Below are 54,265 nucleotides of genomic sequence, written 5' to 3'. Positions count from 1 at the left end.
CCAAGTCCCGCTCGGACGAGGACGCCCTCGCCAAGAACCTCGCCCGCCTGGTCGCCGGCGACCCCACCCTGCGCCTGGACCGCAACCCCGACACCCACCAGCTGGTCCTCTGGTGCATGGGCGAGGCCCACGCCGAGGTGGTCCTCGACCGGCTGCGCTCCGGCGGCGTCGACCTCGACACCGAACCGGTCCGGGTCGCCCTGCGCGAGACCTTCACCACCCCGGCGAAGGGCCACGGCCGGCACGTCAAGCAGTCCGGCGGCCACGGCCAGTACGCCGTCTGCGACCTCGTCGTCGAACCCCTCCCCCGCGGCTCGGGCTTCGAGTTCGTGGACAAGGTCGTCGGCGGCGCCGTCCCGCACAACTACATCCCGTCGGTGGAGAAGGGCGTCCGCGCCCAGCTCGACCGCGGCCTCGCCGCCGGCCACCCCGTCGTCGACGTCCGCGTGACCCTGGTCGACGGCAAGGCGCACAGCGTCGACTCCTCCGACGCCGCCTTCCAGACCGCCGGCGCCCTGGCCCTGCGCGAGGCCGCCGACCAGGGTCAGATCACCCTGCTCGAGCCGCTCGACGAGATCGTCGTCCGGGTCCCCGACGACTACGTCGGCCCGGTCATGAGCGACCTCTCCGGCCGCCGCGGCCGCCCGCTCGGCACGGACACCGACGACGACGGCCACGCCCTGGTCCGCGCCGAGGTGCCGGCGACCGAGCTCGTCCGGTACGCGGTCGAGCTGCGCGCCCTCACCTCGGGAGCGGGCACCTTCACCCGCACGTACCTCCGCCACGAGCCCATGCCCGCCCACCTCGCCGACGCCGCCCGTAAGGAGCACGCCACGCGCTGACCCTGCCCGTCCCCGTGCGAGCGCCGGCCGGCTTTCCGGGCCGGCGACTCGCCGGGGACGCTGTCGGCAGACGCCGACGGCGGTGACCCGAAGACCGACATCGCGGCGAACAGGGCGCGCCCAGTAGGGCTTTGTCGCCTTCAGCCGCTCGAAAGTGACAAGCCCTGCTAGGACAGGTCGACGGCGTTGGCCGCCACGTGCAGGGGCTTGGTCACCTGGTCGATGATCTGGCGCTTCCACGGGTTGAAGCGCAGCGTCCGCATCCCGTAGTTCCGGAACGCCAGGGACCAGCGCCCGCCCGGCACCATGTCGCCGGCCATCTTGCGGCCGTAGGCGAGGTTCTTCTCCGCGTACGGCCGCATGACCGTCTCGTACCGGTCGAAGGCGGCCGCGTGGTCGTCCGTCGCGGCCAGGGCGCGCCCCAGCACGTACGCCCCCACCAGCGCGAGGCTCGTCCCCTGCCCCGCGGCCGGCGACGGGCAGTAGGCGGCGTCCCCGAGCAGCGCGACCCGTCCCGCCGAGTAGTGCGGCAGCTCGACCTGGCTCAAGGAGTCGAAGTACGGCTCGGGCCCGGCGTCGAGCGCGTCCAGGAACGAGTCGACCCGCCAGCCCATGCCCGCGAACCGCTCGCGCAGCACCTGCTTAGGCCGGACCGGGCCGAGCGGCGTGGACGCGAAGACCATCCCCACGCGCGCCGGGTCGCCCGGCCCGGTCTGATAGGCGAAGACCATCCGCCCCGGGTCGCTGAAGAAGACCTCTTCGCGGTCCAGGCCGAGGTCCAGGGGCACGTCGAAGATCGAGATGTACGCACCCAGGTGCCGCAGCGGCACCTCCCCGAGCACCGAGCGCCGGGTCGCCGAGTGCAGCCCGTCCGCACCGACGACCAGGTCGAAGCGCCGGGAGCCACCGGACGCGAACGTCACGTCCACCCCGCCGGGGGTCTCCCGCAGCGAGGCGATCGAGTCGCCGAAGACGATCGGCTCGCCGCCGGCCAGGATCTTGACCAGGTCGGTGCGCATGATCTCGAGGTCGTCGCCGCGGCGGCCCATGAGCAGGTCGGCGTCGAGCGTGGCGATCCGGCCGCCGTCCGCCCGGACGTAGGTGACCGTGCGCATCCCGGTGTCCGCCGCCCGGGCTGCCTCGAACAGGCCCATGCGCTTGAGCACTTCGACCGCGGAACCGCGTACGTCCACCTTGTAGCCGCCGTCCCGCAGAGCCGGCGCCCGCTCGACCACCGTCGGCCGCAGCCCGCCGCGGCGCAGCCAATGCGCGAGGGCCGGCCCGGCGAGCCCCGCCCCGGAAATCAGTACCTCTCGCTGTCCCATGCCGGAACTATACATACGTCTTATACGCTTGTATAGATTCTAGGATGTCGCCCATGGGACACCGCGAGAACCTCCTCGAAGGCGCCAAGCGCTGCCTCGCCGAGAAGGGCTATGCGAACACGACCGCGCGCGACATCGTCGCGGTGTCCGGGGCGAACCTCGCGTCGATCGGCTACCACTACGGCTCGACCCAGGCGCTCATGACCGCGGCCATGCTCAGCTCGATCGAGGAGTGGGGCGACGCGATCGGCGCCGCGCTGGCCGGCGGCCCGGACGACGACTCGCCCGACCCGCTGGTGCGCTACTGGCGGCGGGTGCTGGGCACGCTCGAGACCCAGCGTGCGCTCTGGGTGGCCAGCGTCGAGGCGTGGGTGCAGGCGGAGCACCAGCCCGAGCTGCGGGCCCAGCTGGCCGCCGGGCTCCAGCAGGGCCGCAGCGGGCTGGCCGCGATGCTGACCGGCACGCCGGAGGACGGCCTGGACGAGGAGACCGTACGCGGGCTGGGCTCGGTCGCGATGGCGCTCATGTCCGGCGTCATGGTCCAGTGGCTCACCGACCCGGCGCACGCCCCGTCCGCCGAGCAGATCGCCGCCGGCGTCCGCGCCCTCGCCGGCCTGTAACGCTCAGGAAGAGCCGCCGCCGGCCGATGCGCAGGCCCATGATCGTGCTGCTGTGCGCCGGCGCCCTCCTCCTGCTGGCCGGCATCCCGCTCGTGGCCCTGCGACGCCGGCGCCCCGCCGAGGAACCGGTCGCCACGGCGCAGTGGCAGCTCGAACTCCACTACCAGCCGATCTTCACCGCCGCCGGCGACGTCCGCGAGCTCGAGGCGCTGCTCCGCTGGCACCACCCCGAGCACGGCCCGCGCCCCGCCGGGGCGTTCCTCGACTCGGGCAACCGGGAGCTGACGGCCCGGATCCTGCGCGCCGCGACGACGGCGGTGGCCGGGTGGCGTACGCAAGGTCACGAGGTCCGGGTCGTGGTCAACCTGGCGGCGGACGACCTGCTCGACGAGGGCCTGCCCGCCCTGGTGACGGAGAGCACCGCGCGGGCCGGGCTGCCCGCCGACGCGATCGCGGTGGAGTTCAAGGAGTCCGCGCTGGCCCGCGACCCGGACGCCGCGACGCGGGCGCTGACCCGGCTCGCCGGGGCGGGCATCGCCGTGGACCTCGACGGCGTCGGCGCCGGGGCGACCCACTGGCTGACGGTCGCGCAGGCCCCCGTGAGCCGGTTGCGCCTGGACCGGGAGCTGGTCCGCCTGCTGCCGGAGAGCATGGCCGCCGAGCGGATCGTCGCCGGCCTGCTCGGCATCGCCCGTGACCTCGGCCTGGACGGTGTCGCCGTCGGCGTGGAGAGCCGGGCCGCCGCGGCGCAGCTCATCGCGCTGGGCGTGGACGGGCTGCAGGGTTACGGCCTGGCCCGCCCGCTGCCCGCCCCCGCGGTCGGCGCCTGGCTCACGAACTGGCGGGAACTGAGGTCCACGCCTTCGCCAGCAGCTCTCTCGTGTCGCCGAGCAGCTGAGGCAGGATCTTCGTCCGGCCGATCACCGGCATGAAGTTGCCGTCGCCGCCCCACCGGGGCACCACGTGCTGGTGCAGGTGCGCGGCGATGCCCGCCCCGGCGACCGCGCCCTGGTTCATGCCCAGGTTGAAGCCGTGCGGGCTGCTCGCCTGCCGGATCGCCCGCATCGCCCGCCGCGTGAAGGCCGCCAGCTCCACCGTCTCCGCCTCGGTGAGGTCGGTGTAGTCGGCCACGTGCCGGTAGGGGCAGATCAACAGATGACCCGGGTTGTACGGGTAGAGGTTGAGCACCGCGTAGACCAGCTCGCCCCGCGCCACCACCAGGCTCTTCTCCGGAGGCAGCCCGGTCGCCAGGCAGAAGGGGCAGCCCGTCGGCTCCTCGTAGCCCTCCTCGGCGGCGCGGTCCTCCCCGGTGACGTAGCCCATCCGGTGCGGCGTCCACAACCGTTCCAGCCCGTCGGGTTCCCCTGGCGTCTCGCTCACGCCCACACATTAATCGCACAGCAGATCCAAGGCTCGCGGCGTCTGCATGGTGAAGAGTGACCATCGGCGGAAGGCCGGATGAGATTCGAGGAGTTCGCCGCGGCGCGATCCCCCGCGCTGCTGCGTTACGCGATGCTGCTCAGCGGCGATCGCGAGCAGGCCCGGGACCTGGTGCAGGAGGTGCTCACCCGGGCCCTGGTGAAATGGCGGCGCATCGAGGGGACCGACGAGCCCTACGCGTACGTGCGCCGCATGCTCACCAACGAGTACCTCTCGTGGCGCCGCCGCCGCAAGCTGGCCACCGTGCCGCTGCAGGAGGACCTGGACCGGCCGGCCGAGCAGGGCCCCGAACACGGCACCGCCCTGTGGAACCTGCTCGCCCGGCTCCCCCGGCAACAGCGCGCGGTGCTGGTCCTGCGCTACTACGAGGGGCTGACCGACGACGAGATCGCCGGGGTCCTGGGCTGCCGCGGCGGCACCGTCCGCGGCTACGCGAGCCGGGCCCTGGCCGCCCTGCGCATCGAGATCACCGGCGACCGGCTCGAGGAGGTCCTGCCGTGACCAGCATCAACGACCTGCTCGACACCCTCGACCGGCAGGCGGCGCACGCCCCCGCCGCCGACGGCCTGATCGAGGGCGCCTACGCCGGCGCCGCCCGCATCCACCGCCGCCGCAAGCTCACCGCCACCCTGGCCGCCGCGGCCGCCGTCGTGGCCGTCGCCGCCGGCATCCCGGCGGTCCGGCACTTCCAGGCCGCCCCGCCGCCCCCGGCCGCGGTCACCCACCGCACCGCGGGCCAGCTGACCGTGGAGCTGACCCCCGGCGCCGGTTTCCGGGTGATCTCCGTCCAGAGCACCGCGCAGCGCCAGAGGCTCGGGGTGGCCCGGGACGGCTCGGCACTGACCTGGTCGGTGTCCGTGTACGAACCGGGCGAGTTCGACCCGTCGACCATGCCCGCCGGCGAGCCGGTGCGCATCGGCGACCACGACGCCCGGGTCATGCCGGACCTGCTGCAGGAGGTGCTCGACGACATCGACCAGACCCATGCCCTGGCAGGCAAGCAGCGGGCCCTGGCCTGGCAGAACGCCGACGGATCCTGGGTGACCGTCGAGACCGGCGGCACCACCGAGGAGGACCGGGCGACCCTGTTCGCCCTCGGCGCGGCAGTGCGCACCCGGACGCCCGTGGCGCCCTCGGGGCCGCTGCAGCTGGCCCGGCTGCCGGAGGGCTACGCCCCGATGCGCGTCACCGTCGGAGCCGACCCGCTCAGGATCCAGACGCTGCTGCTCGGACCGCCCGGGACGATCGAGTCGGCTCCTCCCGGCAGCCCGAGCATCATCTCCTTCCGGATCTATCCGAAGGATCCGGAAGGGGCCACCCTCATCCTTCCGGCCGAGACGAAGGGCGCGCCGACCGGCACGGTCGAGGGGCTGCCGGCCTGGTACGTGGTGGACGACGGGAAGGAGCCGGTGCTCTGGGTGCGCGGTGCGACCTGCTGGTTCACGGTCGGCGCCGACAACGTCGCCTCCCTGCCGGCCGAGCAGAGTCTCGCCCTGTTCAGCGGTGCCACGTTCGGCTCGTGCGACAGCCGGGAGGACTGGGGACCCATGACCCCGTAAGACCTTGCCGGGTACGGGGCTGCGGCCTCGTACCCGGCAAGGGTCTCAGGCAGTCGGGCCCACGTTGGTGCGCGAGCGGACCACCTCGGCCACGTGGGCGATGGCCTCGTCGAGCGGGACGTTGTTGCGCTGCGAGCCGTCGCGGTAGCGGAAGGAGACCGTGCCGCCGCTCACGTCGTCGTCGCCGGCGATCGCCATGAAGGGGATCTTCTGCTGCTGGGCGGTGCGGATCTTCTTCTGCATGCGGTCGGTGGAGTGGTCGACCTCGGCGCGGATGCCCTGCTTGCGCAGCCGGTCGACGAACTCCTGCAGGTAGTCGCCGTGGTCGTCGCGGATCGGGATGCCGACGACCTGCACCGGGGCGAGCCACGCCGGGAAGGCGCCCGCGTAGTGCTCGACCAGCACGCCGAGGAAGCGCTCGATCGACCCGAACTTCGCCGAGTGGATCATCACCGGCTCCTGGCGGGTGCCGTCGGCGGCCTGGTACTCCAGGCCGAAGCGGGCCGGCTGGTTGAAGTCGTACTGGATGGTCGACATCTGCCAGGTGCGGCCGATGGCGTCCTTGGCCTGCACGCTCATCTTCGGGCCGTAGAAAGCCGCGCCGCCCGGGTCGGCCACCAGCTGCAGGCCGGACTCGGTGGCCACGTCCTCGAGCACCTTCGTGGCGATCTCCCACTGCTCGTCGGAGCCGATGAACTTGTCGCTCTCCGGGTCGCGGGTGGACAGCTCGAGGTAGAAGTCGTCGAGCCCGAAGTCGCGCAGCAGCGACAGGACGAAGTTGAGCAGGTGCTTGATCTCACCCGGGGCCTGCTCCGCGGTCACGTACGAGTGGCTGTCGTCCTGGGCGAAGCCGCGCACCCGGGTCAGGCCGTGGATGACGCCCGACTTCTCGTAGCGGTAGACCGAGCCGAACTCGAAGAGCCGCAGCGGCAGCTCCCGGTAGGACCGCCCGCGCGACCGGTAGATCAGGTTGTGCATCGGGCAGTTCATGGCCTTGAGGTAGTAGTCCGCCCCCTCCATGTGGCTCGGGGGGAACATCGTGTCCTTGTAGTACGGCAGGTGCCCGGAGGTGTGGAACAGCCCCTCCTTGCTGATGTGGGGCGTGCCGACGTACTGGAAGCCCTCCTCGATGTGCCGCGCGCGGACGTAGTCCTCCATCTCGCGCTTGATCACACCGCCCTTGGGGTGGAAGACGGGCAGGCCGCTGCCGATCTCGTCGGGGAAGCTGAAGAGGTCGAGCTCGGTGCCGAGCTTGCGGTGGTCGCGGCGCTCGGCCTCGGCGAGCCGGGTCTGGTACGCCTTGAGGTCGTCGCGGCTGGCCCACGCGGTGCCGTAGATGCGCTGCAGCTGCGGGTTCTTCTCACTGCCCCGCCAGTACGCCGCGGCGGAGCGCATGAGCTTGAACGCCGGGATGAGCCGGGTGCTGGGCAGGTGCGGGCCACGGCACAGGTCGCCCCACACCCGCTCGCCCTTGCGGTCGATGTTGTCGTAGTGGGTCAGCTCCCCGCCGCCCACCTCCATGACCTCGCTGTCGTCGACGTCGCCCTTGATGTCGACGAGCTCCAGCTTGTAGGGCTCGTGCGCCAGCTCGGCCTTCGCCTCGTCGAGACTCGCGTACTCCCGGCGGCGGAATGTCTGCCCGCTCTTGACGATCTCCTGCATCTTCTTCTCGAGCTTGCCGAGGTCGTCGGGCTGGAACGGCTTCTCGACGTCGAAGTCGTAATAGAACCCGTCGGTGATGAACGGCCCGATCCCGAGCTTGGCCTCCGGGAAGGTCGCCTGCACCGCCTGCGCGAGCACGTGCGCGGTCGAGTGCCGCAGCACATTGAGCCCGTCCGGCGTGTCGAGCGCCACCGGCTCGACCTCGGTGTCGGCGGCGGGCGCCCAGTCCAGGTCGCGCAGCCGGCCGCTCGGGTCCTTCACCACGACGATCGCCTTCGGACCGTTGCTGGGCAGGCCCGCGGCGGCCACCGCGTCGGCCGCCGTCGTCCCGGCGGCTACGACGAGAGCGTCGGACACGGTGGTTCTCCTTCAGGTCTTGTGGCGGGGTCGCTGACGATGCTAGTCCGTCAGCCATTCCGGCAGCGGCTCGCGGGCGTCGAGCCATTCCTTCGGTACGCCCTCCGCGCCCGTGAAGGCCGCCACCACCCCGCCCGCCATCGCCGCCGTGGTGTCCGTGTCCCCGCCCGCGGCCACGCACGCCTCGACGGCCGCGCGGTAGTCGCCGAGGTGCTGTGCCGCAACCCACAGCGCGAACGGCACCGAGTCGAGGGCCAGCGCGCCCGAGCCGTTGCCGAGCTTGTGGGCGGCCTCGTCCGCGTTCCGCAGCCGCCGGGCGCTGATCAACGCCGCGCGCACCCGGCTGTCGGGGGTGTGCGCGACCACCGCCCCGAGCAGGTCGACGGGCTCGCCGCTCAGCCGGGCGGCGGCAGCGGCCGCGGCGGCGACGGTGACCGCGACGGCGCCGGCGATGCCCTCGGGGTGCGCGTGGGTGACCTCGGCGGCCCGTGCGCCCTGGATCGCGGCGTGGACCAGCGAGTCGGCGTGCCACGCACCGAGCGGCGCCGCGCGCATGGCCCCGCCGTTGCCCGCCGAGCCCTGCCCGTCGAAGGCGGCGGCCGAGGCGATCGGCCACGGCGTGCCCGCCCGGATCTCTCGCAGGACCGCGAGCGCCCCGCGCCCGTAGCCGCGGCCGGGATCGAAGCGCCGGCCGAGCAGCTCGGCGAGCCGGTCCGGGTCCAGCATCAGCTCGTCACCTTGGGTGAGCGCGGTGACGACACAGCATGCTTCCTCGGTGTCGTCCGTCCAGCGCCACGGCGGGGCAGCGGCCGCGCCACCCAGCGCCCCGACGGCATCGCCCACGGACAGGCCCGTGAGGCTGTCGGCGGCCAGGGCCGCCCGGGTGCCGGGAAAGAGGGTGAATGCCATCGGTAGGCGCATCATAACCCCTTCCGCTGCTCACCCTGCGTAATTCAATCATGGCGCTGAATGACGGATTCGGTCTATCCCGCCGCGTGCACTACCTTCTTCGCATGGCCACGGTGTTGCTCGTCGAGGACGACCACGTCGTGCGCGGTGCGATGCTGCGGTCCCTGGCGGACCGCGGGCACGCCGTGCACGCCGTCGGCACGGCGCTCGACGCGCTGCGGCGCGTCGCCGCGGAGACGCCCGACCTGGTGGTGCTCGACCTCGGGCTGCCCGACCTCGACGGCTCCGACGCGCTGCGGATGCTGCGGGGCATCACCGACGTGCCGATCATCATCGCGACGGCCCGCGACGACGAGCAGACCGTCGTGCGGCTGCTGCGCGCCGGCGCGGACGACTACATGGTCAAGCCCTTCACCGGCGCCCACCTCGACGCCCGCATCACCACCGTGCTGCGCCGCGTCGGGCGGGCCAGCCGCGCCGCCCAGCCCGCCGTGCACGAGGTCGGCGAGCTGCGGGTGGACGTGGGCGAGCGCAGCGCCGCGCTGGGCGACCAGCAACTCAACCTGACCCGCAAGGAGTTCGACCTGCTGGCCTACCTGGCCGCGCGCCCGGGCCGGGTGGTCTCCCGTCGTGAGCTGTTGGAGGAGGTATGGCGACAGCCGTCAGTCGGCGAGGACCAGACGATCGACGTGCATCTGTACTGGCTCCGTCGGAAACTGGGCGAATCCGCGGCGAAGCCTCGCTACCTGCGCACCGTGCGGGGGGTCGGATTCCGGTTGGTGGCGCCGGACTGAGGGCCCGGCTGGCCTGGACCACGGCCGCCACCACCGCCGTCGCCGCGCTGTCGTTCCTCGTCCCGCTGGGCTGGGAGCTGCGCTCGGACCATCGTGAGCAGGCCCTGGCGGCCGCCGCCGAGAGCAGCGCCCGGGTGGCCGGCGCGGTCACGGCCGGCGCTTCCAAGAAGGGGCTCGAGGCGGCGGTGAAGGCCGCCCCGAACGCGGTGCTGCACTACAACGGCGCGACCACCAACAGCCGGGTCACGCCGACGGATCTCGCCGCTGCCTCGTCCGGGAAGACGGAGAAGGACGTCGACGGCGGGCTGGTCCTGCTCGAGCCGGTCACCGCGGGCGGCAAGACCTCGGTGGTCGAGGTGTTCGTCAGCGACGCCGAGCTCGCGGAGGGGACGGCCCGCGACTGGTGGATCCTGCTCGGCATCATGGCGGGGCTCGTCCTCGGCGCCGTGATCGTGGTCGACCGGCTCGCGCGGGGCGCCGTGGTGTCCGTACGCAATCTGGTGCAGGCGGCGATGGCAGTCGGCGGCGGCGATCTCGGGGTGCGGATCCAGCCCTCGGGGCCGCGCGAGCTGGCCGAGGCCGGTTACGCGTTCAACCGCATGGCCGACCGGCTCGTCACCTCGCGCACCAGCGAGCGGGAGCTGGTCGCCGACCTGTCGCACCGGCTGCGCACGCCGCTGACCGTGCTGCGGCTCGACGCCGAGGCGCTCGACCCGGACGACACGCAGATCATCGACCTGTCGGCGGCCGAGGTCGACCGGCGGCGCGGCATCCGGCGCATCCGGCAGGCGATCGTCACCCTCGAGGGCGAGGTCGACCAGCTCATCAACACCACGCGCGCCGCGGTGGCCGCCCAGGTCGCCGAGGCGCCCGAGGAGGGGCTGTGCGACGCCGCCGAGGTCGTGCGCGATCGCATGGTCTTCTGGTCCGCGCTCGCCGGCGACCAGAACCGCAAGCACCGGGTGGTCGGGGCGCAGCTGCGGATTCCCGTACCGGTGGCGCGGGCCGAGCTGGCCGCGGCGCTGGACGCCGTCCTGGGCAACGTCTTCCGCTACACGCCGCAGGGCACCGCGTTCGAGGTCGCCCTGACCCGGCGCGACGGCTGGGTGGCGTTGCGTGTCGACGACGCCGGGCCGGGCATCCCCGACCCGGAGAAGGCGCTGCAGCGCGGCCAGAGCGACCAGGGCTCGACCGGGCTCGGCCTGGACATCGCGCGCCGGGCGGCGCAGGACGCGGGCGGCTCGGTCAGCCTGGCCCGCGCGCAGCTCGGCGGGGCCAGCGTGGTGATGCTGCTCGCCGACGCCGAGGCGCCGCCGAAGCAGGCGAACCGGTTCGGGCTCGTCGGGCGGCTCGCGCGCGAGCGTGACCAGGCCCGCCGGAAGAAGACGGACGGATCGTGAGACCCGGCCGGGAATTACCCGTACGGCGCACTGCTTGCTTAGATCTGGATTAAAGGCGTTCCCCTGACGCGGGCGGGCTGGCACTCTCGGTCCCGATCCCATCCGGCTTCGTGGCCCGATGTCCCGCAGCAGTCCCCACGCCCTGGGTCCGCGAAGCCCCCGCGCGGTGGGAGGTGGTCACCCCATAGCCCCCTCCCACCGCGCACCCGCTGCACGAGGAGATGGTTTGTCCGCCCACCGACGGCTCGCGCTTCGTGGGGAAGCACCGAAGGGACGGCTGCGCCGCTGGCTGCCCCTGGCCCTGGGCGTCGCCATGCTGGGTGTCGGCGGCGTCGTCGGCCCCGGGATGGTGACAGGCACCCTGCCCACCGGCGGCGACGACACGAGCGGGACCGCCACGGGCCTGCCCGCCGACAATCGCGGCACAGGCATGGTCTTCGCCGGGCTGCGGGCGCCGGCCGAGGGCTCGCTGTGCTCGGGCACGTACGTGCTGGACACCGAGACCTGCACCACCGGGCCGGACACCGCCCCCGCGGGCCTGGCCGTGGGCGCCGACGTCGCGCCCGTCACCGCCAAGCTGGCCGAGCCGGCCGACCCCGCGCGCGAGGCCGCCGTGGTGCCCGCCGACGCCGAGGTCATCCGCGACGAGGGCGGCGTCGCGCTGTCGGCCACCGCCCCGGCGCTGATCCCCGACTTCGCGCCCGGCGACGCCGACTTCGTGATGGGCCCGCACGACGTGGCCTGCGCCGGCGACGGCCGCGGCGGCAAGCGCGTGCAGACGCTCTACCTGCACGAGTACGGCACGCCGAGCCGCTTCACCGACTACCTCGGCTCGATCCGCACGTGGACCGCCGGGGTCGACCAGATCTTCGACGCCAGCGCGGCCGAGACCGGCGGCTCCCGGCACCTGCGGTACGTGACCACGCCGAGCTGCCAGGTCGACGTCGCCGAGGTCCAGCTGCCCGCCGGGTCCCTGGCCTCGTTCCCCGCCACGATCGCCGCGCTGCAGACGCTGGGCTACAACCGGACCGACCGCAAGTACCTGATGTTCGCCGACGCCAACGTCTACTGCGGGATCGCGTCCTACGTGCCGGACAACCGGCGCGGCTCGGGCAACCGCAACAACGGCGGCCCCTCGTACGGGCGGGTGGACGCCGGCTGCTGGAGCTCCGCGATCGCCGCCACCGAGACCACCCGGATGCTCGGCGCGGTGCTGCAGGGCTCGCCCAACGCCACGGGCGCCGGCCGCTGCACCGACGACCACGACCTGCTGTGCGGCCCGGACCGCTCCGGCAAGAAGATCCGCTCGGTGTGCCCGCCCGGGCACGAGCTGCTCCTGGACTGCGGGCACGACGACTACTTCAGCACCGACCCCGAGCCGGAGAGCTGGCTCGACAAGAACTGGAACGTCGCCCTGAGCGAGTTCCTGCTGCGCGGCGACGGCGGCGACGACGTGCCGGACGCGCCCAACGCGCCGGCTCCCGCCTCCGCGGCGCCCTCCGTGCCGCCCGGCATCAGCGGGGGCATCGCGGACGGCGGCGGCGACGGCGTGGCGCCCTCGGGCAGCTCACCGGTGGCCGCCGCGGCCGGTCCGGTGCAGGCTGTCCTGGAGGTACGCGACCAGGACACCACCTCCGTCCAGCTGCTCTGGAGCGCCGCGGCGCCGGAGGCGAAATACGAGGTGGACGTCGACGGCGTCAAGGTCGCCACCACGTCGGCCACCCGGGCGCGGCTGGTCGGCCTGCGGCCCGGCACCAAATACACCGTGGTGGTCCGCAGCGCCGCCACCAAGTACGCGGCCAAGGGCGTCGCCCAGTCGGCGCCCACGGCCCAGCCGGCGGCGAACGCGTGGTTCGTCCTGTCGAACTCGCTGACCGGCGGGTCCGCCGATCTCTACGCGGCCCGCGACGCCGACGGCACCCCGATCACCCTGGGCGACGCGGACGGCGACGCCCAGGAGCAGTGGCAGCTGGTCCCGGCCGGGGCGGACACGTTCTCGCTCCGGTCACAGGCGTCCGGCAAGTGCGTCGTGCCGCTCGGCGGCAACCCGGTGGCCGGAGCCCCCCTCGTGCAGGGCGACTGCGGCCGCGACGACGGCCGGTGGCGGCTGTTCGCCACCCCGTACGGCTTCAGCCTGCGCACGGACGTCGGCGGGCTGGCCGCCGGCGTCGGTGCGCAGCGCTACGGCTGGGCGCGGCTGCTCGTCCTGCAGAAGCCGGACCAGGCCCGGCACCAGAGTTGGACCGCGGTGCCCGGCTGAGGCCGGGCCGGAGGAGAAGACATGTTGGACACCGATGTACGCCCCGAGCTCGAGACGGACGACGACGACCGCGGCGGCTTCAACCGGCGCCGGCTCATCCGCGTGGTCGCCGTGCTGACCCTCGGCATCCTCGCCGTCCTGGCGATCTGGCAGGACCCGGTCCACGCCGGCTTGTTCTAGGACCCCGCCGTGTAGTCGTCGATCGCGGTCAGCAGCCGTTCCTTGCCCGCGTGGTCGAGGAACGACGCGCTGACCGCCGCCTTGGCGAGCCCGGCGACCCCGGGCGCGTCCAGGTCGAGCAGGCGGGCGGCGACCGCGTACTCCCCCTCGAGGGTCGTCCCGAACATCGGCGGGTCGTCGGAGTTGATCGTCACCGGCACGCCCGCCTCGACGAAGAGCGGCAGCGGGTGGTCCTCGATCGCCGCGACCGCACGGGTGCGCAGGTTGGAGGTGGGGCAGACCTCCAGCGGGATCTGGTGCTCGGCCAGATAGGCGAGCAGCTGCGGGTCCCGCGCGGCGGAGGTCCCGTGGCCGATGCGCTCGGCGCCCAGCTCGCGCAGCGCGTCCCAGATCGTCTCCGGCCCGGTCGTCTCGCCCGCGTGCGGGACGCTGTGCAGGCCGGCGGCGCGGGCCTGGTCGAAGTACGGCTTGAACTGCGGGCGCGGCACCCCGATCTCCGGGCCGCCGAGCCCGAAGCTCACCAGCCCGTCCGCCTTCTCCTCCAGCGCGATGCGCAGCGTCTCCTCCGCCGCGGCCAGCCCCGCCTCGCCCGGGATGTCGAAGCACCAGCGCAGCTCGATGCCGAAGTCGCGGGCCGCCGACGCGCGCGCGTCCTCGATGGCGGCGACGAAGGCGGGTGCCGCGATGCCGCGCTTGACGCTGGAGTACGGCGTGACGGTCAGCTCCGCGTACCGGACCTGCTGGCGGGCCAGCTCGCGTGCGACCTCGTACGTGAGGGTGCGCACGTCCTCGTCGTCGCGGATCAGGTCGACGACGCTCAGGTAGACCTCGATGAAGTGCGCGAAGTCCCGGAACGCGAAGTAGTCGGCCAGCGCCGCCGGGTCCGCGGGCACCGGGGAGGTCCCCTCGTGCCGGGCCGCCAGCTCGGCGACGATGCGGGGCGAGGCCGAGCCGACATGGTGCACGTGCAGCTCGGCCTTCGGCAGTCCCGCGATGAATTCCGTCAGTCCGGTCACGTCACTCTCCCTTGTGCGCTACCACGAAGATGCGGCGGAACGGGAAGGCCACATGTCCGCTCCGGGCAGGGTAGACCTCGGCGAGCCTGCGTCCGAGGGAGGCTCGGAAAGCCTGCCACCGCGTGTCGTCGAGGGCCGCCTTGACCGGGCGCAGGGCGGTGCCTTCCATCCAGCTCAGGACCGGGTGGTCCGGGCCGGTGGCGGGGAGCAGATGGACGTAGGTGGTCTCCCACGCGTCCACCGAGGCGATCTCGGACAGCCGTGCCGCGTAGCCGGCCGCGTCGTCGACCGGCGCGTCCCGGATCCCCTCGATGGCGTACTCCTCGCTGCGGGCGAGCTCACGCAGGGCCCGGTGCGAGGGCGCGTCGAAGTTGCCCGGCACCTGCATCGCGAACCAGGCCCCGTCCGGGAGCGCCGCCATCCACTCGCTGATCAGCTCCTGGTGGCCGGGCACCCATTGCAGGGCGGCGTTCGTGACGACGACGTCTTCACCGTCGGGCCGCCACGTGGCGATGTCTCGTTCCTCCGCGAGGATCTTCGCCTTGGCGATCATCTCGGGCGAGGAGTCGATGCCCTTGATCGTCGCAGCCGGCCAGCGCTCGGCCAGGGTCGCGGTCAGCTCACCGTCGCCGCAGCCCAGGTCGACGACGGTACGCGGCGCGCGCGCCCCGATCCGGGCGACGAGATCGGCGAAGGGCCGCGAGCGCTCGTCGGCGTAGCGGCGGTAGACGGCGGGGTCCCACATGGCGGCTCCTTCTAAACCGTACGTACGTCTTGTTTGCACCGTACCATCGGGCGGTTACTGTTCTCGGTGTGGAAAAGCGCAGCTTCGGCCGGTTGGGCCGCGACGTCGGAGTGATCGGTCTGGGCGCCTGGCAGCTCGGCGCCGACTGGGGAGAGGTCACCGAGGAGGACGCCCACGCGACCCTCGCGGCGGCCGTCGACGCGGGTGTCACGTTCATCGACACCGCCGACGTCTACGGCGACGGGCGCAGCGAGCAGGTGATAGGCAGCTTCCGCAAGACGCGCCCGGGCCTGACGATCGCCACCAAGATGGGCCGCCGCCTGCCGCAGGAGCCGGCCAACTACACGCTCGACAACTTCCGGGCGTGGACCGACCGCTCCCGCGCCAACCTCGGCGTGGAGACGCTGGACCTGGTCCAGCTGCACTGCCCGCCCACCCCCGTCTTCTCCAGCGACGAGGTCTACGACGCGCTCGACACCCTCGTCGAGGAGAAGCGCATCGCCGCGTACGGGGTCAGCGTCGAGAAGGTCGACGAGGCGCTCGCCGCGATCGCCCGCCCGGGCACCGCCAGCGTGCAGATCATCCTCAACGCCCTGCGCCTCAAGCCCCTCGAGCGCGTCCTCCCGGCGGCCGCCGAGGCCGGCGTCGGCATCATCGCCCGCGTCCCCCTCGCCTCCGGCCTGCTCTCCGGCCGCTACGACGAGCAGACCACCTTCGCCGCCGACGACCATCGCACCTACAACCGCCACGGCGAGGCGTTCGACGTCGGCGAGACCTTCTCGGGCGTCGACTTCGCGACGGGCCTGGAAGCCGTGCGCCGCCTGCGCCCGGCCGTCCCCGAGGGCTTCACGATGACCCAGTTCGCCCTCCGCTGGATCCTCGACCACCCCGCCGTCACCGTCGTCATCCCGGGCGCCCGCAACGCCGGCCAGGCCCGCGCCAACGCCGCCACGGCCGCTCTGACGCCGCTGCCCGCCGAGGCCCACGAGACGGTCCGCGAGGTCTACGACGAGCTGATCCGCCCCCAGGTCCATGACCGCTGGTGACCGCCGCCCGGGCCACCGCCCCGGCGAACCCCACCCCGCCCCGCCGGCCCCCGGCGCCGGCCATCCCGGCGTGGACGGCCTCGGCGCGGGCAGCCACGGCGCGGGCAGCCACGGCATGCCCGCCGGAGGTTTCGCGAGCGCCGACGCGCCGACGGGCAGCTTCCCCGATGTCGGCGGTCCGGCCGCAGGTGGCCCGGGTCCCCGCATCAGCTGGCAGCCCGCCACCAGCCCGGGACAACCAGCGGGCAGCCCGGGACAGCCTCTGGGTGGCCAGGGACAGCCTCTGGGTGGCCAAGGCCAGCCCGCCGCGGGCCGGCAGGCAGCGGGTGGCTCATCGCCGTTCGGTGGCCGGCCGGGAGCTGGTGGGCCGCAACCGTTCGGCGGTCGGCCGGGAGCGGGTCAGCCGGGAGCGGGCGGGCCGCCGCAGCTGTCGCGGCCGGTGCCCAGCCAGTCCGAGCCGAGCGCCGCGGACACCATCGTCACGACCGGGCCGCTGGTGAGCAGCCGGGCGCGGCAGCCGGGTCCGCCGGGCGACGGCGACGCGACCAGTGCCTATCCGGAGGTCCCCGCCGCGCCGGTCGGTGATGCGCCGGTCGCCGCGCCGACCGGGGACGGGCCCGGCGCCGCGGAGGTGCCGCTCAAGGGCTGGAGCTGGCTGACGGCCGGCATGCTCGCCCTGGTCGCCGGTGTCCTGTGGACCGCCCAGGGCCTGGACGTCATCGAGGACAGCCTGCTCAGCGGCCAGGCCGCCCTGACGGTCGCCGGCCAGGTCGTCGCCGTCGCCGGCCTCGCCCTGATCGTGGTCGGCGTCCGGGTCCGCGCCCGCTTCAAGCGCGAACTCACCGCCGCCGACCAGGCCGCCGCCTGACCCCGCACCACAGCACCACCGCACCACCGCGCCACCGCACCACAGCACCACCGCGCCACCGCACTACAGCGCCACAGCACCACCGCGCCCCAGCACCACCGCGCCACAGCGCCACAGCGCCACAGCGCCACAGCACCACCGCACCACCGCACCACCGCACGGCCCGGTCTCCGCTCATCGGCGGAGCCGGGCCGTCGCTCTGTCGATCGCCCCGCGCCCGCCTGGGATCCGCTCACCGAGGCAGCACTCGCGCGGCCCCTCCACCGGTCACGCACCGCCGAATGCGGCGAAGCTCAGCACCCGCCCACTCGCATCCGCACGCACCCACACCCACCCGCACCCGCTAGAGCGCGCAAACGGTGGCCCCGCCTTTGAGCCGTCGCGCAGGCATCGAGCGCGCGGCTCGCCATCGCCGCGGGAGCAAGCGACCCGGGGCGCATTCGGCCGCCGCGTGGAAATGCAGGATGCACTTTCTTGCGCGTACCGGGAAATGCGGAACCCCGCTCCCCCGGCAGGCGACCGGGACAACGGGGTTCATCGCTGGAGCCGGTCTCCGCCAGGCGACCGGCTGCCGGCGTCGCCGCCGACGGGGTTGGTCTCAGATGGGGCGAACCTGCTCCGCCTGCGGGCCCTTCTGACCCTGGGCGATCTCGAACTCGACCCGCTGGTTCTCCTCCAGAGTGCGGTAGCCGCTCGTCTGGATGGCCGAGAAGTGGACGAACACGTCAGCACCCCCGCCGTCGACGGTGATGAAGCCGAAGCCCTTGTCTGCGTTGAACCACTTCACGGTTCCTTGCGCCATGCTGAACTCTCCTTCTGAAAATTCCGGCCCCATGATGCAGGGCCGATGGTCGTTTTCGAGCAGCGGCGCCGCGCACGGCCTTCAGAAGGAGCTGCCCTCGCGGAAAGGTCGTCCCCGCGAAAGGCTTACCACCTGAACCACTTACACAAAAACTGGCCACACTGTACCCGAAGAAGTGCCTCCGAGGCTTCCCCTTGGACGAATCGAATGCACTTCGGCAGGCATCGAGGCAGGGTCCGGGGCGGGCCCGGCGGCGGGCACGGAAAAGGCTCCCGGCGGGGCCGGGAGCCTTGACCACGGTCTATGCGTGCCGGGGTGGTCAGTCCGGCCAGGAGCCGGTCACCTTGCGGACGCCGATGTCGCCGCCGCGCTGGACGGCGGCCCGGACGACCGAGAAGATCGCGCCCTGCAGGGCGGCCGCGGCGAGGATCTCGCCCCAGCCCCGGTGCTCGTCGTGCGGGTCCGGGGCGTCGTCGTCGCCGGCGGCCAGCTTCCAGACCTCCTTGAAGATGACGCCCGCGATGGCACCGGCGGCGAAGCCGAGCGCGAGGCCGACCGGCTTCGTCGCGACCTTCTGGAGCTTGCCGCTCACCGACGCCTCCCTCGCACGATCAGGATGATGCCGACCAGGGCCACGCCCGCGGCGAGCAGCGCCGCGTACGGGACCGGGTTGCGGCGTACCTGCTCGGGCGCCTTGTCCAGGGCCTTGTCGACGGTGCCGGACTCGCGCACCTTGTCGTTGGCCAGCGCCACCTTCTGCTCGGCCTGGGCCGTGGCGGCCCGGACCTTGCCCGAGGCGGCCGCGGCCGCGGTGGTCGCGGCCTCGCGCACCCTGCCGGTCGCGTCGTGCAGCTGGGCCTTGGCCTTCTGCTTCTGGAACTCGACCTGCTCCTTGGCGCGCGCCTTGACGTCGGCCTTGGCGGCGAGCGCCTGGACGGTCTCGCCCAGCTCGGCCCGCGTCTGCTTGATCTCCTCGCGCAAAGCCTCGACGTCGGGCTTGCCCCCGGATCCGTTCTTGTCGCTCATGCCCGGCTCCTACCGCTCTTGATCGCGTGCTTGACCTCGTCGACGTCCGCCTTGGCGCTCTCGATGGCGGACTTCGGCTCCGGCGGGACGGCCTGGGTGACCTGCTTCTTGCCGAGCAGCGCCAGCACACCGGCCACGGCGAACAGCACCACGGTCCAGATCAGCGCGGCCGCCCACAGCGGCAGGAAGATGTTGAAAACGATGATGAGCGTGGCGATGAGCGCGCCCACGCCGTACATCGCGAGTACGCCGCCTCCGCCGAACAGACCCACACCGATGCCGGCGTGCTTGCCTTTCTCGGCCAGCTCCGCCTTCGCTAGTGCGATCTCGTCCCGGACTAGGCGCGTGATCTGTTCACTCGCCTTCTGGACCAATTCCGAGGTGGACTGGTCGGTCCCCGGACGGACCGGGCTACCGTTCAGGACATCGGCCATGGTGTCCTCCTTTCACAGCACGTGTATGCCCTGCCCAGCGGCAAGTCAATCCTCGTACCGGCAGGTCACCTCAGGCGCGTTTTCCGCCCGATCCGGCAGACACGGGCGAACCCGTCGCGGCGCCGCCCCCGGGCACGGGCAGCGGCACGGTCGTGTCGTCGGGCCCGGCGAAGGAGTTCGGCCCGGAGAGGGAGCCCGGCCCGGCGGAGGAGCCCCGACCGGCAAGGCCCACGGAGGAGTCCGGGCCGGCGGAGGAGTCCGGCCCGGCGGAGGAGTCCGGGCCGGTGAAGGCCGCCGCCCGCTCGTCACCATCGCTCGCCCCGCTGAAGACCAGCGCGTCCTCGGACGGCGGGGCGCTCACGTGGGTGTGATAGTCGTCGGCTCCCGAGCGGCGGGCGTCCCCGGCCGCGCCCTGGACAGCCTTGGCGGTCTCCAGGCCCGAGCGCTCGATGTTGGTGACGTCGGCGCGCATCCGCGGCAGCGAGTCCTTGCGGTGCTCGAAGACCCACGTGACGAGCCGCTCCCGCACGAGGCAGCGCAGGTCCCACAGCGAGGGCGCGTCGTTCGCGCTCACCAGCGCCCGCAGCCGGATCATGCCGCCCGTGGCCTCGGTGACCTGCAGCACGCAGACCCGGCCGTCCCAGAGCTCGGTGCCCTCGCAGACGGCCCGCAGCTCGGCGCGCAGCGGCTCGACCGGCAGCGACCAGTCGACGTCGATCTCGGCGGTGCCCAGGACGGCGGAGCCGCGCCGGGTCCAGTTCTGGAACGGCTTGGTGGTGAAGTACGACGTCGGCATGATCAGCCGGCGGTCGTCCCAGATCTGCACGGCGACGTACGTGAGGGTCAGCTCCTCGATGCGGCCCCACTCTCCCTCGACGACCACCACGTCGTCGACCCGCACGGCGTCGCTGAACGCCAGCTGCAGCCCGGCGAACACGTTGCCGAGCGTGCTCTGCGCGGCGAGGGCGGCCACGACCGAGACGAGGCCGGCCGAGGCGAGCAGGCTCGCGCCCACCGCCCGTACGCCGGGAAAGGTCATGAGCATGATGCCCACCGCGAGAATCACGATGGCCGCGACCGTCACCCGGCGGAGCATCTGCACCTGGGTCTTGAGCCGCCGGGCCTTCATGTTGTCCGACACGTCGGTGCGCCACCGGGACAGCGCCAGGTCCTCCAGGACCAGCAGCAGCGCACCGGCGAGCCACGCCACCGCGCCGATCACGAACAGCACGAGCGTGTGGAGCACCCCGGAGCGGCCGGGGAAGTCGCCGCCGAAGCCGCGGACGGCCGCCTGGACGGCGAACACCGTGGCGGCGAAGAGGAACGGGCGGTGCGCCGTGGTCGCCAGGTCGCACAGCAGCTGAGACTTGCGGCCGAGCCGTTGCGTGATCCGGTGCAGGATCTCGACGACGACGATCGCGGCGGCCGCCGCCACCGCGACGGCGAGCAGGACTTTCAGAACGCTGGGCACGTGGTTCCCTTCCCATGGGACGGCATTGCCAGCGACCTAGCTTGCCCCTTTCGTCTGTGTGTTCCACCTGCTTCGGCCGAGTCCGGGCTTGGCGTTGATCACATCTTCATCTGCCGTCCCGCGAGGTAACACGCGCGCAAAAAAGCGGCCGTCCCACGCAGGGAACGGCCGCTTTGCGCGAGGAACCGCGAGGAACGCTCAGACCTTGCGGTAGCGCACCTGGAAGAAGCAGTAGATGCCGAAGGCGGCGACGCCGAGGGCGATCAGGCCCAGGGCCCACGGCCCGTACGACTCCGCGGCGAGCGTCTTGACGGCGGCGTCCAGGCCCCGCGCCTTCTCCGGGTCGTACTGGACGGCGGCGGTGACGATCAGCGCGCCGGCGATGCCGTAGGCCACGCCCTTGGCGGAGTAGCCGGCCTGGCCGAGCCGGGTGGTGGTCTTGCGCACCGACTGGTTCATCTGCTGGGTGTTGAGGTGCTTGAGGAAGCCCTTCTTCACGCCGTAGATCAGCAGCCCGATGCCGATGCCGAGCACGACCACGCCGATCAGGCCGACCAGGAAGCGGCCGCCGGTGCTGTCCATCAGCGTCGAGGCGCCCTGCTGCGAGCTGTCGCCGGTGGTCGAGCTGCTGCCCTGCAGCACCTTGATGCCCAGGTACGCGAAGTACAGGTACAGGACCGTCCGGAAGCCGGAGATGACCCGCTCGGCGATCGCCTGCTTGTTCTGCTCGCCGCTCTCGCCGATCGCGGCCTCGAACGCCTGCCAGAGGGCGAGGCCGATCATGCCGATGACCGTGATCACGACGAGCGTCTTGCCGAGCGGCTGCTCGGCGAGGGTCTGGAACGCCCCGGACTGGGACCCCTCCGCGCTGGAGTCGCCGAAGGCCAGCTGCAGGGCGATCCAGGCGAAGAGCAGGTGGATGACGCCGTACGCGACGAAGCCGCCGCGGGCGAGATATTCGAGCGGCTTGCTGTCGGCCGCTCGCGATGCGGTGCTGCGAACGTGGGAGGAGGCAGTCATGGCCACGTATGTGACCAGCTGTAAATTTTTTCAAACCTGCTGTACGCAGCAGCTAAGTGTGCTACCGCGACACCTGGATGCCGATCTGGTCCGAGGTGATGCTGTCGAGCGACACCTGCAGCCCGCCGACGTCGACGGCCTGCTGGCCCTTGGTGAGCTGAATCTGCTCGCCGGCGACCTCGAGCGTCACCGTGTTCTGGTCGGCGCTGATGAACTTCGCCTCGACGCCGAGCACGCTGGCGCTGGCGTTGACGGTCCGGTCGATGGTGACGGTGCACTGGTCCAGGCCGCAGGAGACGTTGTCGCCTCCGCATCCGGTGAGCAGGCCGAGGCCGAGCGCGGCTGCGGTGAACAGGGCTGCGATACGCGGTGCGGTGTTCATCACCTGGTCAAGGGTACTTGGCGTGATCCAGCCTAAGCTCGGAGTCATGGATGTCACTGTCAAGGACAACCCGGCGCAGCACCGCTTCGAGCTGCTGACGGAGGAGGGCGAGGTGGCGGGCTTCGCCACCTATCGCGAGCGCGACGGCGTCACGGTCGTGGTGCACAGCGAGGTCGACCGCGCCCACCGCGGCGAGGGCCTGGGCAACAGGCTCGCCCAGGGCACGCTCGACCTGCTCAAGGAGCGCGGGGCCAAGGTCTCGCCCGCGTGCCCGTTCTTCGCCCACTACGTCACCGAGCACCACGACTACGACGCCATCCTGGTGGATTAGGCCGCCTTGAGGAGCTCGTGCTCCAGGACGACGCTGACGGCGAGGGTCTTGTAGCCGACGCTGTCGAAGAGGACGGTCATCTTGTCCTCCTCGTAGCCCATCACCATGCCCTCGCCCCACTCGCCGTGGCTGACCTTGCTGTGGATCGCGAAGGGCTCGTCGCCCGTGCTCTCCTCGACCTCTTCGGCCACGCCCTCGGCGCAGTTGTCGCAGTGGCCGCAGACCTTGGTGACGTCCTCGCCGAAGTAGGAGAGGAGGGTCTGCGTACGGCAGGCGTTGGTCTCGGCGAAGGCGCGCATCATGTCGGTGCGCGACTTCTGGACGGTCTGCTGCCGCTCGTGCAGCTCGACCGCGAGCGTGGCCGCCCGGTCCGGCCGCGGGGCGTACCGCGGAACCGTCCACTTGCTCCCGTCGCCGGCCCGCGCCGCGCCGACCTGTTCGAGCAGGGCGAGGAACTGGCCGAGCTTGCGGGGGCCGAGGCCGGTCTTCTCCTTGAGCGCCGTCTTGGTGGTGGGCCCGGCGCGCAGGGCGGCGGCCAGCTCCTTGAGCTCGGTCTCGTCGGGGCTGCCGCCGGCGAAGAAGCGCTGGATGCCCTCGTCCTCGGCACGCCACAGCAGCAGGGCGCGGCCCGGCTCGCCGTCGCGGCCCATCCGGCCGACCTCCTGGAAGTAGCTGTCCGGGGAGTCGGGCAGGGCGACGTGGGCCACCCAGCGGATGTTCGGCTTGTCGATGCCCATGCCGAACGCCGACGTGGCGACCATGATGTCGATCTTGTCGGCGGAGAAGTCCTCGTGCCGCTGCTCGCGCTCGCCCTTGCTCATGCCGCCGTGGTAGTACTCCGCCGGGTAGCCGGCCTCGCTCAGCCGGGCAGCCAGCTCCTCGGCGGACTTGCGGGTGGCGACGTAGATGATGCCGGGCCGGTTGGTCTCGTCGAGCAGGTTGGTCAGCCGGCGCCAGCGGTAGTTCTCGTCGGGGCAGTGGGCGACCTCGAGGAAGAGGTTCTCGCGGTCCAGCCCCGAGACGTGGATCTCCGGGTTCTTCAGCCCCAGCCGCTCGATGATGTCGTCGCGCACCGGCGGCGACGCTGTGGCGGTCAGCGCCAGGACGGGCGGGCGGCCGATGCCCTTGATGAGCTGCCCGAGCTGCAGGAAGTCCGGGCGGAAGTCGTGGCCCCAGGCCGAGATGCAGTGCGCCTCGTCCACCGCCACGAGGCCGGGGCGCAGGGCGCGTACCTCGGACATGCGCTCGGGATCGCTGAGCTGCTCCGGCGTGATGAAGAGGAACTCCGCACGGCCCTCGCGGATCTCCTGGATCGCCTCGCGCTGCTGGGCGGGCGTCTCGGCCGAGCTCACCCGCACCGCGCGGACGGCCGGGTCGTCGTACGCGTTGAGCGCGGCAATCTGGTCCTGCTGCAGCGCGAGCAGCGGGGAGATCACCACCGTGGGGCCGGGCAGCAGGACCGCCGGGATCTGGTAGATCGCCGACTTGCCGGCCCCGGTGGGCAGGACGACCAGCGCATCACGGCGGCGCAGGACCGCTCGCATGGGCTTGAACTGGCCGGGGCGCAGGGAGGGCCAGCCGAAGTGCTTGCGCGCCACTTTGCGCAGCCGGGGCCCATAGATCGGGAGCTTCATCGAGCGCCCATTCTGCCCCGGCCACTCCCGCACCAAACGCTCAGGCATGCTTGGGCAAGATCTCGCTGGCATAGAGATCACAGAGGCCCTGCCAGTTGGGGCCGGTGTTGGCGACGTACACCTCGTCGAAGCCCGCGTCCTCGTACTGCTTGAGCTGCTCGAGGTGCGGCTCCACGGCGTTGCCGCAGACGAAGGCCTCCTTGATCATGTCCTGGGTGACCAGCTGCGACGCCTGCTCGAAGTGCTTGGGCGACGGCAGGACCTGGGAGAGCTCACCGGGCACGCCGGCGTTCGGCCACTTCTCGTACGCGATCCGGGCCCCCTCCTCCTCGGTGGGCGCGAAGGCGGCCTTGAACCCCGCCTGCGCCGTCCGGTCCCCGCCGCCCTGCGAGCGGAACTGCTGGACCAGGTCGCCGTCGGGCATCGTGCTCACGTAGCCCTCGCCGATCCGGGCCGCGACCTCGACCGCCTTGGGCCCGAACCCGGAGATGAGAATCTCCACCGGCGACGAGGGCAGCGTGTAGACGCGGGCGTTCTCGACGGTGTAGTGCTTTCCCCGGTACGAGACGACGCCGCCCTTCCACAGCTCGCGCATGATCTCGACGGCCTCCTCCAGCATCTCCAGCCGCACGTCGGCCTCGGGCCACGCGTCGCCGAAGATGTGCTCGTTGAGGGCCTCGCCCGTGCCGATGCCGAGCCGGAACTTCCCGTTCGTGAGCACCGCGCTGGTGGCCGCCGCCTGGGCGATCACGGCCGGGTGGATGCGGACGGTCGGGCACGTCACCGCCGTGGTGATCGGCAGGCTGGTCGCCTGGCTGAGCGCGCCGATCATGCCCCAGACGAAGGCGCTCTGGCCCTGGGCGTCGACCCACGGGTGATAGTGGTCCGAGATCCACAGCCCGGAGAAGCCGGCCTGCTCGGCGGCCTTGGCCTGCGCGATCAGCTCGGCGGGCGTGTACTCCTCGCAGGACAGGAAGTATCCGATTTTCATGCCGACCGGATACCCCCGAGGTCACTTCCGGAACATGCGCTTTATCGCCCAGATCAGGAAGATCGCGGCCAGGGCGACCCCCAGCAGCCGCACGGCATGAACCTCGGACCAATCGACCCCGGAAGCAGCTTCCACCACGGAACGCACCTTACCCGTCCCAGAAATAGGAAGGTTTGTTGACTATACCGGGTAAGTGGGAGACCATCGGTCACCGAAGGGAGACGTGTCCTCGGGGGAGGCCGCGTCACGAAGTCCACCGGAGGTCTCCGACGTCATGCCGAATCCTGACGAGTTGTCCCAATTAGCCGCGGCGGTGCTGCAGCCCGGGTTCGAGGGCACGACGGTGCCCGGCTGGGTGCGCCGGTGGCTCGGGGAGGGTCTGGGCGGCGTGGCACTCTTCGCGCGCAACGTCGAGCACCCGGCCCAGGTCGCGGCGCTGACCGCCCAGCTGCGCGCCGAGCGCCCCGATGTCGTCGTGGCCATCGACGAGGAGGCCGGCGACGTCACCCGCTTCGAGTCGCGCCAGGGCAGCTCGCGCCCCGGCAACCTGGGCCTGGGCAGCATCGACGACGTCGAGCTGACCGGCGCCGTGGCCCGCGACCTGGGCCTCGACCTCGCCCACGCGGGCATCACGCTCGACTACGCGCCCGACACCGACGTCAACAACAACCCCGACAACCCCATCATCGGCGTACGCGCCTTCGGGGCCGACCCCGCCCTGGTGGCCCGGCACGGCGCCGCGTGGATCCGGGGCCTGCAGGACGCCGGCGTCGCCGCGTGCGCCAAGCACTTCCCGGGTCACGGGGACACGGCCGTCGACTCGCACCACGACGTCCCGGTCATCGGCCACGACCTGGCCCGCCTGCGCGAGGTGGAGCTGGTCCCGTTCCAGGCCGCCGTCGCCGCCGGGGTCCGCTCGATCATGACCGGTCACCTGATCGTCCCGGCCCTCGACCCGGAGCTGCCCGCCACCCTGAGCCGCCGCATCCTCACCGGTCTGCTGCGCGAGGAGCTCGGCTTCACCGGCCTGATCGTCACCGACGGCATCGAGATGCAGGGCGTCCGCCGCAAGTACGGCCTCGAGGGCGCCACCGTCCGCGCCCTCGCCGCCGGCGCCGACGCGATCTGCGTGGGCGGCGACCACGCCGACGAGCACACCGCCATCCGCCTGCGCGACGCGATCGTGGCCGCCGTCCGCTCGGGCGAGCTGCCCGAGGAGCGCCTGCGCGACGCCGCCGCCCGGGTCCACGAGCTGGCCGCCTGGACCGTCGAGACGCAGACCCGGATCGGCGCCCGCGCCGTGGCCGACGCGGCCGGCACCACGGTCGTGGGCCCGTCCGCCATCGGCCGCGCCGCCGCCCGCCGCGCCCTCAAGGCGACGACCTCGGCGGACGCACCGCTGCTCCCCCTGCGCACCCCGGCCCACGTGGTCGAGTTCGCCCCGCCGCGCAACATCGCCATCGGCGCCGAGACCCCGTGGGGCGTCGGCGCGCCGCTGAGCCGGCTGCTGCCGGGCACCACGTCGGTCCGCCTCGGCGCCGACGACCTGGCCGGCGTCTCGGACCCGGCCGCCCCCGTGCTCGCCGGCGCCGCGGGACGTCCCCTGGTCCTGGTCGTCCGGGACGCGCACCGGCACCCGTGGATCGCGGACGCGCTGGCGGCCATTCTGGACGTACGCCCGGATGCGATCGTGGTCGAGATGGGCGTCCCGGTCGCCGTCAGCGGCGGCCTGCACCTGGCCACGCACGGCGCGACCAGTGCCTGCGGCGAGGCGGCGGCCGAGCTCCTGGCGGGCGCCGCGGTCCCCGAGCCGGCGGAACAGGCCCTGGCGGCCTGACGGTCCAGCTGTCGCCGTCATCGCCCCATGACACCCGAGCCCTGACGGACGGCCGGGTCCGCCACGCGGGCCCGGCCGGTGCAGCCGGCGCCGCGGGGCAGGGCCGGGCGCGCAGGGCCACGCTCGCGGGCAGCCGGGGATCAGAAGGGGAAGACGCCGTTCTCGTCCTGCAGGGTGCCGGTCGGGCCGTCCGCCCCGAGCGTGGCCAGCCGGACGACGACCGCGGCGCTCTCCTCGACCGGACGCCCGACGCCGTAGGCGGCCGTCAGGTCGGTGGCGGTCGGTCCCGGCTCGAGCGCGTTGAACCTGATGCCCGGGTGCGCCTTGGCGTACTGGACGGTGAGCATGGTGGCCGCCGCCTTCGACGCCGCGTAGATCGCGAGCGGCAGGCCGTACTCCCCGCGCCAGGGGTTGGTCACCGCCCAGAAGGACCCCAGGCTGCTCGACACGGTGACCACCGCGGGGTCGGGCGACTTGCGCAGGAGCGGCAGCGCGGCCTCGGTGACCCGCAGGACGCCCACCGCGTTGGTGTCGAAGGCCCGCAGCGCGGTGGGCCCGTCGAGAGCGCCGTCGGCGAGGATGCCGGCATTGTTGATGAGGACGTCGAGCCGGCCCTCGGCAGCGTCGACGGTGCGCAGCGCGTCGCGCACCGAGGCGTCGTCGGTCACGTCCAGCGGCACGAACCGCGCGCCGAGCGTGGCCGCGGCCTGCTCGCCCCGCCCGGCGTCCCGGGCGCCGAGGTAGACGACGTGTCCCAGCGCCAGAAGCTGCCGGGCGGTCTCGTAGCCGATGCCCTTGTTGGCGCCGGTGATCAAGATGACTGTCATGCTCAGGACGCTAGGAACCACCGCCCGGCGCAACCAGATCCCCGTGGTGCCGGGGGCAGCCCAGGCCCCCCTCTGCGCACCGGGCGGCGAGGTCAGGTGGGTGCTCCGGGTCTTCAGCGGGGCGCCGGGATGCGGTAGTGGGCGATCTTGCGATAGAGGGTCGCCCGGCCGATGCCGAGCTCCTCGGCCGCGCGGGTCATGGTCATGCCCGGCTCGGCGAGGCAGCGGGCGATCTCGTCGCGTTCGACGGCTTCGAGGCGGGTCAGCCGCCGGGGCCCGCCGGCGCCGGTGCGCGAGCGGGCCAGCATCAGCGCGCTCGTCGCCCCCGCCGCCGCCTGGGCCAGCGCCAGCAGCAGGCCGGAGGACGCATCGGACCAGGTGGTGAGGTTGACGCTGCCGACCGGCGCCGGGTGCGCGGGATCGAGCACCGGGGCCGCCGCGCACGTGTAGCGCCGCAGGCCGGTGCAGTAGTGCTGGTCGGCGCGGACCAGGGTGGGGGCGCGGTCGGCGAGCGACAGGCCCAGGCCGTTGGTGCCGGCGTTCCTTTCCGCGTACGAGAACCCGGGCGCGAGATGCACCCGGTCCAGCGAGCGCCGGATCGTCGTGTCGGGGCAGAGCCGCGCGAGCACGAAGCCGTCCCGGTCGGCGATCATCAGTGCGACCGGCTCGTTGGCGATCGTGGCCTGGAGTCCGGCGAGCACCTCGGTGGCGCAGTCGTAGAGCAGCGACCCGGTGTCGAAGGCGTCGGTGAAGACCGGGCTGACCTCGTCGGGCGGGACGCCGTAGCGCTCGCTGCGCAGCCACGACTCCCGTACGCGTCCGGGCGCCGGCTGGTTGACCAGAGTGTCGTCCACGTGTACTCCCCGCGATGACCGCGTTACAGCCTACGCCGGGTTCCCTGGTCGCAGCATGTCTCAAGGTGAGACATGCGCATGCGTTGCCCGCATCGTGGGAGCCGCCTTAGCGTGACGAGCGTCACCCAAGGGAGGCGAACGCATGTACCGCAAGGATGGCGAGGAGTACTTCATCGTCGACGCCCACATCGCCCTGTGGGACGCCCGCCCCGAGAACCAGCGGAACATCCACGGCAAGCAGTTCATCGACTGCTTCTACGACTATCACCGCAACCTGAGCCCCGAGTCCGAGCTCTGGCCGTACGAGGACTACCTCTACTACGGCGGCGACCGGCTGATGCGCGACCTGTTCGACGACGGCTACGTGGACCACGCCATCTTCCAGCCCGCGCTGCTGGGCGAGTTCTACCGGACCGGCTTCGGGCAGACCGAGGAGGCCTGGGAGCTGACGCAGAAGCATCCGGGCAGGCTCACCTACAACCACTGCTTCGACCCGCGCAACGGCGAGGCGGGACTCGACCAGCTCCGCGCCGACGCCGAGCGGTTCGGGCTCAAGGGCGTCAAGCTCTACACGGCCGAGTGGCACGGGCAGTCGCGCGGCTACAAGCTGACCGACCCGTGGGCGTACAAGTATCTGGAAGTCGCCCGGGAGCTGGGCATCCGCACCATCCACGTGCACAAGGGGCCGACGATCCGGCCGCTGGACCGCGACGCCTTCGACGTGGCGGACGTCGACCACGTCGCCTCCGACTTCACCGACCTGACCTTCGTGGTCGAGCACTGCGGCCTGCCGCGGCTGGAGGACTTCTGCTGGATCGCGACGCAGGAGCCCAACGTGCACGCCGGGCTGGCGGTCGCCATGCCGTTCATCCACACCCGGCCGCGGTACTTCGCGCAGATCATGGGCGAGCTGCTCTACTGGCTCGGCGAGGACCGGATCATGTTCTCCAGCGACTATGCCCTGTGGACGCCGAAGTGGCTGGTCGAGCGGTTCGTCGACTTCCAGATCCCCGCGGACATGACGGAGTACGCGCCGCTGACGACCGTACAGAAGAAGAAGGTCCTCGGCCTGAACGCCGCCCGGCTCTACGACCTCGACGTGCCCGAGCGGCTCCGGTTGCCCGACGCGGGCGAGCCGCTGACGGGTCCGCGCGAGCCGGCGGCGGCGTCATGAGGGACCGGGTCTGGGCGGCGCTCGCCACGGTCGTCGACCCGGAGCTGGACCGGCCGCTGACCGAGCTCGGCTTCGTGCGGTCCGTGGCGATCGCCGGGGACGCGGTGGAGGTGCATCTGCGGCTGCCGACCTCGTTCTGCGCGCCGAACTTCGCGTGGCTGATGGTCTCCGACGCGTACGAGGCGGTGTCGGGGGTCGAGGGCGTGCGGCACGTGGTCGTGGAGCTCGACGACCACCACGACTCCGAGCTGATCAATCGCGGACTCGCCGCCGGGAAGGGCTACCGGGAGACGTTCGGGCACGAGGCGCTGGAGTCGCTGGACGAGCTGCGGGAGACGTTCCGGCGCAAGGCCTACGTCGTCGCCATGGAACGGGCGATCACCCGGCTGCTGCCCCGCGCCGTCGCCGAGCTCACCCTGGCCGACGTGCCGGACGGCGACCCCGTGCTCCGGCACCGGGCCGCGCTCGGCCTGTCGCTCGACCCGGCCGCGCCGCTGCTCACCGATCAGTACGGCGGGCCGCCCGGCCCGCTCGAGCTGCGCCGCGCCCGGTCGGTGCGGATCTCCGTCGAGGGCAACGCCCACTTCTGCCGCGGCCTGCTGGCCACCCGCTACCCGAACGAGGTGCTCGCATGAGAGCTGTCCGAGTGACCGGCTACCACTCGCCGTTGCAGCTGGAGGACGTGCCGGAGCCGGCGATCGAAGGGCCGCACGACGTGATCGTCAAGGTCGGCGGCGCCGGCGTCTGCCGCACCGATCTGCACATCCTCGAAGGACAATGGGCGGAGAAGTCCGGCGTCACGCTGCCCTACACGATCGGGCACGAGAACGCCGGCTGGGTCGCCGCGGTCGGCAGCGCGGTCACCAACGTGGCCGAGGGCGACAAGGTGATCCTGCACCCGCTGATCACTTGCGGACTGTGCCGGGCCTGCCGCGACGGCGACGACGTGCACTGCGAGGTGTCCCTGTTCCCCGGGATCGACACCGACGGCGGGTACGCCGAGTATCTGCGCACCTCGGCCCGCAGCGTCGTGAAGATCGACGACCGGCTCGAACCGGCCGACGTCGCCGCGCTGGCCGACGCGGGGCTGACGGCCTATCACGCGGTGGCCAAGGCCGCCCGGCGGTTGCGCCCCGGCGACACGTGCGTGCTCATCGGCGCCGGCGGGCTCGGCCACATCGGCATCCAGGTGCTCGCCGCGCTGTCGCCCGCCGAGATCGTCGTCGTCGACCGCAACCCCGACGCGGTCAAGCTCGCCCTGGAGATCGGCGCCCGGCACGGCATCGTCGCCGCGGGCACCCAGATCGACCAGGTACGCGAGCTGACCGGCGGGCACGGCGCCGAGGTCGTCATCGACTTCGTCGGCGAGGGCGGCTCGACGGCCGAGGGGCTGGCGATGACCCGGCGGGCCGGCGACTATCACGTGGTCGGCTACGGCGAGAACATCGACGTGCCCACGATCGACCTCATCTCCGCCGAGATCAGCATCGTCGGCAACCTGGTGGGCTCGTACAACGACCTGGCCGCCCTCATGGCCCTCGCCGCCCAGGGCAAGGTCACCCTGCACACCCAGAAGTACGCCCTCGACAACGTCCAGGAGGCGATCGACGACCTGGCCGCCGGGCGGGTCCGGGGCCGCGCGATCCTGACGCCCTGACCGCTCCCCGGCCGACACCTCCCCGCCCTAGGCCTGACCGACCGCCGCCGCGCCCTCCCCCGCCGCCGCACGCCGCTTCGCCGCCTCCGCATGCCGTCCCGCCGCCGTCGCCTCCGCATGCGGTCCCGCCGCCGTGGCCTCCGCATGCGGTCCCGCCGCCGCCGTCGTGGCATGCCGCGTCGCCGCGCGGGGCGGTGCTGTCGCCTTCGCAGCCGCGTGGGCGGGGAGGGTCGCGGAGGCCAGGAGCGTCAGCTTCCCCGCGGCGTCCGACCCCGCATCGGGGTGATAGACGATCAGCTTCAGGCCCTCGGCCCCGCCGATGGTCAGCTGCTCGCGATTGAGGACCAGCTCCCCGACCTGCGGATGATCGAGACGGATCGGGCTCCCGCGGTGGCCGCGCACCTCGTGACGCGCCCACAGCCGGCGGAACCGCGGGCTCCCCACGGACAGCTCCCCGGTGAGCTCGATGAAGCGCGGGTCGCCGGTGTCGCTGCCGACCGCCTGCCGCAGGTTGGCGACGAAGCACTCCGTGACGGTCTCCCAGTCGGGGTGCAACGCTTGCTGGGCCGGGTCCAGGAAGAGGTCCCGCAGCTGGTTGCCGCCCTCGACGAGGCCGGGCGAGAGCGCCCGGGCCAGGTCGTTGGCGGCCAGGATGTCGAAGTAGCGGTCCTCCAGGAAGGCCGGCTGGACCAGCGAGCCCATCAGGTTGAGCGCCGAGGGCGGTGCGGCCTGCCGCCGGGCGCGCGGCTGGAACTCGCACGCCAGGGCCATGAGGTGCGCGAGGTGCTCCCCGTCGAGGTGCAGCACGCGGCCGAGCGCCTCGAGCACCTGCACCGACGGGTTGCGGTTGCGGCCGCGCTCCAGCCGTAGGTAGTAGTCCGCGCTGATGCCGGCCAGCATGGCGACCTCCTCGCGGCGCAGCCCCGGCGTCCGCCGCACGCCGGCGTCGGGGAGGCCCGCCTGTTGCGGCGTCACCAGCTCGCGCCGGGCCCGGAGGAAGGCGCCCAGCGCGTTCGTCGTCTCACCCACCAGTCCAGCGTAGGTCGGCGTCCGGCGGGCAGAGGGGGTCCTGTCAGGCCCCCCGCCGGCCGGGCCCTCAGGTCCCCGCGAGCACGGCCAGGCGCAGCTTGGTCTCGTCGGCGGACTCCGGGACGGTGCTCATGACGACGATCTTGAGGTCGGCCTCGCCGTCGGTCAGCACGTCGCAGTCGACGACGATCGGGCCGACGCCGGGGTGGTCGACGATCTTCCGGTCGTTGTAGTGCATGCCGACCGCGCCGGCCGCCCACAGCTCGGCGAAGCGCGGGCTGCCCGCGGTCAGCTCGGCGAGCAGCGTGGCGAGGCGGCTGCTGGCCGGGAAGCGGCCGGTCGCCCGGCGCAGGTCGGCCACGAGCGCGGCCTCCGGCGAGCCGGCGACCAGGGACGTCACGGCGTGCCGGGTGAGCCGCGGGCCGTCGGGGAGGAAGGTGTCGCGGACGAAGTTGCGCCGCGGCGGCGGCACGGCGAGCGGGTCGCCGCAGAGGGCCGCCCAGGTCGGGTTCCACCAGAGCAGCTGCCAGTCGGCGGCGAAGACGGCCACCGCGGCGTCGCTGAGGCGCCGGACCACCCGCTGGACGCTGGCCGGGATGTGGTCGCTGATCTCGCCGGCGCCCGGGGCGTGCAGCCCGGCGAGCCGGTAGAGGTGGTCGCGCTCGGCGGCGTCCAGCTGCAGCGCCCGGGCGAGGGCGGCGACCACCTGCGCGGACGGCCTGGTGAAGCGGCCCTGCTCCAGCCGGACGAGGTAGTCGACGGAAATGCCGGCCAGCTCGGCGAGGTCCTCGCGGCGCAGGCCCTTCGCCCGGCGGGTGCGCCCGGACGGCAGCCCGAGCGCCGCGGGGCTCATGCGGTCGCGCCAGGCGCGCAGGGTGGTGCCGAGCTCGGTCATGTCCGCGATTGTCGCGCGCCGGGGGGCGTACCAGGGTGGTAGTGCCTTTCCCTGGCCGGCCGCCCGGCCGCGGGGCAGCGTGGAGGCATGACCACGACGTTCATCACCGGGGCCTACAAGAGCCTCGGCTACGAGACCGCCCGCCGCCTGATCGAGGCGGGCCACACGGTGCTGCTGGGCGCCCGGGACGAGCAGGCCGGCCGGGCCGCGGCCGGGAAGCTGGGCGCGCGCTTCGTGCGGATCGACGTGACCGACGACGCCTCGGTCGCGGCCGCCGCCGCGGACGTCCAGGCCCACGAGGGTACGGTCGACGTGCTGATCAACAACGCGGGCGTGCACGGCCCGGCGGGCGACCCCAGCGGGCTGACCGGCGCCGACGTGCTCGCCGTCATGGACGTCAACGTGGCGGGCGTGGTCCGCACGACGAACGCGTTCCTGCCGCTGCTGCGCCGCTCCGCCGACCCCGTCGTCGTCAACGTGACCAGCGGCATGGGCTCGCTGGAGGCCACCCACGACCCGGCGCGGCCGGAGTCGACCTATCTCGCCCCGGTCTACACGGCGTCGAAGGCGGCGCTGACCATGCTCACCACCCAGTACGCCAAGGCGTTCCCGGACATCCGGATCAACGCGGCGGACCCGGGCTACACGGCGACCGATTTCAACGGCCACTCCGGCCCGCAGACGGTCACCGAGGGCACCGACGCGGTCGTCAAGCTGGCCACCGAGGGCCCGGGCCACAGGTCGGGCCGCCTGGTCGACCGGCACGAGGAGATCAGCTGGTCGTGACCGCTCCGGCCGCTGCCCGGCGCCCGGCGAGCACGGTCGTCACCCACACCGCGGCGAGCGCCAGCCCGAGCACGGTCAGCGGCCGGAAGTAGAGCGCACCGAAGGGCTCCCACGGCAGCGGCACCGGACCCGTCCCGCCGAACCCCGCGACGTCCCGCGCGACATTGACGATCGCCAGCAGCGTCGCGGGGGTCAGCATGACGAGTCCCGCCGCGCCCAGCGCCCACCGCGGGCCGGCGGGCCGGCGCGCCACGAACCACCCCAGCACGGCGCCGGCCACCGCGAGCAGCAGCGACAGCACCAGCGCCGCCGGCGGCTCCGCCCGCTCCACCCGGGCCCAGCCCGAACTCCATCTGTCGGTGGCCACCACCACCATCCGCCAGTCGCCCCGCGCCGCGGTCAGCTCCGACCCCGGCGCGCCGCCCAGCTCGGTCGCCGTCACCTCGCCGGTGCGCCAGCCCGCCGCCCGCAGCCGCTCCCGCACCGGCACGAGGTCGGTGACCGGCTGCGGGAACGGGATGTCGACGAACCCGGCGCCCCACTCCTCCGCGCCCCCGACGATCTCGGCGCTCGGGTCGCCGGACTCCGCGGTGTGCTCGCTGCCGGAGAGATGCGTCCTCCGCGTGAACTCGGTGGCCGGCACGCCCGGCGTCAGCGCCCCGGCCAGCTCGGTGGCCTCCGCGATGGTGGGCAGGTCACCGGCCTGCTGCCAGCCCAGCCAGGCGCCGAGCATCGCGCCGAGCGCCGCCAGCACCGACGAGATCCACACTGTACGGACGATCTTCTTCACCCCGGTAGTGTGCGGCACGCCCGGCGGCGGGCCTCCCCGGACGGGCTGTTCCGGGCCGGCGGGCGGGGTCGCGGGTTTGCGACCGGCGCCGGGCGGTTAGATCGGGGGCGCGACCGTCGCGGCCGCGCGGTGGTTCGTGGGCGCGACCTGAGGAGTGAGGATTGCTGTGACGGACGAACCGTTGTACGCCCAGTTCGGCTTCACCGACGCCGAGTGGGGGCTGCTCGTCGGCCTGCCGCAGGCCGTACTGACCGCCGCGAGCGTGGCCGAGCACGACAGCGCGCGCAAGACGCGGCAGGAGGCGCAGGCCGGGCTGGACGAGATCTCGGACGCCCGGGCGTCGGCGAGCCCACTGGTCACCGCCGTGGCCAAGGCGGTGCTGGCGGCGACCGGCGACCCCGACCGGGGCGAGGAGCTGCCCGTGATCGAGCCGGCCGACCCGGTCGGCTACGCGCAGGACGTCATCACCCGGGCCGCCGAGGCCAACGCGCTACTGGCGGCGAAGGCCACCGCGGCCGACGCGGAGACCTACAAGCACTGGCTGGTGGAGATCGCGGAGAGCGTGGTCGGCGCGGCGTCGAGCGGCGGCGTGCTCGGCATCGGCGGCGACCAGGTCACCGACTCGGAGCGGGCCTTCCGCGACGAGCTGGCCAAGGCCCTGGCGGACTGACGCCGCGGGCCCGGGCTTTCCCGCCCGGGCCCGCTTCAGAGCAGGCTGCGCTCGTAGGCTGCGGCCACTGCCGCGGCGCGGTCGCGGACACCCAGCTTCGCGTACGCATGGAGCAGGTGGGTCTTCACGGTCGCCTCGCTGATGAAGAGCTGCCGCGCCGCCTCCCGGTTCGAGCAGCCCCGCGCGATCAGCCGCAGCACTTCGAGCTCGCGCTGGCTGAGCGGCTCCTTGGCCGGCGCCCGCAGCTCGCCCATCAGCCGTCCCGCCACGGCCGGCGAGAGCACCGACTCGCCACGATGGGCCGCGGTCACCGCCCGGAACAGCTCCGCCCGCGGCGTGTCCTTGAGCAGGTAGCCGGTCGCGCCGGCGCGGATGGCGGGCAGGACGTCGCTGTCCGTGTCGTACGTGGTCAGGACCAGCACCCGGGCCCGGAAGCCCTGGTCACGCAGGGCCTTGATCGCGGTCACCCCGTCCATGCCGGGCATCCGCAGGTCCATGAGCACCACGTCGGGATCGACCGCGCGCGCCACGGCAAGGGCCTCGGCGCCGTCGGCGGCCTCGCCCAGCACCGCGAAGCGGTCGTCGCCCGCGAACATCCCGCGCAGCCCGTCCCGCACCACCGGATGATCGTCGACGACGATCAGCTTGATCATGCGGCGGCTCCCAGGGGGATCGCGGGCACGCAGGCCGAGACGGCGGTGCCCGCGCCCGGCTCGGACTCGATCTCCAGCGAGCCCGCGACGCGGTGGAGCCGGTCGCGCATGGCGGTGAGGCCGTAGCCGCCGGCGTCCGTACGCTCGCGCGGGGCCGCCGGGTCGAAGCCGGCGCCGTCGTCCCGGACGTCCAGGGTCACGAGCTCCTCCATGTAGGACAGCGTGAGCGCCACCCGGCCCGCCGCGGCGTGCCGGGCGACGTTGGCGAGGGCCTCCTGCGCGGTACGCAGCAGGGTCGCCTCGATCTCGGGCAGCAGCGCCCGCGGCGTGCCCGTCGTGATCAGCTCGGCGGCCACCCGCTGCCGCCGGCTCCAGTCCGCGGCGATCCGGACGAGCGCGTCCGGCAACGTCGCGGCGTCCAGGGGCCGGGGGCGCAGGGCGTACACCGAGCGGCGGGCCTCGGTGAGGCTGTCGCGGGCCAGGTGCCGCGCCGCGGTCAGGTGGCGCCGCTGATCCGCGGGCCGGTCCGCGGCCTGCTCGGCGGCCTCCAGCTGGGTGACGATGCCGGTCAGCCCCTGCGCCAGCACGTCGTGGATCTCGCCGGCCAGCCGCTGCCGCTCGTCCAGGATCCCGGCCTCGCGGGCCTGGACGAGCAGCTGGGCGTGCAGGCCCGCGTTCTCCTCCAGGGCGGCCTCGAGCTTGCGGTTGGCCTCGGCCAGCTGTGCCACCATCGCGGCGCGGCGGTGGTGTGCGGCGTTGGTGAGGCTGCCCAGCAGGGTCATCGCCATCCCGATGCCGATGTTGAAGGCCAGCACCACGGCCAGCGCCGGGTACTCCTCCGGGCGGGTGAAGACGCCGAAGCCGTTCATCTGCGAGACCGCCGTGCAGAAGCCGATGCCGGCCGCGCCGAGCAGCTGCCAGCGGCCGTCGAGGGCGTACATGAGCACGAGGTAGCCGGTCCAGGCGGAGAAGCCGTACAGCGGGTTGGTCCAGACCAGCACCGCGCTCAGCGCGACCAGGCCGGCGAAGAAGAACCCCATCAGACGCCGCCGGGCCTCCCACCGCGGGTGCAGCGTGACGAACCAGAGGATCCAGCACGCCGTCACCACCGCGACGGCCACTGACACGCCGAGCGGCTGCCGGTCGAGGTCCGGGTCGTCGCGCGTGACGACCACGAACACCGTGGCACCCGCCAGCGCGAGGTAGGGCATCAGCCGCAGGAACCGGTCCAGCCGCTGCCGGACGGCGTCCATGTCGCCTCCTCAGGTCCAGCGGAAGAGCCGGGCCGCCGCGAGCCCGAACACCAGGATGTACGCCACCAGCACGGTAAGCGATTCCCACGCCGGCCACGAGCCCGTCATCGCCTCGACCAGCGCCCGCTCCCCCGCGCCGAACGGCGTGAAGTCGCTGATCCGCCGGAGCAGCGACGGGAAGACCTCGCGCGGCGTCCACAGGCCGGCGAAGAACATGAGCGGGAAGAAGATCAGCGTGCCGATCGAGTTCGCGGCCTTGCCGGAGGGGGCGACCGCCGCGACGACCAGCCCGAGGACCAGGGCGGTGCCGGCGCAGGCGAGGAACGCCACGAGGTAGCCGATCGGCTGGCGGGGCAGCGGGACGGCGTAGGCGATCCGGCCGGTGGCCAGCACGAGAGCGATGGCCACCGCCGCGGCCAGCAGGTTGGTGAGCAGCTGGGCGGCGAGCAGGGCGGCCGGGCGTACCGGGGTGACGGCCAGCCGCCGCAGCACCCCCCGTTCGCGGTACGTGGCCAGGGCCAGCGGCGCCACCTGCAGGCCGAGCGAGGCGAGGGCCATGACGACGGCGATGCCCGTGTAGACGTCGACGACGCGCAGGCCGCCCAGGGCCTCCGCCGGCTCGCGGAAGTCGGGCACGGCGCCGAGGATCACGACCAGCAGCGTCGGGAAGAGGACGGTGAAGAACACCTGGGCGGGTTCCCGGAGGAAGAGCCGCAGCTCGTGGGTGGTGAGCTTGCCGAGGGTACGCATGGTCAGGCCTCCGTACGGCCGGTCAGCCGGACGAACGCGTCGTCGAGGTTGTCCTGCTCGACGCGCAGCTCGTGGGCGATGATCTGGTGCGCGGCCAGCGTGGCGGTGACCGCCTGGACCACGGCGCCGGTGCCGGTGATCTCGATGCGGGCGCCCTCCCGGCGTACGGACTCGACCTCCGGCAGATCCCTGAGCACGGTGTCGCCGATCGGGGCCGAGGGGCGGAAGCGGAGCCGCTGGCGCGCGCCGGCCCGGTCGACCAGCCCGGCCGGGGTGTCCAGGGCGACGACCTCGCCGCGGTCGATGACGGCGATCCGGTCGCAGAGGCGCTCGGCCTCCTCCATGAAGTGGGTGACCAGGAGCACGGTCACGCCCCGGTCGCGCACCTCGCGGACCAGGCTCCACGTGTCCCGGCGGGCCTGCGGGTCGAGGCCGGTGGTCAGCTCGTCCAGGATCGCGATGCGCGGGTTGCCCACCAGGGCGAGGGCTGTCGACAGGCGCTGCTGCTGGCCGCCGGAGAGCCGGCCGAAGCGTTCCTTCAGCTTGCCGCCCAGGCCCAGGTCGCCGGCGAGCGCGCGCCAGTCGGCCGGCTCGGGATAGAACGCGGCGAAGAGCTCGAGGGCCTCGCCGACGGTCGTCTTCTCGGGCAGCCGGCTCTCCTGCAGCTGCACGCCGACGAGCGACCGCAGCTCCGGGTCGCCGGCGGCGCGGCCGAGCACCCGGATCGTGCCGCTGTCCGGGGTGCGCAGGCCGGCAACGCACTCGACGGTCGTGCTCTTGCCGGCGCCGTTGGGGCCGAGGATGCCGAAGATCTCCCCCGCCTCGACGGCGAAGGAGACGTCCCGGACCGCTGTCGTGCCCCCGTAGCGTTTGCTCAGATGGGTGACCTCGATGGCTGTCATGCCGTCGAGCATCCCGGCGCGGGCGGGCCCCGCGCGTCGACCGGCGGACTGCTCCGCCGGTCAACCAGTTGGTGGATGCGGCCCTCCGCCACGACCCCGGCCGCGGCGCTGCAGCTCACGCCACGACCCCGGCTCCGACCTCAGCCGCGGCGCTGCATGTGACGCCGCGGCTCCGGGTCAGGCCTCGGCCACGGCGGTGCGGGTCACGCCACGGCGCCGGCTTCGGCCTCGGCCTCGGTGGCGCGGCGGCCGGCCACGGCGGAGTAGACCGAGCCGACCTGGGCGGCGACGCGCTTCCACGAGTACGCCTGGCGGGCCCGGTCGAGCGCCGCGGTGGCGTACGCGAACCGGCGCACCTTGTCGTTGATCAGCCGGCGCAGCGCACCGCCGAGCGCCCGCGGGTCGCGCGCCGGGACGAGGTCGCCGGTCAGCCCGTCGACGATCGTCTCCTTGATGCCGCCGACGGCCGCCCCGATCACCGGGACGCCGCAGGCCATCGCCTCGAGCGGCGCCAGCTCGAACTGCTCCCGCCAGCCGGCCGCCACGAGCAGGTCGGCCGAGCGGTACCACCGCGGCATGTCGGCGGCCGGCACCGAGCCGACGAGCCGCACCCGATCGGCGACCTGGAACTTCTCGGCCATCGCGCGCAGCTTGCGGGCCTGCGGGTCGGTGCCGAGCTGCTGCGCGGGCGGGCCGCCGACGACGATGCACTCGGCGTTCGGCACGAACCGCATGGCCTCGATGACGTCGGTGAAGCCCTTGTGCTCGACGAGCCGGCCGACGCTGAGGATCCGGGGCCGCTCCGGGTCGCGCTCGAACGAGGGACCCTCCGGGGTGAAGAACCGCTCGCTGTCGACGCCGGCCGGCACGACCGCGAGCCGCGAGCGCGGCACGCCGATGCGCACGAGGCCGTGCAGCTCGTCCTGGCTCTGGGCCACGACCCGGTCGACCGCGCGCCCGAGGGCCCGCTCGTAGCCGGTGCGGGAGGCGCCGGTGCCCGGCTGGGCGGCGTCCGGCAGCGTGTCGCCGGCCAGCTCGTGGAACGACTGGACGACGGGGATGCCGACCTGACGGGCGGCGGTGACGGCCGCGAGCCCGCTGGTCCAGAAGTGGGCGTGGGCGACGTCCGGGAGCCAGCCGGTGTCCCGCCACTCGGCGCGCAGCCACTGGGCGAAGTCGCCCATGTGCGGCAGCAGCGCCTCGGCGGGCAGCGACCGGGCCGGGCCGACCGGGACGTGCACGACCCGCACGCCCGAGCCGAACGAGCCGACGGCGGGCTGGGCGGGGTCGTCGCGGCGGACGTAGACGCGGACGTCGTGGCCCAGCTCGCTCAGGGCGGTGGAGAGCTCGGCGACGTGGCGCTGCTGGGTGCCCGTCGCCCCGCCCTCGGCGGTCAACGGGGTGGCGTGCTCGGCGATCATCGCAATGCGCACGGGTCCTCCTCCGACAGCTCGGTCCGGGAGAAGACCGGAGTAATGGCTGGAGATACGCCGAGCGTCTTGCCCCCCGCCGGTACGGGTAAACATGGCGTGTGCGGGTACATGGCGCTCGTGGCTATCGTGCAGCGTACCGTGGCGGCCCCGCCGGACCGGGTGTTCGCCGTCCTCGCCGACGGGTGGACCTACAGCGACTGGGTGGTGGGGACGGTCCACATCCGGGACGTCGACAAGAGCTGGCCCGCCGTCGGGTCCAAGCTCCACCACAAGGCCGGGCCGTGGCCGTTCTCCCTGCAGGACGAGTCCGAGGTGCTCGAGGTGGAGCAGGACCGGCTGCTGACGCTCCGGGCCGGCCTCTGGCCCGCGGGCGAGGCGACGATCAAGTTCGAGCTGACGCCGGACGGGCCGGGCCGCACGCGGGTCACCATGTTCGAGGACTTCCACGCGGGCCCGCTGCACTGGATCCGCAACAAGATCAATGACCTCGTCCTGCACCGCCGCAACATCGAGTCGCTGCGGCGTTTGTCGGACATCGCCATCCGGGAAAAGAACTCTGTATGAGCCAGGTTGTCGTCATCACCGGAGCGAGCGCCGGCGTCGGCCGCGCTGTCGCCACCGCCTACGCCCGCCGGGGCGCCCGCCTCGCCCTGATCGCCCGCGGCACGGCCGGGCTCGAGGGCGCCTCGCTGGAGGCGCGGGCCGCCGGCGCCGCCGACGTGCGCACCTTCCAGCTGGACGTGGCCGACGACGAGGCCGTCTTCCGCGCCGCCGACGAGATCGCGGCCACGTGGGGCGGCATCGACGTCTGGATCAACGACGCCATGGTGTCCGTCTTCGCCCCGGCCTGGGAGATCTCCCCGGCCGAGTACAAGCGCGTCACCGAGGTCAACTATCTCGGCACGGTCAACGGCACGCTCGCCGCCCTGCGCCACATGCGCCCCGCGAAGCACGGGACCATCGTGCAGATCGGCTCCGCGCTGGCCTACCGCGGCATCCCGCTGCAGGCGCCGTACTGTGCCTCGAAGCACGCCATCCAGGGCTTCAACGACTCGCTCCGCGCCGAGCTGCTGCACGACGGCAACAAGGTCAAGCTGTCGATGGTCCAGCTGCCCGCGGTCAACACCCCGCAGTTCTCGTGGGTCCGCACCCGCCTGCCCCGCCACCCCCAGCCGGTGCCCCCGATCTACCAGCCCGAGGTGATCGCCAAGGCCGTCCTCTGGGCCGCCGACAAGGGCAAGCGCGAGCTCAACGTGGGCGGCCCCACCCTCAAGACCCGCCTCGGCAACATCGTGGCGCCCGGCTTCCTCGACTGGCTGCTCTCCCGCGACAAGGAGGGCTACCAGGGCCAGCAGACCGCCGACCCGATCGACCAGGCCGCCTGGGTCGACAACGTCGACAAGCCGGCCGACGACGTCCGCGACCACGGCTCGCACGGCGTCTTCGACGACCAGAGCCGCACCAGCTCCGTCGCCCTCTGGCTCACCACCCACAAGCCCCTGGTCGGCGCCGCCTCGGCCGGCCTGGCCGGACTGGCCGCCAGCGCCCTCCTCCGCCGCCGCTGACCGCCGTGGTCCGCCGCCGCTGACCGCCCTGGTCCACCGCCGTGGTCCGCCGCCGCTGGCCGCCCGCCCTGGGCCGCCGGCGTCGGGCCGCCGCCCGTTTCAGCTCGCCGTGGCGCGGCGCGCCGGGCGGGCCAGCTCCAGGAGGCGCTCCACATAGTGGTCGAGCAGGCCGTCGAGATCCTCGGCGGCCTGCTCCCACAGCACGTCGAAGGCGTCCCGATAGATCTTGATGTCGGCGCTGCCCTGCGTCGTGAGCCCCGTGTTGAGCAGATCGATCTCGACGCACTGGTCGTCGAGGATGTCGAAGCCGTGCATGGGCGGCACGGCCCACTGGCAGCCGAAGGGGACGACGCCGATCTCGATGTTGTCCTGGCGCGCGGCGGTGCGGAGGCGCTCGATCTGGCTGAGCATCACCGCCGCCGGGCACAGCAGGTTGGCCAGCGCACCCTCGGCGAGCAGGAAGTGGAACCGTTTACGGCCGCCGGTCAGCACCTCCTGCCGTCTCATGCGGGCCGACACGGCCTCCGCCACGGCGCCGTAGCCGAACATGGCCAGGTCGAACTTGCTCATGACCGCGCGGGCGTACTCGCTGGTCTGCAGGAGGCCATGGATCATGACCGGCTGGAACACGCGGTAGGTCGTCGTGGCCGCCTCCAGCTCCGCCATCCGCTCCTGGTTGCGCACGAGCCCGGAACCGGTCATCCGCCAGTCCGTCATGCGGTTCTGCATCCGGACCACGGCCCGGGCGACCAGCCGGCGGGCCTCGTCCTCGCCGAGGTCGAGGGCACGGGCGATCACCCCCACGTCGTCCGGCTCCGTGGTGCCCGTGCCGGTCTCGATGCGCGAGATCTTGGCCTGGCTCATCGCGACGATCTCGCCGAGCTGGCGGCCCGTGAGCCCGCGGCGCCGCCGGTGCCGGGCCAGCTCCTCCCCCAGGGTCGGCTCCGGCCCGGCCTCGAACGCCACGACGCCTCCTCAGTCCAGCCGGCGAGCGGCCTCCCGCACGAGCTCCGCCGGAATCCGGACGACGAGCTCTCCCTCGGGCAGCGGCCCGGCCTCCACGGCATAACCCTGGACCAGGACGTCATCGCCGTCCCGGTAGACCGTCGGGCAGTTCCCGGACGAGCATTGCGCGGCAACGGCGATCAGACCGGAAATATCAACCTTATGCACAAGGAAAGCCTAGGAAATGCAAGATGCGGCTGTCGCCTAGGGTCCGCCCGGTATGCGCCGGCCTTGCCGGCGGACGTGGCCGGGATGGCGCGGCGCGGCCGGTGATTCACGTGATTCATCGTCGCCCGGCGATCAACAGCGAGTGAACGTATTGATGACGGCCTGAACGCTACTGCCGGAACCGCCGAGGGCGCCAGAGCAAGGATTCGCGCTATCCGAATATGCATGCGACCTTGAATCAGGATCACGCAGAGTAAGGGGTGCGCCACATCGCGCGGCCATGAGCCGCCTTACGAAGGGGTTGTCATGAGCGATCTCGCTGTCATCGGCCTGGTAGCCGCCGTTCTGGTGTTCCTCGTGCTCATGGAGATGCTGGCCGCGGCCGTGCCGCTGCTGATCGTGGTGACCCTGGTGCCGCCCGCCGAACGGCCCGCGCTCGCCGCCTGCCTCGCGGCCGCCGACAGCAGACGGCGGTTACGTCTCTGGCCGGCATTACGGGTGGCGGCGCAGGCCCGGCGGGAGACGGTGCGTCAGCGGTAGATCAGCTTCTGGGCGCCCCCGACGACGCCGCGGTAGAGCGTGCCGGTCAGCCAGCCGTCGCGGGCGAGGGCGGCGCGGGCGGCGTTCGCGCCGGGGGCGCCGTGGACGCCGCCGCCCGGGTGGGCCGACGAGCTCGCCATGAAGAGGCGGTCGATCGGGGTGTCGGCGCGGCCCAGGCTGGGGACCGGCCGCAGGAAGAGCTGCTGGAAGGCGGCCGCCGTGCCGCCACCGAGGGCGCCGCCGACCAGGGACGGGTTCTCGCGCTGCATGTCGGCCGGGCTGAAGACGTTGCGGCCGGCGACGAGCTGCTTGAAGCCGGGCGCGTGGTCCTCGAGGACCTGTTCCATGCGGTCGACGTGGGCGGCGATCTCGTCCGGCTCCCAGTGGTCGCGGTGGGGCAGATGGGTGTACGACCAGACCGACTCGGTGCCCTCGGGCGAGCGCGCCGGGTCGCTGGTCGTCATCTGGCCCAGCAGCAGGAACGGGTGCTCCGGCACCTCGTCGGTGGCCAGCTTCGCCGAGTAGTGGGTGAGCCCGTTGAGGTCGGCGCCCAGGTGGACCGTGCCGGCGGTGGCCGCGGCGGGCGTCTTCCACGGGATCTTGCCGGTCAGGGCCCAGTCGACCTTGACCGTGGCGCCGTCCCAGCGGAAGTGGGCCAGGTCCTCGGTGAGCCGGGGCGGGAGCCAGCGCTCGCCGACCAGGTCGAGGTAGAGCGCGGGGGCGGGAACGTCGGCCAGGACAGCCCGGCAGGCTCGCCAGTTGCGGCCGTCGGCGCTGCGGACGCCCATGGCCTTGCCGCCGGCAACGAGGATCTTCGTGACCGGGGTGTCGTACTCGATGCGGCCGCCGCGCGACTCGAGGCGGGCGACCAGGGCGTCGGTGATCTTGTGGGCGCCGCCCTCGGGGACGGGCCAGCCGTACTGCTGGCCGAGCATGGCGAGCAGCCAGCCGTAGACGCCGCCGGCGGCTTCCTCCGGGGACAGGTCGGTGTGCAGGGCGCAGCCGGCGAGGGCCAGCTGCGGTCCCTCGCCGTCGAAGAGCTCCGACCCCAGCTCCCGTACGGACAGCAGCAGTCGCCGCGCCAGGCGCAGCGAGCCGCCCGTGCCGAGCTTGCGGACCAGACCGAGACCCGTGCGTACGGGCGGGAACGGCGTCAGCACCGCGTCGAGGATGCTGTCGGAGACCTCGCACCAGTCGTCGAAGGCGTTCTTCCAGCGGTCGCCGTCGCCCGGGGCGAACTGCTCCATCGACGCCATGGTCGTCTCGAGGTCCCGGTTGATGGTGGCCGCGCGGCCGTCCGGGAGGAGATGCGTGAGCACGTCCGGGGCGTGCCGCCAGCGCAGGCCGAACTCGTCGAGGCCGAGTCCCTTGAGGACCGGCGAGGCGTACCCCAGGGGGTAGAAGGAGCTGAAGAGGTCGCTCAGATAGCCGGGGGCCGTCACATAGCCGGACCGGACCGCGCCGCCGGGCTGTGGCGTCGCCTCCAGCACCTGCACCCGCCAGCCGGCGTCCGCCAGGAGATTCGCGGCGACGAGCCCGTTGTGCCCGGCACCGATCACGATCGCGTCAGCTCGTTCCACGGAGCGACGTTACCCCTCGCCGTTTGCCGCAAACCCGGCTCGGGTAGTGATCAGTGTGCAAGGCGTGACGAATGGGAGACTGCCGATGACCGCCTCCACCGCCGCTTTGCCGGCCAAGGTTCGTCAGCTGCACTGGTCGACGTGGCGCGGGGTGCTGTGGCGCAGCATCAAGGGCTACCTCGACGACGAGTGCGGCGACCTGGCCGCGGCGCTGACCTATCAGGCGGTGCTGGCCGTCTTCCCGTCCGTGATCGTCATCGTCGCCCTGGTGAACCTGGTCACCGACGGCGCCACGGCCGTGCAGTCGGTGCTGGACATGCTCGACGACCTGGGCGCCGGCTCGGTGGTCGGCAACGAGTCCTTCACGTCGGTGCTGAACGCCATCATCGCGCAGGACAGCTCGGCGAAGGTGCTGCTCAGCGTCGGTCTGCTGGGTGCGCTCTGGTCCGCCTCGGGCTTCGTGGCCATCTTCACGCGGGCGTCCAACCGGGTCTACGGCGTCGCCGAGGGCCGGCCGTTCTGGAAGCTGCGGCCGCTGCAGATGCTGCTGAGCGCCGTCGCCCTGGTGCTGATGGCGCTGGTGGGCGTCGGGCTTGTGGTCAGCGGGCCGCTAGTGGACGCGGTCGGCGACCTGCTGAACGCCGGGTCGACGGCCCGCGCGGCGTGGTCGATCGGGCGGTGGCCCGTACTCGTGCTGATTCTGATGCTGTTGCTCTCCCTGCTGTTCTGGATCGCGCCGAACGTCAAGCAGCCCCGCTTCCGCTGGATCACCCTCGGCGGCGCGGTCGCGCTCGTGGCCTGGGCGGTGGCGTCCGCGGGCTTCGGGCTCTACGTCGCCAACTTCAGCTCGTACGACCGCACGTACGGCAGCCTGGGCGCGATCATCGCCTTCCTGGTGTGGCTCTATCTCGCCAACTCGGCGCTGATGCTGGGCGTGGAGATCAACGCGGAAGTGCAGCGTGGCCGCCGTCTGCAGGCCGGAGAGCCGGGCGACGACCCGACCCTGCCGCCCGCGGAACCCGCCGGGTGAGTGTTTAGGTGAATCAAGCTCGGGCACCACTTCCGACGTGAGGCAATGAACGTCCGAGTAAGGAGTGAGTCAGCGTGAGCACCGTGACCGAGTCCGTCGATGTCGATGTCCCCGTGCGCACGGCGTACAACCAGTGGACGCAGTTCGAGGAGTTCCCGAACTTCATGGGCGGCGTGACCGAGATCCGCCAGCTCGACGACACGACGACGCACTGGAAGACCAGCATCGACGGCGTCAAGCGCGAGTTCGACGCCAAGATCACCGAGCAGCTGCCGGACGAGCGGGTCGCGTGGACCAGCGTCGAGGGCAGCAAGCAGGCCGGCGTGGTGACCTTCCACCGGCTGGACGAGAACAAGACCCGGGTGACCTGCCAGATGGACTTCGAGCCGGACGGCGTGGTCGAGCAGGCGGGCGACAAGCTCGGCTTCCTCGACCGTCAGGTCAAGGGCGACATGAAGCGCTTCAAGGAGTACATCGAGGGCCGCGGCGGCGTCGAGTCCGGCGCGTGGCGCGGTCAGGTGGACCGGCCGCAGCCGTGATCCGCAGCGCATGACTTCGCGCGTCGACGAGGCCGCCGGGATTCCCGGCGGCCTCGTCGTGTGGCAGGACCGGAAAAAGGGTAGGCGAGGAACATGACTGATCGCGAAGAGACCGGCCAGTGGCGCGACGAGGAGCGGCTCTCCACCGCCGACCTCAGCAACGCCATGGCCAGCTGGGACCTTGACGGGCAGGGCGACCCGACGGACAACGACGCCGGCGAGGAGCAGGCCTTCGGGCACGACAGCCGGGCCCACGACGAGGCCGACCCGGGCGCTACCGACCCGGACCGCGAGTTCCGCCCGAGCACGACGGGACGCAGCGGCCCGCACTGAGCGTCCGGGGCAGCGCCACGGTCACCGCGCCCGCCTCCGGCCGGACGTCGATCGCGTACCGGGGGCGGGCGGCCGGGCCGCTGACCAGCGTCGTGCGCGGTCCGGCGGTCGTGCGGCGGGACCAGGGCACGCTGACGGTCCCGGCGCCGGCCCGCAGGCGCAGGCGGATCGCGGTGCCGGCGGGTGCGGCGACGCTGAGCTCGCCGACCGGTCCCGCCACCACCAGGGGTACGGATCCCCGTGGCCGGGGCAGCCGCAGGCTCACCAGCCCGGCGGCGGACCCGAGCGTGATCCGCCGGAGCCGGCCCGCGACCAGGTCGAGATGCTTCTCCCCGGCGCCGGCGGGCAGCCGCAGGTCCCACCGCACCGCGCGGTTGAGCAGTACCTCCACGACGTCGGGCCCGTCGGCCCCGGTCGCCACGAGGGTCACGCGCACCCTGCCGTCGCGGGCCGTCACCCGCGGCGCCAGTCCCGATCCCGCCGGGGTGCTCACCCGGTAGAGCTGATCCGGCAGGCTCACGAGCCGGACCACGATCCGCGAGGCGGCGTCCCGGACAGTCAGCTCGCCGGTCGTCCGCCCCCGCAGCGGACCCGTCGCCAGGTGCGGGCTGTCACCGGGCGGCGACGCGCCGGAGTGCGGGACCCGGTCGGGCGAATCGTCGGATGTAGCAAATGGTGACATGCTGCACGCCGCCAGCATCATCGCGATGAGCAGCGACGATGCGGCCACGACAGCCCGGGTGGTGCGGTGACGACGCTGCGCAGTGGGCACCATCGGACAACCCGAGATCGGCCGAAAGGGTGACGGCGAGAGGCCCGAATCGGGTAAGACTGGCCGAATGCGATCTGCCGGTTTCCTCTCCGAGAAGCAGCGCCGCCTCGCCTGGGTGGGCTTCCTGCTCGCCGCCTTCCAGGCCCCCGTCGCGGCCTCTCTCATCGACGACGCCTCCTGGCTCTTCGCCGTCGTCGTCGCCCTCGTGGTGGCCACGGTGATCATGGCGGACGACGCCCAGCGCCGCCGCCCGCAGCAGGCCGAGGCCGAGTAACCCCGTCCCGCGCCGCCGGCCGAGGCCGAACCAGCCCGTCCCACGCCGTCGGCCGAGGCCGGACAATCCCGTCCCGCGCCGCCGGCCAAGGCCGGGCAAGCCCCGTCCCGCGCCGCACGCACCGTCATCGCCGCGCCGGCAGAGCCGCCGGTTTTCCGCAGCCCACCGAGCCCGCCCGCCTCTCCGGCGGCCGGGCTGGGAGCAGCGCGCCCGGGTCAGGTCGTCGCGTCCTCCCGGGGGCGCGACTCGTGGCCCGGCACGCCCGGGCTGCGGCGGCGCTCCTTCATCTCCGCCTCGAAGAGGTGGCGACGGCCCCCGGCCAGCTCGTCCCGCGCCGCCTTCTCGACCACGCGGAACTCCGACCAGTAGCCGTCGTCGAACTCCTCGACCAGCTGGAAGGTCCAGCGCCCGGGGACGACGTTGCGCCCGATCAGGTCCCGCTCGATCCGCTCGGCCAGCTCGGTGTGGCCCGCCTTGCGGAAGAGCGCGACCGCCTCGTCGAGGCCCAGGTCCGCCTTGCCCACGAGCTGGTGCAGCGAGTAGAGGTGACCGCGGACCCGCTCGACGGTCTCGAGGCTCTCGCTGAGCTTGCCGAGCGCCTCGACCGTGGTGTCGTCCAGCCCCTCGGGGCGGCGGTGCGCGTCGTCCGGCGGCAAACCGGGCACGGCGGCAGGGGTGGGGACGGTCATGGCCACCGGTGTTCCCCGGCCGGGGCAGCTGAAACCGACCCGCACCGATCAGGGGACCCGTTGCACACCGGGGCGTCCCTACCTTTGGTTCTCATGAATGGCCTGTTCAGCGGCGCTGCCGCCCGCGCTGCCCTGCGCTCCGCCCACGCCTGCCTCGACGAGCTGATGAACGCCGTCGGCGCCACCGGCTTCGCGGCCGCCGACCGGTCCCCCGGTCTGCTGGCCACCGTCGACCAGCACACCGCGGGCATCCGCGACAGCCTGTCGACCGACGCCCGGCCGCTGACGCCGATCATTCTGGCCGCGTACGCCGAGGGCGTCCGCGACGCCGCCTTCAAGCACGGCTGGCGCCCGCCGGCCGGCGAGATCGACTGGGCGGCCAACGACTGGGTGCTCAACCGGCTGCTCGCCGTCTGCTCGCTCGCCCGCACGCTGCCCGCGGGACGCTGAGCGCCCCTTCCGCCCGACAGGCCACACCGCATCGTCCGGGGCCGGCTCTCCCGTTCCGGGGGCGCCGGCCCCGCCTCCTTTGCGCGATCGCGCATGATCGGCGTGACACCGGGAAATACCCCGAATCACGTGCACACTCGCCCACCAGCGGATTCGGCCTCCCGTACCGGGTGGATCCGGACGTCCGTACGGTACCCCCATCGTCCGAACGGCCCAGTCGGGCTACGCTTCAGGCATGGTCGGCATGGGGAGCCCTTCCGCGATGACCACGCTGCCCACGCAGCCGGGGGACGCGCCGGGATCGATGCGAGGCTGCGCCGAGCTGGTCGCCGCGCACCCGTGGCACGCCACCGACCTGGGCGAGCGTGACCGGTGGGATCCCGTCCTGGCCGCCACGGTCGACCTCGTGCTCGCCTCGCCCGTGCCGATGTCGGTGGTCTGCGGCGAGCGGTTCGTGCTGATCTACAACGACGCCTTCGCGGACATGCTGGGCGCGAAGCATCCGGCGGCCCTGGGCTGCCCCGCGGCGGAGGTCTTCGGCGAGGGCTGGCACGGCCTGGGCGACATCATCGCCGACGTGCTGCGCACCGGCCGGCCGTTCCTCGAGGCGGAGGCCCAGGTGTCGGTCCCGCGCGGCGCCCACGTCGAGCAGGCGTCGTTCACCAGGGGCCATTCGCTCGTCCGCGACCGGCACGGCAACCCCCTCGGCGTCCTGACCGTGGCGGCGGAGACCACGCAGGTCACGCGGCGGCTGCAGTCCCTGGGCGACCTGACCTCCCGGCTGGCCGCCGCGCTGACGGTCGACGACGTGGCGCGCGTCGTGCTGACGTACGCGATGGCGTCCTTCGATCTTGATCATTGTGTCTTCGCGGTGGACGACGGCAAGGAGTACCGCTTCGTCCGCCGGATCCGCGGCGAGATGATCGACGAGGCCGACGAGCGGCTGCCGCCCCTGTGGAAGCGCATCGGCCCGCTTCCCGGATCGCCGCTCGTGGCCGCCGCCACCAGCGGCCGGCCCTCGTTCCAGGCGGACGGCGCCCCGCTGGCCGAGGTGGCGACCGACCGGCACGAGCGCAGGATCCGCGCGCTGGCCGCGATGCCGCTGCGCACCCCGTCGCTGCGCGGCGCGGTGACCATGGGCTACCGCACGGCGCACGCCTGGCTGCCCGCCGAGCGCGCCCTGCTCTACGCGGCGGCCGAGCTGATCGCCCAGGCCGCCGAGCGCGCCCGCCGCTTCGAGGCCCAGCACGGCACCGCGATGCTGCTGCAGCGCTCGATGCTGCCCGAGCACCTGCCCGAGCTGGACAGGTTCCGCATCGCCGCCCGCTACGACGTGGGCGTCGACGGCAACGCGGCCGGCGGCGACTTCTACGACGCGTTCGAGCTGGCCGACGGGCGCTTGGCGATGGTGCTCGGCGACGTGGCGGGGCACGACGTGCGCGCCGCCGCGGTCATGGGCCAGGTGCGGGCCGCCCTGCGCGCGCTCGCGCTGACCGACCCGGCGCCGCCGACCGTGCTGGCGGGCCTGGATCGGCTCGTCGGCTCGCTGGGCGCCGAGTCGCGCAACGAGGAAATCTTCGTCACCGTCGTCTACGGGGTGCTCGACCCCGCGGACGGCACGATCACGCTGGCCAGCGCCGGCCACCCGCCGCCGGTGCTGCGGCGCGGCCGCCGGGGCACGGCCGAGCTGGTGGCGGTCCCGCCGGGGGCGCCGCTCGGGCTGGGCGGGGTCTGGCGCTCGGGCACGGTGCGCCTGGAGCCCGGCGACACGATCCTCATGTTCAGCGATGGCGTCGTCGAGCGCCGGGGCCGGCCCCTCGACGAGGGGCTCGACGCGCTGGTCGCGGCCACGGCGGCGGCGGCGGGCGGAGATCCGCGCAACCTGTGCGCGCTGGCCACGGCCGCGGTCGAGGGCCGTACGGACGATGACGTGGCCGTGCTGGCGGTCGAGCGCGCGATGGCGCTCAGCCGGTCGGCGACCATGCAGGTGCCGGCCGAGCCGACCGGGCCGAGCCGGGTGCGCCAGTGGATGTCGACGCGGCTGCGCGAGTGGGCGGTGCCCGAGCCCGTCATCGGCGCGGCGATCCTGTGCACGAGCGAGCTGACCACCAACGCGCTGCTGCACGCGGGCACCCCGGCGCAGGTGCACATCGACCTGAGCGCGGAGCGGCTGCTGGTGTCGGTCGCGGACACCGGGACGCGCGGCAGCGTCACCCGCGCCCGCACCGACGCGCTGAGCAGCCGGGGCCGCGGGCTGGGCCTGATCGAGGAGCTCAGCGACACGTGGGGCACCGACCCGTCGGTGCGCGGGTCCACCGTGTGGTTTGAAATGTTGATCCCATAGGTAAGCGCCTGTCCATGGCAGCCACACGCGGAGTGCTCTTCGACGTCGACGGAACCCTGGTGGACACCACCTACCTGCACGCGGTCGCGTGGTGGGAGGCGATGCGCCAGCACGACCACGACGTGCCCATGGCGGAGATCCACCGGGCCATCGGGATGGGCTCGGACAAGCTGCTCGACCATCTGCTCGGCGACGGGCGCGACAAGGACCAGGACGAGCGGCTGAACACCGCGCACGAGATCCTCTACGGCGCGTGGTGGGAGCGGCTGCGGCCGTTGCCCGGGGCCGCCGACCTGCTGCGTGCCTGCGCCGGCCGGGGCCTCTCGGTCGTGCTCGCCTCGTCGGCCCAGGGCCCCGAGCTCGAGAAGCTGCGCGCGGTGATCGGCGCCGACGACGTGATCGCCGCCGCCACCTCGTCCGCGGACGCGGAGCAGAGCAAGCCGGCGCCGGACATCCTGCAGGCGGCGCTCGACCAGTCCGGCGTCGACGCGGCGCAGGCGATCTTCGTCGGCGACGCCGTGTGGGACGTCAAGGCCGCCGCGAAGCTGAACATCCCCTGCATCGGGCTCACCTGCGGCGGGACCAGCGCGGCCGAGCTGCTGGAGGCGGGCGCGGTGGAGACCTACGACGACCCGGCCGCGTTGCTCGCCGCCCTGGACGGCTCCGCGATCGCCAAGCTCTTCTAGGGCCTTCGCCAGTCGTCGCTGGTGAGATGGGATCCCGCCTGGGGTCCCATCGTGAGCATGCCGCCGTCGACCGGCCAGGAGGCGCCGGTGACGTAGGAGGCCGCCGGGCTCGCCAGGAAGGCGACCACCGCGGCGATCTCCCGGGCGTCGCCGGGGCGCCCGAGCGGCACGCCGGGGCGCGACTCGGTGCGCGGGTCAACGTCCTCCTGCCCGGTCATCGGCGTCGCGATCTCGCCGGGCGCGACCGCGTTGACGGTGATGCCGTACTCCCCCAGCTCCTGCGCCATGACCTTGGTGAGCAGGCCGAGGCCGCCCTTGGCCGCGCAGTAGGCGCCGGCGCCCACGCGCGGCGCCGTCTCGTGGACGCTGGTGATGTTGACGATGCGGCCGCCCCGGCCCGCGGCGATCATCCGGCGGGCGGCCCGCTGGGCGCACAGGAACGGCCCGTCGAGATCCACGGCGAGCACCTCGCGCCACTGCTCCCAGCCGGTTTCGACCACGGGCGTCGCGATGCCGGTGCCCGCGCAGTTGACGAGCACGCCCAGCTCGCCGCCGAGCGCGTCGGTCAGCTGGTCGACGACGTCGGCCGCCCCGGGCAGGCGGGTCAGGTCCAGGTCGCGGATCTCGGCCTTGCGGCCGGCGTTGCGTACCTCGTAGGCCGTCTGCTCGGCATGCTCGTCGTCGCGATGCCGAGTGACCCCGATGTCGTAGCCCGCCTCGGCGAGCGCGACGGCGACCGCCCGGCCGATGCCCGACTCGCTGCCCGTGACGATGGCTGTGCGCGGATGCATGACTGTGCCGTTACCCGGTATCGATGCGAACAACCGTGCATATGCGTGGTGTCCGCCGGGCAGAACTGGCGCGTGCAACTGTCTGACCTTCTCTTCGCCCTGTTCGGCGTGGGCGCCCTGCTGGCCGGGATCCTCCCCCGGCTGCTGGAGCGCCGCCCGCTGTCGATGCCGATGGTGTTCCTCGCGCTGGGCATGGTGGTGTTCGCCGTACCGCTGGGGCTGCCGGACGTGGATCCCCTGGCGCACCCGAAGCTGACCGAGCACCTCACCGAGGTCTGCGTGATCGTCGCGCTCATGGGCGCGGGGCTGAAGATCGACCGGCCGCTGGGCAAGGGCCGGTGGACGTCGACGTGGCGGCTACTGGTCGTCGCCATGCCGGTCACGATCGGGGCGGTGGCGCTGCTGGGCTGGTGGTGGGCCGGGCTGGTGCCGGCGGCGGCGCTGCTGCTGGGCGCGGCGCTCGCCCCGACCGACCCGGTGCTCGCGGCGGACGTGCAGGTCGGCGAGCCCACGGACGAGGAGGACTCGGAGGACGAGGTGCGCTTCGCGCTGACCTCCGAGGCCGGGCTCAACGACGGGCTGGCCTTCCCCTTCGTGTACGCGGCGATCGCGCTGGCCGCCTCGTCCTTCACGATCGGCGACTGGGCGCTGAAGGACGTCGGCTACAAGGTCGGCGTGGCGGTCGTGGGCGGACTGGTCATCGGCAGGCTGCTCGGGCGGCTCTTCTTCCGGCCCCGCAATCACAAGCTGCGCCTGGCCCATCACTCCGAGGGCTTCCTGGCGCTCGCGGCGACCTTCCTGGCGTACGGGATCGTCGAGGTGGCCGGCGGCTACGGCTTCCTGGCGGTGTTCATCGCGGCGCGCGGTATCCGTTC

Annotated in this window: 59 protein-coding genes and 1 pseudogene (1 of these 60 cut by a window edge); 29 read left to right on the top strand and 31 right to left on the bottom strand. The window is 73.0% G+C overall.

The features are described 5' to 3' along the window. Nucleotides 1–842, top strand: the 3' portion of a protein-coding gene (locus RBH18_RS11290; RefSeq protein ID WP_306206650.1) for an elongation factor G-like protein EF-G2. 1,300 nt of this gene lie to the left of the window's left edge; the window shows 842 of its 2,142 coding nt (coding positions 1,301–2,142); its start codon lies beyond the left edge, outside the window; the stop codon is at nucleotides 840–842. A gap of 167 nt (nucleotides 843–1,009) precedes the next feature. Here RBH18_RS11290 and RBH18_RS11285 read toward each other — a convergent pair whose 3' ends face one another. After that, on the bottom strand, nucleotides 1,010–2,167 hold the full coding sequence (locus tag RBH18_RS11285) for an FAD-dependent monooxygenase (protein ID WP_306206648.1): 1,158 nt from the start codon (nucleotides 2,165–2,167) through the stop codon (nucleotides 1,010–1,012). 53 nt (nucleotides 2,168–2,220) lie between these two features. Between RBH18_RS11285 and RBH18_RS11280 the strand changes: the two genes are divergently transcribed. Then, on the top strand, nucleotides 2,221–2,787 hold the full coding sequence (locus RBH18_RS11280; RefSeq protein WP_306206646.1) for a TetR/AcrR family transcriptional regulator: 567 nt from the start codon (nucleotides 2,221–2,223) through the stop codon (nucleotides 2,785–2,787). Nucleotides 2,788–2,825: 38 nt separating this feature from the next. Further along, on the top strand, nucleotides 2,826–3,719 hold the full coding sequence (locus RBH18_RS11275) for an EAL domain-containing protein (RefSeq protein WP_306206644.1): 894 nt from the start codon (nucleotides 2,826–2,828) through the stop codon (nucleotides 3,717–3,719). Here the strand turns inward: RBH18_RS11275 and RBH18_RS11270 are convergent. After that, the gene (locus tag RBH18_RS11270; RefSeq protein ID WP_306206687.1) at nucleotides 3,619–4,110 is read right to left on the bottom strand and encodes an HIT family protein; all 492 of its coding nucleotides are present in this window, start codon (nucleotides 4,108–4,110) and stop codon (nucleotides 3,619–3,621) included. The two genes, RBH18_RS11275 and RBH18_RS11270, sit on opposite strands and share 101 nt — an antisense overlap. Nucleotides 4,111–4,245: 135 nt before the next feature. Between RBH18_RS11270 and RBH18_RS11265 the strand changes: the two genes are divergently transcribed. Both RBH18_RS11265 and RBH18_RS11260 read left to right on the top strand, forming a co-directional pair. Then, on the top strand, nucleotides 4,246–4,728 hold the full coding sequence (locus RBH18_RS11265) for a SigE family RNA polymerase sigma factor (protein WP_306206642.1): 483 nt from the start codon (nucleotides 4,246–4,248) through the stop codon (nucleotides 4,726–4,728). Further along, nucleotides 4,725–5,786 (top strand): hypothetical protein, encoded by a 1,062-nt coding sequence (locus RBH18_RS11260; protein ID WP_306206640.1) that lies wholly within the window; start codon nucleotides 4,725–4,727, stop codon nucleotides 5,784–5,786. Before RBH18_RS11265 ends, RBH18_RS11260 begins: the two co-directional genes overlap by 4 nt. A gap of 45 nt (nucleotides 5,787–5,831) precedes the next feature. On the opposite strand, the gene thrS is transcribed toward RBH18_RS11260, so the two are convergent. After that, the gene (gene thrS / locus RBH18_RS11255) at nucleotides 5,832–7,805 is read right to left on the bottom strand and encodes a threonine--tRNA ligase (RefSeq protein ID WP_306206638.1); all 1,974 of its coding nucleotides are present in this window, start codon (nucleotides 7,803–7,805) and stop codon (nucleotides 5,832–5,834) included. A 42-nt stretch (nucleotides 7,806–7,847) separates the two neighbouring features. Further along, nucleotides 7,848–8,714: an ADP-ribosylglycohydrolase family protein gene (locus tag RBH18_RS11250; RefSeq protein WP_306206636.1), complete on the bottom strand. Its 867-nt coding sequence runs from the start codon at nucleotides 8,712–8,714 to the stop codon at nucleotides 7,848–7,850. 104 nt (nucleotides 8,715–8,818) lie between these two features. Here RBH18_RS11250 and RBH18_RS11245 point away from each other — a divergent pair, with 104 nt between their 5' ends. The 4 genes from RBH18_RS11245 to RBH18_RS11230 all read left to right on the top strand — a co-directional run bounded on the left by RBH18_RS11245 (nucleotide 8,819) and on the right by RBH18_RS11230 (nucleotide 13,348). Next, nucleotides 8,819–9,508 carry a response regulator transcription factor gene (locus tag RBH18_RS11245; RefSeq protein WP_305786778.1) on the top strand — a complete coding sequence of 230 codons (690 nt, stop codon included), beginning with the start codon at nucleotides 8,819–8,821 and terminating at the stop codon, nucleotides 9,506–9,508. Nucleotides 9,509–9,585: 77 nt separating this feature from the next. Beyond that, nucleotides 9,586–10,908 (top strand): HAMP domain-containing sensor histidine kinase, encoded by a 1,323-nt coding sequence (locus RBH18_RS11240; protein WP_372338899.1) that lies wholly within the window; start codon nucleotides 9,586–9,588, stop codon nucleotides 10,906–10,908. A gap of 226 nt (nucleotides 10,909–11,134) precedes the next feature. After that, complete coding sequence (locus RBH18_RS11235) at nucleotides 11,135–13,168, top strand: RICIN domain-containing protein (protein ID WP_306206633.1); 2,034 nt, start codon at nucleotides 11,135–11,137, stop codon at nucleotides 13,166–13,168. 21 nt (nucleotides 13,169–13,189) lie between these two features. Beyond that, nucleotides 13,190–13,348, top strand: coding sequence for a hypothetical protein (locus RBH18_RS11230; protein WP_306206631.1), 159 nt, complete (start codon nucleotides 13,190–13,192; stop codon nucleotides 13,346–13,348). Here the strand turns inward: RBH18_RS11230 and RBH18_RS11225 are convergent. Next, on the bottom strand, nucleotides 13,345–14,364 hold the full coding sequence (locus RBH18_RS11225; protein WP_306206629.1) for an adenosine deaminase: 1,020 nt from the start codon (nucleotides 14,362–14,364) through the stop codon (nucleotides 13,345–13,347). The two genes, RBH18_RS11230 and RBH18_RS11225, sit on opposite strands and share 4 nt — an antisense overlap. A 1-nt stretch (nucleotide 14,365) precedes the next feature. After that, the gene (locus tag RBH18_RS11220) at nucleotides 14,366–15,109 is read right to left on the bottom strand and encodes a methyltransferase domain-containing protein (RefSeq protein ID WP_306206627.1); all 744 of its coding nucleotides are present in this window, start codon (nucleotides 15,107–15,109) and stop codon (nucleotides 14,366–14,368) included. 68 nt (nucleotides 15,110–15,177) lie between these two features. Here RBH18_RS11220 and RBH18_RS11215 point away from each other — a divergent pair, with 68 nt between their 5' ends. Beyond that, a complete protein-coding gene (locus RBH18_RS11215; protein WP_306206625.1) occupies nucleotides 15,178–16,155 on the top strand; it encodes an aldo/keto reductase in 978 nt (325 codons plus the stop codon). Nucleotides 16,156–16,594: 439 nt separating this feature from the next. Then, complete coding sequence (locus tag RBH18_RS11210; protein ID WP_306206623.1) at nucleotides 16,595–17,023, top strand: hypothetical protein; 429 nt, start codon at nucleotides 16,595–16,597, stop codon at nucleotides 17,021–17,023. 598 nt (nucleotides 17,024–17,621) lie between these two features. Here RBH18_RS11210 and RBH18_RS11205 read toward each other — a convergent pair. The 7 genes and pseudogenes from RBH18_RS11205 to RBH18_RS11175 all read right to left on the bottom strand — a co-directional run bounded on the left by RBH18_RS11205 (nucleotide 17,622) and on the right by RBH18_RS11175 (nucleotide 22,158). After that, nucleotides 17,622–17,825, bottom strand: coding sequence for a cold-shock protein (locus tag RBH18_RS11205; protein WP_007075740.1), 204 nt, complete (start codon nucleotides 17,823–17,825; stop codon nucleotides 17,622–17,624). A 319-nt stretch (nucleotides 17,826–18,144) separates the two neighbouring features. After that, nucleotides 18,145–18,417: a DUF4235 domain-containing protein gene (locus tag RBH18_RS11200; protein WP_306206543.1), complete on the bottom strand. Its 273-nt coding sequence runs from the start codon at nucleotides 18,415–18,417 to the stop codon at nucleotides 18,145–18,147. Further along, nucleotides 18,414–18,851, bottom strand: coding sequence for a DUF3618 domain-containing protein (locus RBH18_RS11195; RefSeq protein ID WP_306206541.1), 438 nt, complete (start codon nucleotides 18,849–18,851; stop codon nucleotides 18,414–18,416). Before RBH18_RS11195 ends, RBH18_RS11200 begins: the two co-directional genes overlap by 4 nt. Next, a complete protein-coding gene (locus tag RBH18_RS11190) occupies nucleotides 18,848–19,285 on the bottom strand; it encodes a phage holin family protein (RefSeq protein WP_306206539.1) in 438 nt (145 codons plus the stop codon). Before RBH18_RS11190 ends, RBH18_RS11195 begins: the two co-directional genes overlap by 4 nt. Before the next feature lie 456 nt (nucleotides 19,286–19,741). Next, nucleotides 19,742–20,756 (bottom strand): annotated as a pseudogene (locus RBH18_RS11185) (mechanosensitive ion channel family protein); the annotation flags it as partial. A 198-nt stretch (nucleotides 20,757–20,954) separates the two neighbouring features. Then, the gene (locus RBH18_RS11180; RefSeq protein WP_306206536.1) at nucleotides 20,955–21,776 is read right to left on the bottom strand and encodes a DUF1206 domain-containing protein; all 822 of its coding nucleotides are present in this window, start codon (nucleotides 21,774–21,776) and stop codon (nucleotides 20,955–20,957) included. 61 nt (nucleotides 21,777–21,837) lie between these two features. After that, on the bottom strand, nucleotides 21,838–22,158 hold the full coding sequence (locus RBH18_RS11175) for a hypothetical protein (RefSeq protein ID WP_306206683.1): 321 nt from the start codon (nucleotides 22,156–22,158) through the stop codon (nucleotides 21,838–21,840). A gap of 46 nt (nucleotides 22,159–22,204) precedes the next feature. Between RBH18_RS11175 and RBH18_RS11170 the strand changes: the two genes are divergently transcribed. Then, nucleotides 22,205–22,489, top strand: a complete 285-nt coding sequence (locus RBH18_RS11170; protein WP_306206534.1) for a GNAT family N-acetyltransferase — start codon at nucleotides 22,205–22,207, stop codon at nucleotides 22,487–22,489. On the opposite strand, the gene RBH18_RS11165 is transcribed toward RBH18_RS11170, so the two are convergent. Next, a complete protein-coding gene (locus RBH18_RS11165; protein WP_306206532.1) occupies nucleotides 22,486–24,123 on the bottom strand; it encodes a RecQ family ATP-dependent DNA helicase in 1,638 nt (545 codons plus the stop codon). The genes RBH18_RS11170 and RBH18_RS11165 overlap by 4 nt on opposite strands. A gap of 40 nt (nucleotides 24,124–24,163) precedes the next feature. Further along, nucleotides 24,164–25,114: a TIGR03557 family F420-dependent LLM class oxidoreductase gene (locus RBH18_RS11160; protein WP_306206531.1), complete on the bottom strand. Its 951-nt coding sequence runs from the start codon at nucleotides 25,112–25,114 to the stop codon at nucleotides 24,164–24,166. A gap of 274 nt (nucleotides 25,115–25,388) precedes the next feature. Between RBH18_RS11160 and RBH18_RS11155 the strand changes: the two genes are divergently transcribed. Continuing rightward, complete coding sequence (locus RBH18_RS11155; RefSeq protein WP_306206529.1) at nucleotides 25,389–26,951, top strand: glycoside hydrolase family 3 protein; 1,563 nt, start codon at nucleotides 25,389–25,391, stop codon at nucleotides 26,949–26,951. A gap of 140 nt (nucleotides 26,952–27,091) precedes the next feature. Here RBH18_RS11155 and RBH18_RS11150 read toward each other — a convergent pair whose 3' ends face one another. Together RBH18_RS11150 and RBH18_RS11145 are read right to left on the bottom strand one after the other, a co-directional pair. Further along, a complete protein-coding gene (locus RBH18_RS11150) occupies nucleotides 27,092–27,778 on the bottom strand; it encodes an SDR family NAD(P)-dependent oxidoreductase (protein ID WP_306206527.1) in 687 nt (228 codons plus the stop codon). Between the two features lie 113 nt (nucleotides 27,779–27,891). Continuing rightward, complete coding sequence (locus RBH18_RS11145) at nucleotides 27,892–28,632, bottom strand: helix-turn-helix domain-containing protein (protein WP_306206525.1); 741 nt, start codon at nucleotides 28,630–28,632, stop codon at nucleotides 27,892–27,894. A 142-nt stretch (nucleotides 28,633–28,774) separates the two neighbouring features. On the opposite strand from RBH18_RS11145, the gene RBH18_RS11140 reads away from it, so the two are divergent. The 3 genes from RBH18_RS11140 to RBH18_RS11130 are packed head-to-tail and all read left to right on the top strand — an operon-like array spanning nucleotide 28,775 to nucleotide 31,463. Beyond that, nucleotides 28,775–29,806: an amidohydrolase family protein gene (locus tag RBH18_RS11140; protein WP_306206523.1), complete on the top strand. Its 1,032-nt coding sequence runs from the start codon at nucleotides 28,775–28,777 to the stop codon at nucleotides 29,804–29,806. Continuing rightward, a complete protein-coding gene (locus tag RBH18_RS11135; protein ID WP_306206521.1) occupies nucleotides 29,803–30,441 on the top strand; it encodes a metal-sulfur cluster assembly factor in 639 nt (212 codons plus the stop codon). Before RBH18_RS11140 ends, RBH18_RS11135 begins: the two co-directional genes overlap by 4 nt. Further along, entirely contained in the window at nucleotides 30,438–31,463 is a 1,026-nt protein-coding gene (locus tag RBH18_RS11130) for an NAD(P)-dependent alcohol dehydrogenase (protein ID WP_306206519.1), read from the top strand. The genes RBH18_RS11135 and RBH18_RS11130 overlap by 4 nt, the downstream gene beginning before the upstream one ends. 27 nt (nucleotides 31,464–31,490) lie before the next feature. On the opposite strand, the gene RBH18_RS11125 is transcribed toward RBH18_RS11130, so the two are convergent. Together RBH18_RS11125 and RBH18_RS11120 are read right to left on the bottom strand one after the other, a co-directional pair. Next, nucleotides 31,491–32,492, bottom strand: a complete 1,002-nt coding sequence (locus RBH18_RS11125) for a helix-turn-helix transcriptional regulator (protein ID WP_306206517.1) — start codon at nucleotides 32,490–32,492, stop codon at nucleotides 31,491–31,493. Between the two features lie 67 nt (nucleotides 32,493–32,559). After that, nucleotides 32,560–33,387 carry a helix-turn-helix transcriptional regulator gene (locus RBH18_RS11120; RefSeq protein WP_306206515.1) on the bottom strand — a complete coding sequence of 276 codons (828 nt, stop codon included), beginning with the start codon at nucleotides 33,385–33,387 and terminating at the stop codon, nucleotides 32,560–32,562. A gap of 87 nt (nucleotides 33,388–33,474) precedes the next feature. On the opposite strand from RBH18_RS11120, the gene RBH18_RS11115 reads away from it, so the two are divergent. Then, complete coding sequence (locus RBH18_RS11115) at nucleotides 33,475–34,173, top strand: SDR family NAD(P)-dependent oxidoreductase (RefSeq protein ID WP_306206513.1); 699 nt, start codon at nucleotides 33,475–33,477, stop codon at nucleotides 34,171–34,173. On the opposite strand, the gene RBH18_RS11110 is transcribed toward RBH18_RS11115, so the two are convergent. Further along, the gene (locus RBH18_RS11110; RefSeq protein WP_306206511.1) at nucleotides 34,160–34,963 is read right to left on the bottom strand and encodes a hypothetical protein; all 804 of its coding nucleotides are present in this window, start codon (nucleotides 34,961–34,963) and stop codon (nucleotides 34,160–34,162) included. The two genes, RBH18_RS11115 and RBH18_RS11110, sit on opposite strands and share 14 nt — an antisense overlap. A gap of 166 nt (nucleotides 34,964–35,129) precedes the next feature. Here RBH18_RS11110 and RBH18_RS11105 point away from each other — a divergent pair, with 166 nt between their 5' ends. Beyond that, on the top strand, nucleotides 35,130–35,633 hold the full coding sequence (locus tag RBH18_RS11105) for a hypothetical protein (RefSeq protein ID WP_306206509.1): 504 nt from the start codon (nucleotides 35,130–35,132) through the stop codon (nucleotides 35,631–35,633). A 35-nt stretch (nucleotides 35,634–35,668) separates the two neighbouring features. On the opposite strand, the gene RBH18_RS11100 is transcribed toward RBH18_RS11105, so the two are convergent. The 5 genes from RBH18_RS11100 to RBH18_RS11080 form a co-directional block, all read right to left on the bottom strand. Beyond that, on the bottom strand, nucleotides 35,669–36,286 hold the full coding sequence (locus tag RBH18_RS11100) for a response regulator (RefSeq protein ID WP_306206507.1): 618 nt from the start codon (nucleotides 36,284–36,286) through the stop codon (nucleotides 35,669–35,671). Next, complete coding sequence (locus tag RBH18_RS11095; RefSeq protein ID WP_306206505.1) at nucleotides 36,283–37,539, bottom strand: sensor histidine kinase; 1,257 nt, start codon at nucleotides 37,537–37,539, stop codon at nucleotides 36,283–36,285. Before RBH18_RS11095 ends, RBH18_RS11100 begins: the two co-directional genes overlap by 4 nt. A 9-nt stretch (nucleotides 37,540–37,548) precedes the next feature. Next, entirely contained in the window at nucleotides 37,549–38,289 is a 741-nt protein-coding gene (locus RBH18_RS11090) for an ABC transporter permease (RefSeq protein WP_306206503.1), read from the bottom strand. A gap of 2 nt (nucleotides 38,290–38,291) precedes the next feature. After that, entirely contained in the window at nucleotides 38,292–39,191 is a 900-nt protein-coding gene (locus RBH18_RS11085) for an ABC transporter ATP-binding protein (protein ID WP_306206501.1), read from the bottom strand. Between the two features lie 203 nt (nucleotides 39,192–39,394). Continuing rightward, nucleotides 39,395–40,624 (bottom strand): glycosyltransferase, encoded by a 1,230-nt coding sequence (locus RBH18_RS11080; protein WP_306206499.1) that lies wholly within the window; start codon nucleotides 40,622–40,624, stop codon nucleotides 39,395–39,397. 117 nt (nucleotides 40,625–40,741) lie between these two features. Between RBH18_RS11080 and RBH18_RS11075 the strand changes: the two genes are divergently transcribed. Further along, a complete protein-coding gene (locus tag RBH18_RS11075; protein ID WP_306206497.1) occupies nucleotides 40,742–41,188 on the top strand; it encodes an SRPBCC family protein in 447 nt (148 codons plus the stop codon). Continuing rightward, complete coding sequence (locus RBH18_RS11070; RefSeq protein WP_306206495.1) at nucleotides 41,185–42,189, top strand: SDR family oxidoreductase; 1,005 nt, start codon at nucleotides 41,185–41,187, stop codon at nucleotides 42,187–42,189. The genes RBH18_RS11075 and RBH18_RS11070 overlap by 4 nt, the downstream gene beginning before the upstream one ends. Nucleotides 42,190–42,288: 99 nt before the next feature. Here RBH18_RS11070 and RBH18_RS11065 read toward each other — a convergent pair whose 3' ends face one another. Beyond that, a complete protein-coding gene (locus tag RBH18_RS11065) occupies nucleotides 42,289–43,155 on the bottom strand; it encodes a helix-turn-helix domain-containing protein (protein WP_306206493.1) in 867 nt (288 codons plus the stop codon). Nucleotides 43,156–43,164: 9 nt separating this feature from the next. Next, entirely contained in the window at nucleotides 43,165–43,362 is a 198-nt protein-coding gene (locus RBH18_RS11060; RefSeq protein ID WP_306206492.1) for a hypothetical protein, read from the bottom strand. Between the two features lie 306 nt (nucleotides 43,363–43,668). On the opposite strand from RBH18_RS11060, the gene RBH18_RS11055 reads away from it, so the two are divergent. Next, complete coding sequence (locus RBH18_RS11055) at nucleotides 43,669–43,902, top strand: hypothetical protein (RefSeq protein ID WP_306206490.1); 234 nt, start codon at nucleotides 43,669–43,671, stop codon at nucleotides 43,900–43,902. On the opposite strand, the gene RBH18_RS11050 is transcribed toward RBH18_RS11055, so the two are convergent. Further along, nucleotides 43,893–45,482, bottom strand: coding sequence for a phytoene desaturase family protein (locus RBH18_RS11050; RefSeq protein ID WP_306206488.1), 1,590 nt, complete (start codon nucleotides 45,480–45,482; stop codon nucleotides 43,893–43,895). The two genes, RBH18_RS11055 and RBH18_RS11050, sit on opposite strands and share 10 nt — an antisense overlap. 85 nt (nucleotides 45,483–45,567) lie before the next feature. Here RBH18_RS11050 and RBH18_RS11045 point away from each other — a divergent pair, with 85 nt between their 5' ends. The 3 genes from RBH18_RS11045 to RBH18_RS11035 all read left to right on the top strand — a co-directional run bounded on the left by RBH18_RS11045 (nucleotide 45,568) and on the right by RBH18_RS11035 (nucleotide 47,384). After that, complete coding sequence (locus RBH18_RS11045) at nucleotides 45,568–46,512, top strand: YihY/virulence factor BrkB family protein (RefSeq protein ID WP_306206486.1); 945 nt, start codon at nucleotides 45,568–45,570, stop codon at nucleotides 46,510–46,512. A gap of 74 nt (nucleotides 46,513–46,586) precedes the next feature. Beyond that, on the top strand, nucleotides 46,587–47,051 hold the full coding sequence (locus tag RBH18_RS11040; RefSeq protein WP_305786817.1) for an SRPBCC family protein: 465 nt from the start codon (nucleotides 46,587–46,589) through the stop codon (nucleotides 47,049–47,051). A gap of 93 nt (nucleotides 47,052–47,144) precedes the next feature. Next, nucleotides 47,145–47,384, top strand: coding sequence for a hypothetical protein (locus RBH18_RS11035; protein ID WP_306206482.1), 240 nt, complete (start codon nucleotides 47,145–47,147; stop codon nucleotides 47,382–47,384). Here RBH18_RS11035 and RBH18_RS11030 read toward each other — a convergent pair. Next, nucleotides 47,326–48,159 carry a hypothetical protein gene (locus RBH18_RS11030; protein ID WP_306206480.1) on the bottom strand — a complete coding sequence of 278 codons (834 nt, stop codon included), beginning with the start codon at nucleotides 48,157–48,159 and terminating at the stop codon, nucleotides 47,326–47,328. The two genes, RBH18_RS11035 and RBH18_RS11030, sit on opposite strands and share 59 nt — an antisense overlap. Nucleotides 48,160–48,223: 64 nt before the next feature. Here RBH18_RS11030 and RBH18_RS11025 point away from each other — a divergent pair, with 64 nt between their 5' ends. Then, nucleotides 48,224–48,430, top strand: coding sequence for a hypothetical protein (locus RBH18_RS11025; RefSeq protein ID WP_306206478.1), 207 nt, complete (start codon nucleotides 48,224–48,226; stop codon nucleotides 48,428–48,430). Nucleotides 48,431–48,645: 215 nt separating this feature from the next. Here the strand turns inward: RBH18_RS11025 and RBH18_RS11020 are convergent, their stop codons facing one another. Then, nucleotides 48,646–49,119 carry a hypothetical protein gene (locus tag RBH18_RS11020; protein WP_306206476.1) on the bottom strand — a complete coding sequence of 158 codons (474 nt, stop codon included), beginning with the start codon at nucleotides 49,117–49,119 and terminating at the stop codon, nucleotides 48,646–48,648. Between the two features lie 93 nt (nucleotides 49,120–49,212). On the opposite strand from RBH18_RS11020, the gene RBH18_RS11015 reads away from it, so the two are divergent. The 3 genes from RBH18_RS11015 (at nucleotide 49,213) to RBH18_RS11005 (ending at nucleotide 52,599) form a co-directional block, all read left to right on the top strand. Further along, on the top strand, nucleotides 49,213–49,569 hold the full coding sequence (locus RBH18_RS11015) for a DUF6401 family natural product biosynthesis protein (RefSeq protein WP_306206475.1): 357 nt from the start codon (nucleotides 49,213–49,215) through the stop codon (nucleotides 49,567–49,569). Between the two features lie 235 nt (nucleotides 49,570–49,804). Then, on the top strand, nucleotides 49,805–51,913 hold the full coding sequence (locus RBH18_RS11010) for an ATP-binding SpoIIE family protein phosphatase (RefSeq protein WP_306206473.1): 2,109 nt from the start codon (nucleotides 49,805–49,807) through the stop codon (nucleotides 51,911–51,913). Nucleotides 51,914–51,927: 14 nt separating this feature from the next. Further along, entirely contained in the window at nucleotides 51,928–52,599 is a 672-nt protein-coding gene (locus tag RBH18_RS11005; RefSeq protein WP_306206471.1) for an HAD family hydrolase, read from the top strand. Here the strand turns inward: RBH18_RS11005 and RBH18_RS11000 are convergent. After that, complete coding sequence (locus RBH18_RS11000) at nucleotides 52,596–53,390, bottom strand: SDR family oxidoreductase (protein WP_306206469.1); 795 nt, start codon at nucleotides 53,388–53,390, stop codon at nucleotides 52,596–52,598. The two genes, RBH18_RS11005 and RBH18_RS11000, sit on opposite strands and share 4 nt — an antisense overlap. Before the next feature lie 72 nt (nucleotides 53,391–53,462). Between RBH18_RS11000 and RBH18_RS10995 the strand changes: the two genes are divergently transcribed. Continuing rightward, a partial coding sequence (locus RBH18_RS10995; RefSeq protein ID WP_306206467.1) for a cation:proton antiporter domain-containing protein occupies nucleotides 53,463–54,265 on the top strand: 803 nt, incomplete at its 3' end.

The sequence above is a fragment of the Actinoplanes oryzae genome, from assembly GCF_030757795.1.
GTDB lineage: Bacteria > Actinomycetota > Actinomycetes > Mycobacteriales > Micromonosporaceae > Actinoplanes.
This window is presented reverse-complemented; position numbering and strand designations above follow the sequence as displayed.

Coding starts and splice junctions, on each gene's coding strand:
- RBH18_RS11180 (WP_306206536.1), bottom strand. CDS start 21,776: ATGACTGCCTCCTCCCACGTTCGCAGCACCGCATCGCGAGCGGCCGAC.
- RBH18_RS11100 (WP_306206507.1), bottom strand. CDS start 36,286: ATGATCAAGCTGATCGTCGTCGACGATCATCCGGTGGTGCGGGACGGG.
- RBH18_RS11000 (WP_306206469.1), bottom strand. CDS start 53,390: ATGCATCCGCGCACAGCCATCGTCACGGGCAGCGAGTCGGGCATCGGC.
- RBH18_RS11090 (WP_306206503.1), bottom strand. CDS start 38,289: ATGCGTACCCTCGGCAAGCTCACCACCCACGAGCTGCGGCTCTTCCTC.
- RBH18_RS11045 (WP_306206486.1), top strand. CDS start 45,568: ATGACCGCCTCCACCGCCGCTTTGCCGGCCAAGGTTCGTCAGCTGCAC.
- RBH18_RS11270 (WP_306206687.1), bottom strand. CDS start 4,110: ATGGGCTACGTCACCGGGGAGGACCGCGCCGCCGAGGAGGGCTACGAG.
- RBH18_RS11020 (WP_306206476.1), bottom strand. CDS start 49,119: ATGACCGTCCCCACCCCTGCCGCCGTGCCCGGTTTGCCGCCGGACGAC.
- RBH18_RS11095 (WP_306206505.1), bottom strand. CDS start 37,539: ATGGACGCCGTCCGGCAGCGGCTGGACCGGTTCCTGCGGCTGATGCCC.
- RBH18_RS11280 (WP_306206646.1), top strand. CDS start 2,221: ATGGGACACCGCGAGAACCTCCTCGAAGGCGCCAAGCGCTGCCTCGCC.
- RBH18_RS11140 (WP_306206523.1), top strand. CDS start 28,775: ATGTACCGCAAGGATGGCGAGGAGTACTTCATCGTCGACGCCCACATC.
- RBH18_RS11150 (WP_306206527.1), bottom strand. CDS start 27,778: ATGACAGTCATCTTGATCACCGGCGCCAACAAGGGCATCGGCTACGAG.
- RBH18_RS11190 (WP_306206539.1), bottom strand. CDS start 19,285: ATGGCCGATGTCCTGAACGGTAGCCCGGTCCGTCCGGGGACCGACCAG.
- RBH18_RS11230 (WP_306206631.1), top strand. CDS start 13,190: ATGTTGGACACCGATGTACGCCCCGAGCTCGAGACGGACGACGACGAC.
- RBH18_RS11085 (WP_306206501.1), bottom strand. CDS start 39,191: ATGACAGCCATCGAGGTCACCCATCTGAGCAAACGCTACGGGGGCACG.
- RBH18_RS11160 (WP_306206531.1), bottom strand. CDS start 25,114: ATGAAAATCGGATACTTCCTGTCCTGCGAGGAGTACACGCCCGCCGAG.
- RBH18_RS11070 (WP_306206495.1), top strand. CDS start 41,185: ATGAGCCAGGTTGTCGTCATCACCGGAGCGAGCGCCGGCGTCGGCCGC.
- RBH18_RS11005 (WP_306206471.1), top strand. CDS start 51,928: ATGGCAGCCACACGCGGAGTGCTCTTCGACGTCGACGGAACCCTGGTG.
- RBH18_RS11165 (WP_306206532.1), bottom strand. CDS start 24,123: ATGAAGCTCCCGATCTATGGGCCCCGGCTGCGCAAAGTGGCGCGCAAG.
- RBH18_RS11025 (WP_306206478.1), top strand. CDS start 48,224: ATGCGATCTGCCGGTTTCCTCTCCGAGAAGCAGCGCCGCCTCGCCTGG.
- RBH18_RS11170 (WP_306206534.1), top strand. CDS start 22,205: ATGGATGTCACTGTCAAGGACAACCCGGCGCAGCACCGCTTCGAGCTG.
- RBH18_RS11245 (WP_305786778.1), top strand. CDS start 8,819: ATGGCCACGGTGTTGCTCGTCGAGGACGACCACGTCGTGCGCGGTGCG.
- RBH18_RS11175 (WP_306206683.1), bottom strand. CDS start 22,158: ATGAACACCGCACCGCGTATCGCAGCCCTGTTCACCGCAGCCGCGCTC.
- RBH18_RS11250 (WP_306206636.1), bottom strand. CDS start 8,714: ATGGCATTCACCCTCTTTCCCGGCACCCGGGCGGCCCTGGCCGCCGAC.
- RBH18_RS11030 (WP_306206480.1), bottom strand. CDS start 48,159: ATGGTGCCCACTGCGCAGCGTCGTCACCGCACCACCCGGGCTGTCGTG.
- RBH18_RS11285 (WP_306206648.1), bottom strand. CDS start 2,167: ATGGGACAGCGAGAGGTACTGATTTCCGGGGCGGGGCTCGCCGGGCCG.
- RBH18_RS11220 (WP_306206627.1), bottom strand. CDS start 15,109: ATGTGGGACCCCGCCGTCTACCGCCGCTACGCCGACGAGCGCTCGCGG.
- RBH18_RS11205 (WP_007075740.1), bottom strand. CDS start 17,825: ATGGCGCAAGGAACCGTGAAGTGGTTCAACGCAGACAAGGGCTTCGGC.
- RBH18_RS11035 (WP_306206482.1), top strand. CDS start 47,145: ATGACTGATCGCGAAGAGACCGGCCAGTGGCGCGACGAGGAGCGGCTC.
- RBH18_RS11135 (WP_306206521.1), top strand. CDS start 29,803: ATGAGGGACCGGGTCTGGGCGGCGCTCGCCACGGTCGTCGACCCGGAG.
- RBH18_RS11120 (WP_306206515.1), bottom strand. CDS start 33,387: ATGACCGAGCTCGGCACCACCCTGCGCGCCTGGCGCGACCGCATGAGC.
- RBH18_RS11015 (WP_306206475.1), top strand. CDS start 49,213: ATGAATGGCCTGTTCAGCGGCGCTGCCGCCCGCGCTGCCCTGCGCTCC.
- RBH18_RS11275 (WP_306206644.1), top strand. CDS start 2,826: ATGATCGTGCTGCTGTGCGCCGGCGCCCTCCTCCTGCTGGCCGGCATC.
- RBH18_RS11010 (WP_306206473.1), top strand. CDS start 49,805: ATGGTCGGCATGGGGAGCCCTTCCGCGATGACCACGCTGCCCACGCAG.
- RBH18_RS11195 (WP_306206541.1), bottom strand. CDS start 18,851: ATGAGCGACAAGAACGGATCCGGGGGCAAGCCCGACGTCGAGGCTTTG.
- RBH18_RS11155 (WP_306206529.1), top strand. CDS start 25,389: ATGCCGAATCCTGACGAGTTGTCCCAATTAGCCGCGGCGGTGCTGCAG.
- RBH18_RS11130 (WP_306206519.1), top strand. CDS start 30,438: ATGAGAGCTGTCCGAGTGACCGGCTACCACTCGCCGTTGCAGCTGGAG.
- RBH18_RS11055 (WP_306206490.1), top strand. CDS start 43,669: ATGAGCGATCTCGCTGTCATCGGCCTGGTAGCCGCCGTTCTGGTGTTC.
- RBH18_RS11265 (WP_306206642.1), top strand. CDS start 4,246: ATGAGATTCGAGGAGTTCGCCGCGGCGCGATCCCCCGCGCTGCTGCGT.
- RBH18_RS11115 (WP_306206513.1), top strand. CDS start 33,475: ATGACCACGACGTTCATCACCGGGGCCTACAAGAGCCTCGGCTACGAG.